This is a genomic window from Azorhizobium doebereinerae UFLA1-100 (assembly GCF_000473085.1).
GTDB classification, from domain to species: Bacteria; Pseudomonadota; Alphaproteobacteria; order Rhizobiales; family Xanthobacteraceae; genus Azorhizobium; species Azorhizobium doebereinerae.
Map to the genome: position 1 here is coordinate 1 of NZ_AXBA01000016.1, position 55,907 is coordinate 55,907.

At 69.6% G+C, this 55,907-nt stretch carries 49 protein-coding genes and 1 tRNA gene (1 of these 50 running past the window's edge); 17 read left to right on the forward strand and 33 right to left on the reverse strand.

Annotation, left to right across the window (positions count from 1 at the left end):
• On the reverse strand, positions 1-217 hold a 217-nt coding region (locus YU1_RS0113355), incomplete at its 3' end, for a transposase (RefSeq protein ID WP_156922116.1).
• A 263-nt stretch (positions 218-480) separates the two neighbouring features.
• On the opposite strand from YU1_RS0113355, the gene YU1_RS0113360 reads away from it, so the two are divergent.
• Positions 481-2,178 carry a methyl-accepting chemotaxis protein gene (locus YU1_RS0113360; protein WP_029004510.1) on the forward strand — a complete coding sequence of 566 codons (1,698 nt, stop codon included), beginning with the start codon at positions 481-483 and terminating at the stop codon, positions 2,176-2,178.
• A gap of 232 nt (positions 2,179-2,410) precedes the next feature.
• Here YU1_RS0113360 and YU1_RS0113365 read toward each other — a convergent pair whose 3' ends face one another.
• The 3 genes from YU1_RS0113365 to YU1_RS34740 all read right to left on the reverse strand — a co-directional run bounded on the left by YU1_RS0113365 (position 2,411) and on the right by YU1_RS34740 (position 3,744).
• On the reverse strand, positions 2,411-2,848 hold the full coding sequence (locus YU1_RS0113365) for a DUF1489 family protein (RefSeq protein WP_029004511.1): 438 nt from the start codon (positions 2,846-2,848) through the stop codon (positions 2,411-2,413).
• Positions 2,849-2,885: 37 nt separating this feature from the next.
• On the reverse strand, positions 2,886-3,551 hold the full coding sequence (locus tag YU1_RS0113370; protein WP_029004512.1) for a glutathione S-transferase family protein: 666 nt from the start codon (positions 3,549-3,551) through the stop codon (positions 2,886-2,888).
• A gap of 67 nt (positions 3,552-3,618) precedes the next feature.
• Positions 3,619-3,744 (reverse strand): hypothetical protein, encoded by a 126-nt coding sequence (locus YU1_RS34740; protein WP_280790716.1) that lies wholly within the window; start codon positions 3,742-3,744, stop codon positions 3,619-3,621.
• 204 nt (positions 3,745-3,948) lie between these two features.
• On the opposite strand from YU1_RS34740, the gene YU1_RS0113380 reads away from it, so the two are divergent.
• Positions 3,949-4,236: a DUF3253 domain-containing protein gene (locus YU1_RS0113380; RefSeq protein WP_051356838.1), complete on the forward strand. Its 288-nt coding sequence runs from the start codon at positions 3,949-3,951 to the stop codon at positions 4,234-4,236.
• 5 nt (positions 4,237-4,241) lie between these two features.
• Here YU1_RS0113380 and YU1_RS0113385 read toward each other — a convergent pair whose 3' ends face one another.
• A complete protein-coding gene (locus YU1_RS0113385) occupies positions 4,242-5,057 on the reverse strand; it encodes a YdcF family protein (protein WP_029004514.1) in 816 nt (271 codons plus the stop codon).
• A 155-nt stretch (positions 5,058-5,212) separates the two neighbouring features.
• Positions 5,213-6,385: an isovaleryl-CoA dehydrogenase gene (locus YU1_RS0113390; protein WP_029004515.1), complete on the reverse strand. Its 1,173-nt coding sequence runs from the start codon at positions 6,383-6,385 to the stop codon at positions 5,213-5,215.
• Positions 6,386-6,651: 266 nt separating this feature from the next.
• Between YU1_RS0113390 and YU1_RS0113395 the strand changes: the two genes are divergently transcribed.
• Positions 6,652-7,209: a dihydrofolate reductase family protein gene (locus YU1_RS0113395; protein ID WP_029004516.1), complete on the forward strand. Its 558-nt coding sequence runs from the start codon at positions 6,652-6,654 to the stop codon at positions 7,207-7,209.
• A gap of 115 nt (positions 7,210-7,324) precedes the next feature.
• Here YU1_RS0113395 and YU1_RS31990 read toward each other — a convergent pair whose 3' ends face one another.
• Complete coding sequence (locus YU1_RS31990; RefSeq protein ID WP_051356839.1) at positions 7,325-9,457, reverse strand: putative bifunctional diguanylate cyclase/phosphodiesterase; 2,133 nt, start codon at positions 9,455-9,457, stop codon at positions 7,325-7,327.
• A gap of 186 nt (positions 9,458-9,643) precedes the next feature.
• The gene (mgtE, locus tag YU1_RS0113405) at positions 9,644-11,050 is read right to left on the reverse strand and encodes a magnesium transporter (protein WP_029004517.1); all 1,407 of its coding nucleotides are present in this window, start codon (positions 11,048-11,050) and stop codon (positions 9,644-9,646) included.
• Positions 11,051-11,150: 100 nt separating this feature from the next.
• Here mgtE and YU1_RS0113410 point away from each other — a divergent pair, with 100 nt between their 5' ends.
• Positions 11,151-11,972, forward strand: coding sequence for a polysaccharide deacetylase family protein (locus YU1_RS0113410; RefSeq protein WP_035715335.1), 822 nt, complete (start codon positions 11,151-11,153; stop codon positions 11,970-11,972).
• A gap of 100 nt (positions 11,973-12,072) precedes the next feature.
• Positions 12,073-13,296, forward strand: a complete 1,224-nt coding sequence (locus YU1_RS31995) for a polysaccharide deacetylase family protein (protein WP_051356840.1) — start codon at positions 12,073-12,075, stop codon at positions 13,294-13,296.
• A 155-nt stretch (positions 13,297-13,451) separates the two neighbouring features.
• Here YU1_RS31995 and YU1_RS0113420 read toward each other — a convergent pair.
• Positions 13,452-13,536, reverse strand: a tRNA-Leu gene (locus YU1_RS0113420).
• 165 nt (positions 13,537-13,701) lie between these two features.
• Here YU1_RS0113420 and lipB point away from each other — a divergent pair.
• Positions 13,702-14,406, forward strand: coding sequence for a lipoyl(octanoyl) transferase LipB (lipB, locus tag YU1_RS0113425; protein WP_029004519.1), 705 nt, complete (start codon positions 13,702-13,704; stop codon positions 14,404-14,406).
• A gap of 63 nt (positions 14,407-14,469) precedes the next feature.
• Here the strand turns inward: lipB and gatB are convergent, their stop codons facing one another.
• The 6 genes from gatB to YU1_RS0113455 all read right to left on the reverse strand — a co-directional run bounded on the left by gatB (position 14,470) and on the right by YU1_RS0113455 (position 20,834).
• Complete coding sequence (gene gatB / locus YU1_RS0113430; RefSeq protein ID WP_029004520.1) at positions 14,470-15,948, reverse strand: Asp-tRNA(Asn)/Glu-tRNA(Gln) amidotransferase subunit GatB; 1,479 nt, start codon at positions 15,946-15,948, stop codon at positions 14,470-14,472.
• A gap of 107 nt (positions 15,949-16,055) precedes the next feature.
• A complete protein-coding gene (locus tag YU1_RS0113435; RefSeq protein WP_342446995.1) occupies positions 16,056-16,364 on the reverse strand; it encodes a chorismate mutase in 309 nt (102 codons plus the stop codon).
• Positions 16,352-17,836, reverse strand: coding sequence for an Asp-tRNA(Asn)/Glu-tRNA(Gln) amidotransferase subunit GatA (gene gatA / locus YU1_RS0113440; protein WP_029004522.1), 1,485 nt, complete (start codon positions 17,834-17,836; stop codon positions 16,352-16,354). The genes YU1_RS0113435 and gatA overlap by 13 nt, the downstream gene beginning before the upstream one ends.
• On the reverse strand, positions 17,833-18,120 hold the full coding sequence (gene gatC, locus YU1_RS0113445) for an Asp-tRNA(Asn)/Glu-tRNA(Gln) amidotransferase subunit GatC (RefSeq protein ID WP_029004523.1): 288 nt from the start codon (positions 18,118-18,120) through the stop codon (positions 17,833-17,835). The genes gatA and gatC overlap by 4 nt, the downstream gene beginning before the upstream one ends.
• A gap of 109 nt (positions 18,121-18,229) precedes the next feature.
• A complete protein-coding gene (gene recQ, locus YU1_RS0113450; RefSeq protein ID WP_029004524.1) occupies positions 18,230-20,056 on the reverse strand; it encodes a DNA helicase RecQ in 1,827 nt (608 codons plus the stop codon).
• Positions 20,057-20,123: 67 nt separating this feature from the next.
• Entirely contained in the window at positions 20,124-20,834 is a 711-nt protein-coding gene (locus tag YU1_RS0113455) for a metal-dependent hydrolase (protein ID WP_029004525.1), read from the reverse strand.
• 168 nt (positions 20,835-21,002) lie between these two features.
• On the opposite strand from YU1_RS0113455, the gene ruvX reads away from it, so the two are divergent.
• Positions 21,003-21,512 carry a Holliday junction resolvase RuvX gene (gene ruvX, locus YU1_RS0113460; RefSeq protein WP_051356841.1) on the forward strand — a complete coding sequence of 170 codons (510 nt, stop codon included), beginning with the start codon at positions 21,003-21,005 and terminating at the stop codon, positions 21,510-21,512.
• Between the two features lie 60 nt (positions 21,513-21,572).
• On the opposite strand, the gene dprA is transcribed toward ruvX, so the two are convergent.
• Genes dprA through YU1_RS0113480 form a run of 4 tightly spaced genes read right to left on the reverse strand, consistent with a single transcriptional unit; the run spans position 21,573 to position 25,645 of the window.
• Positions 21,573-22,697, reverse strand: a complete 1,125-nt coding sequence (gene dprA, locus YU1_RS0113465; protein ID WP_029004527.1) for a DNA-processing protein DprA — start codon at positions 22,695-22,697, stop codon at positions 21,573-21,575.
• Between the two features lie 11 nt (positions 22,698-22,708).
• Positions 22,709-23,332, reverse strand: coding sequence for a glycerol-3-phosphate 1-O-acyltransferase PlsY (gene plsY, locus YU1_RS0113470; RefSeq protein ID WP_035715337.1), 624 nt, complete (start codon positions 23,330-23,332; stop codon positions 22,709-22,711).
• A gap of 58 nt (positions 23,333-23,390) precedes the next feature.
• The gene (locus tag YU1_RS0113475) at positions 23,391-24,686 is read right to left on the reverse strand and encodes a dihydroorotase (RefSeq protein WP_425339150.1); all 1,296 of its coding nucleotides are present in this window, start codon (positions 24,684-24,686) and stop codon (positions 23,391-23,393) included.
• A gap of 11 nt (positions 24,687-24,697) precedes the next feature.
• Complete coding sequence (locus tag YU1_RS0113480; RefSeq protein ID WP_029004530.1) at positions 24,698-25,645, reverse strand: aspartate carbamoyltransferase catalytic subunit; 948 nt, start codon at positions 25,643-25,645, stop codon at positions 24,698-24,700.
• Between the two features lie 300 nt (positions 25,646-25,945).
• Here YU1_RS0113480 and YU1_RS32000 point away from each other — a divergent pair, with 300 nt between their 5' ends.
• Positions 25,946-26,380 (forward strand): hypothetical protein, encoded by a 435-nt coding sequence (locus YU1_RS32000; protein ID WP_156922118.1) that lies wholly within the window; start codon positions 25,946-25,948, stop codon positions 26,378-26,380.
• 57 nt (positions 26,381-26,437) lie between these two features.
• Here YU1_RS32000 and YU1_RS0113490 read toward each other — a convergent pair whose 3' ends face one another.
• The 4 genes from YU1_RS0113490 to ssb form a co-directional block, all read right to left on the reverse strand.
• Complete coding sequence (locus tag YU1_RS0113490) at positions 26,438-27,376, reverse strand: AEC family transporter (RefSeq protein WP_029004531.1); 939 nt, start codon at positions 27,374-27,376, stop codon at positions 26,438-26,440.
• A 315-nt stretch (positions 27,377-27,691) separates the two neighbouring features.
• Positions 27,692-30,337 carry an alanine--tRNA ligase gene (gene alaS / locus YU1_RS0113495; protein ID WP_029004532.1) on the reverse strand — a complete coding sequence of 882 codons (2,646 nt, stop codon included), beginning with the start codon at positions 30,335-30,337 and terminating at the stop codon, positions 27,692-27,694.
• Positions 30,338-30,729: 392 nt separating this feature from the next.
• Positions 30,730-31,815 carry a recombinase RecA gene (gene recA, locus YU1_RS0113500; RefSeq protein WP_029004533.1) on the reverse strand — a complete coding sequence of 362 codons (1,086 nt, stop codon included), beginning with the start codon at positions 31,813-31,815 and terminating at the stop codon, positions 30,730-30,732.
• Between the two features lie 224 nt (positions 31,816-32,039).
• The gene (ssb, locus tag YU1_RS0113505) at positions 32,040-32,615 is read right to left on the reverse strand and encodes a single-stranded DNA-binding protein (RefSeq protein ID WP_029004534.1); all 576 of its coding nucleotides are present in this window, start codon (positions 32,613-32,615) and stop codon (positions 32,040-32,042) included.
• 636 nt (positions 32,616-33,251) lie between these two features.
• Between ssb and uvrA the strand changes: the two genes are divergently transcribed.
• From uvrA to YU1_RS0113525, 4 genes are all read left to right on the forward strand, one after another.
• A complete protein-coding gene (gene uvrA / locus YU1_RS29370; RefSeq protein ID WP_035715339.1) occupies positions 33,252-36,185 on the forward strand; it encodes an excinuclease ABC subunit UvrA in 2,934 nt (977 codons plus the stop codon).
• A 1,590-nt stretch (positions 36,186-37,775) separates the two neighbouring features.
• Positions 37,776-37,940, forward strand: coding sequence for a DUF1127 domain-containing protein (locus YU1_RS32665; protein ID WP_084539851.1), 165 nt, complete (start codon positions 37,776-37,778; stop codon positions 37,938-37,940).
• Positions 37,941-38,265: 325 nt separating this feature from the next.
• Positions 38,266-39,681, forward strand: coding sequence for a methylenetetrahydrofolate--tRNA-(uracil(54)-C(5))-methyltransferase (FADH(2)-oxidizing) TrmFO (gene trmFO, locus YU1_RS0113520; RefSeq protein WP_029004535.1), 1,416 nt, complete (start codon positions 38,266-38,268; stop codon positions 39,679-39,681).
• A 9-nt stretch (positions 39,682-39,690) separates the two neighbouring features.
• Positions 39,691-40,794 carry a serine/threonine protein kinase gene (locus YU1_RS0113525; protein ID WP_051356843.1) on the forward strand — a complete coding sequence of 368 codons (1,104 nt, stop codon included), beginning with the start codon at positions 39,691-39,693 and terminating at the stop codon, positions 40,792-40,794.
• 21 nt (positions 40,795-40,815) lie between these two features.
• On the opposite strand, the gene YU1_RS34745 is transcribed toward YU1_RS0113525, so the two are convergent.
• The 6 genes from YU1_RS34745 to yajC all read right to left on the reverse strand — a co-directional run bounded on the left by YU1_RS34745 (position 40,816) and on the right by yajC (position 46,853).
• Positions 40,816-42,165 carry a globin-coupled sensor protein gene (locus tag YU1_RS34745; protein ID WP_029004537.1) on the reverse strand — a complete coding sequence of 450 codons (1,350 nt, stop codon included), beginning with the start codon at positions 42,163-42,165 and terminating at the stop codon, positions 40,816-40,818.
• A 278-nt stretch (positions 42,166-42,443) separates the two neighbouring features.
• Complete coding sequence (locus YU1_RS29375) at positions 42,444-43,358, reverse strand: phytoene/squalene synthase family protein (RefSeq protein WP_051356844.1); 915 nt, start codon at positions 43,356-43,358, stop codon at positions 42,444-42,446.
• A gap of 125 nt (positions 43,359-43,483) precedes the next feature.
• Complete coding sequence (locus YU1_RS0113540; protein WP_029004538.1) at positions 43,484-43,864, reverse strand: Mth938-like domain-containing protein; 381 nt, start codon at positions 43,862-43,864, stop codon at positions 43,484-43,486.
• 12 nt (positions 43,865-43,876) lie between these two features.
• Positions 43,877-44,860: a protein translocase subunit SecF gene (secF, locus tag YU1_RS0113545; protein ID WP_029004539.1), complete on the reverse strand. Its 984-nt coding sequence runs from the start codon at positions 44,858-44,860 to the stop codon at positions 43,877-43,879.
• A 12-nt stretch (positions 44,861-44,872) separates the two neighbouring features.
• The gene (secD, locus tag YU1_RS0113550) at positions 44,873-46,480 is read right to left on the reverse strand and encodes a protein translocase subunit SecD (protein WP_029004540.1); all 1,608 of its coding nucleotides are present in this window, start codon (positions 46,478-46,480) and stop codon (positions 44,873-44,875) included.
• Between the two features lie 28 nt (positions 46,481-46,508).
• Positions 46,509-46,853 carry a preprotein translocase subunit YajC gene (gene yajC, locus YU1_RS0113555; protein ID WP_029004541.1) on the reverse strand — a complete coding sequence of 115 codons (345 nt, stop codon included), beginning with the start codon at positions 46,851-46,853 and terminating at the stop codon, positions 46,509-46,511.
• A 202-nt stretch (positions 46,854-47,055) separates the two neighbouring features.
• Between yajC and cobS the strand changes: the two genes are divergently transcribed.
• From cobS to YU1_RS0113575, 4 genes are read left to right on the forward strand one after another with little or no spacing between them, the layout of a single operon-like run.
• Positions 47,056-47,853, forward strand: coding sequence for an adenosylcobinamide-GDP ribazoletransferase (cobS, locus tag YU1_RS0113560; RefSeq protein WP_029004542.1), 798 nt, complete (start codon positions 47,056-47,058; stop codon positions 47,851-47,853).
• Positions 47,854-47,862: 9 nt separating this feature from the next.
• Positions 47,863-48,081 carry a DUF1289 domain-containing protein gene (locus YU1_RS0113565; RefSeq protein ID WP_425339151.1) on the forward strand — a complete coding sequence of 73 codons (219 nt, stop codon included), beginning with the start codon at positions 47,863-47,865 and terminating at the stop codon, positions 48,079-48,081.
• Positions 48,082-48,085: 4 nt separating this feature from the next.
• Positions 48,086-48,811, forward strand: coding sequence for a TIGR02281 family clan AA aspartic protease (locus tag YU1_RS0113570; RefSeq protein WP_029004544.1), 726 nt, complete (start codon positions 48,086-48,088; stop codon positions 48,809-48,811).
• Positions 48,808-49,761 carry a cation diffusion facilitator family transporter gene (locus YU1_RS0113575; protein ID WP_029004545.1) on the forward strand — a complete coding sequence of 318 codons (954 nt, stop codon included), beginning with the start codon at positions 48,808-48,810 and terminating at the stop codon, positions 49,759-49,761. Before YU1_RS0113570 ends, YU1_RS0113575 begins: the two co-directional genes overlap by 4 nt.
• Positions 49,762-49,770: 9 nt before the next feature.
• Here YU1_RS0113575 and YU1_RS0113580 read toward each other — a convergent pair whose 3' ends face one another.
• Together YU1_RS0113580 and YU1_RS29380 are read right to left on the reverse strand one after the other, a co-directional pair.
• Positions 49,771-50,607 carry an aldo/keto reductase gene (locus YU1_RS0113580; protein WP_029004546.1) on the reverse strand — a complete coding sequence of 279 codons (837 nt, stop codon included), beginning with the start codon at positions 50,605-50,607 and terminating at the stop codon, positions 49,771-49,773.
• A gap of 118 nt (positions 50,608-50,725) precedes the next feature.
• Positions 50,726-53,239 (reverse strand): fibronectin type III domain-containing protein, encoded by a 2,514-nt coding sequence (locus YU1_RS29380; RefSeq protein WP_051356845.1) that lies wholly within the window; start codon positions 53,237-53,239, stop codon positions 50,726-50,728.
• 195 nt (positions 53,240-53,434) lie between these two features.
• Between YU1_RS29380 and YU1_RS32005 the strand changes: the two genes are divergently transcribed.
• On the forward strand, positions 53,435-54,346 hold the full coding sequence (locus tag YU1_RS32005) for a LysR family transcriptional regulator (protein ID WP_051356846.1): 912 nt from the start codon (positions 53,435-53,437) through the stop codon (positions 54,344-54,346).
• A 57-nt stretch (positions 54,347-54,403) separates the two neighbouring features.
• Here YU1_RS32005 and YU1_RS0113595 read toward each other — a convergent pair whose 3' ends face one another.
• Together YU1_RS0113595 and YU1_RS0113600 are read right to left on the reverse strand one after the other, a co-directional pair.
• Positions 54,404-55,744 (reverse strand): DUF3100 domain-containing protein, encoded by a 1,341-nt coding sequence (locus tag YU1_RS0113595; protein ID WP_029004547.1) that lies wholly within the window; start codon positions 55,742-55,744, stop codon positions 54,404-54,406.
• A 64-nt stretch (positions 55,745-55,808) separates the two neighbouring features.
• On the reverse strand, positions 55,809-55,907 hold the end of the coding sequence (locus YU1_RS0113600) for an aldehyde dehydrogenase family protein (RefSeq protein ID WP_035715341.1). It continues 1,437 nt past the right edge of the window; only the last 99 of its 1,536 coding nucleotides appear in the window; its start codon lies beyond the right edge, outside the window — the gene reads right to left on this strand; its stop codon occupies positions 55,809-55,811.

Here is a 55,907-nt window from a genome sequence, read left to right on the forward strand (position 1 = left end):
AGACCCCGAGCCGGCTCCAGCGGATGAAGCGGTTGTACAGCGTCTTGTGCGGGCCGTAGTCCTTGGGGGCATCCTTCCACTGCAACCCGTTGCGGATCACATAAACGATGCCACTCACCACCCGGCGGTCATCGACGCGCGGCACGCCATGGGCCAAGGGAAAGAAGGGCGAGATCCGAGACATCTGCCTTTCGCTCAGCAGGAACAAATCGCTCATCACAGCCTCCTCAATGGAGACTGTGAATCACAACTCAAGGCAAATTAATAGGTCCTGAGCCTAGTCACCCTTCCAAATTGGCGTGTACCTGCCCGGCGGCACAACGCAACGTTGGTTGCCGGTCAGCTACATGCAAGCTTTCCCGCCAAATGTCCCCGGCAATTCGAACACCGGGGAAGGCAAATGACCTTCCATCGCGCACTTCATCTGCCGTGCCGGCACGTATTGCCGGTGCCGCGGATGCTCTTGGGAAGGGGAAGGTCATGTCGTTCAAGAATTTGCCGATCATGTTCAAGATCGGCGCGCTCATCGTGCTGCTCGGCGTCTGCGCCATCGGCGGAACCATCTTCGCCAGCCACAAGATGAGCAACCTGTCCGCCGCCTATCAGGGCGCGATGACCGAGGATGCCGGCTTCCTCCAGTTGGCCCGGCTGAACCGGCAGATCGTCGGCGTCCAGCGCTCCATCTACCAGCTCGCGGTGGCGACCACGGACGATGAGATCAAGACCGCCGACGAGCGCCTCTCCTCCGCGCTCAGCATCGGCGAGCAGCGCGTTAAGGAGGCCAAGATCCTCCTGCCGAACATGTCGGCCGAGCTCGATCAATCCATGACCGCGCTGAAGGGCGCCATCAGCGGCGCCTGCGGCCCGACCATCAAGCTGGCCCGTGAATCCACCGCGCCCGAGGACATCATCCGGGCCGGCCGCATGATGGTGGCCGACTGCGACCCCGCGCTGCGCAAGGTAGTCGACAGCGTCACCCGCACCGTCGATGCGGCCGTGGACCACAACAAGACCTCGCTCGCCGAGCTCAACGCCGGTGCCTCCTCCTCCATCACCCTGCTCTACGTGACCATGGGTGCGGTGGTCCTGGCCGCCCTGGCGCTGGCGGCGGTGATGACCCGCGTCGGCATCGTCGGCCCGATCAACCAGCTCCTCGGCGTGATGCACGAGATCGCCACCGGGCATCTCACCGTCACCGTGCCCGGCACCGAGCGCAAGGACGAGGTGGGCACCATCGCCAAGGGCGTGGAGACCTTCCGCTTGGGCCTCGTGGAAGCCGAGCGGCTGCGCGAGGAAGCCGCCCACCAGGAGCAGCGCGCCGCCGAGCGGGTGCACGCCGAGCGCCTGGAGATCGCCGCCAATTTCGAAGCCAGCATGGGCGCCCTCGCCCACGCCTTCGCCCAGTCCTCCAGCGAGGTGTCGGAAGCGGCCCGTAGCCTGGCTGCCACCGCCGAGGAAACCTCCCGTCAGGCGGAAGCCGTGGGCGGAGCGGCGGAGCAGTCCAGCAGCAACGTGCAGACGGTGGCGGCCTCCACCGAGGAAATGACCGCCTCGGTCCGCGAAATCTCCGTGCAGGTCAGCCAGGCGGCGTCCATCGCCTCGGCCGCGGCCGAGGAGACCAGCCGCACCCAGACCGAGATCATCGAGCTGTCCCAGTCGGCGGCCAAGATCGGCGAAGTGGTGGACCTCATCACCAACATCGCCGGCCAGACCAACCTCTTGGCGCTCAACGCCACCATCGAGGCGGCCCGCGCCGGCGAGATGGGCAAGGGCTTCGCGGTGGTCGCCCAGGAGGTCAAGCAGCTCGCCGCCCAGACCGCCAAGGCCACCGAGGAAATCTCCGGCAAGGTCTCCGAGATCCAGCAGGCCACCAACCGCTCGGTGGAAAGCATCGACAGGATCGTGAACACCATCTCCCAGATCCGCAACGCCTCCTCGGCCATCGCCTCGGCGATCGAGGAGCAGGGCGCGGCGACCCAGGAGATCGCGGTGAACACCCAGCAGGCGGCGCGCGGCACCGAGACCGTGAACCAGAACATCAGTGGCGTCGGCCGCTCGGCCGAGATGACCGGCGCCGCCTCCACCCAGTTGATGACGCTCTCCCAGTCCCTGACCAGCCAGGCCCAGCAGCTGAAGGTCGAGGTCGAGCGCGTCGTGCAGAATCTGCGAGCCGGTTGATTCCCCCCCAAGGCCGGACGCAGGTGACGAAGGGCCTCGCGCAAGACGCGAGGCCCTTCTAATTTTTTGAGGCTCTTCTTTTTTCAAGGGCACGGCCCGGTCGAACGGCATCGCCATCCAATCGGCAAGGCATCCTCGCCAAAGATGCGAGAGCCCGATCGGGCCGGGTTGAAGCAGGCTGATCGGTGAAGCCGTCTTTGAACCGCTGCTGGAGAAGGCGCGCGCCGGACGCCTACAGCAGGCCGAGCGTGCGCAGCTCGCGCTCCATGTGCTCGGGCAGCGCGTCGCCGCCGACGGTGCCCGCGCCAAGGTCGACCGGCGCCTCGTTGGCCTTCAGGTAGCGCCAGCCCTGGAACGGCCGCGACGGCCGCGGCGCCACCTTGATGACTTTCGGATCAAGAACCAGATGGCAGCGGCGGATGCCGTCCGCGTCGGTGAACGGGCGCACGTCCAGCAGCGCCTGCCGGCAGGCCACCTCCCCCTTGATCACCCAATAGAGCGAGCCGCCGTCGGTGAGCTCGGGGACGCGGGTCGGCACCATGCGCGTGGTGTGCCACTGCTCCACCGGCTCGCCCGCCGCCTTGCGCGCGGCGAGGCGCTGCTTGATCCAGTCTTCGAGGTCGGCCACCGAGGTGGCGCCGACGCAGAGCTTCAGCAGATGGAGAGGCATGGCAACCGATCGGGCGACGGAAACGGAAGGGCTGGGCTCACCGCTTGACCAGCGGCCAGTCGATCTCGTCCTCGGCCACCACCCAGGGCTCGGCCAGAGCGGCGGTGCGCCAGCGGACGAAATTCGGCTCGGCGTGGATCGCCGCCACATAGGCGGCGCCCACCGCGTCGAGCGGCACCTGGTAGGTGTGGAAGCGCGCCGCCACCGGCGCGAACATGGCGTCCGCCGCGGAGAAGCCGCCGAACAGGAACGGCCCGCCGGCGCCGAACCGCGCCCGCGCCTGCCCCCAGATCCCAAGGATGCGCGCCACGTCGGCCTCGCCCTTCGGCGACAGCGCGCGCGGCTCGGCCGGGCGGGCGAGGTTCATCGGCAGCTCGGAGCGCACGGCGGAGAAGCCGGCGTGCATCTCGGTGGCGATGGAGCGGGCCAGCGCCCGCGCACGGGGATCGGACGGCCACAGGCCGGGATGGCGCTCGGCCGCCCAGTCGATGATGGCGAGGGATTCCCAGACCAGGGCGTCGCCGTCCACCAGCACCGGCACCCGGCCGGCGGCGCCGAGGGCGCCGAGCCTGGCGCGGAACGCATCCGTGTCCAGCGGCACCACCTCCTCCTCGAAGGCGATGCCGGCGGCCGACAGCGCCAGCCAGGGCCGCAGCGACCAGGAGGAATAGGTCTTGTTGCCGACGATCAGCTTCAGGGACACCCGCGCCTCCCAGGGCAAGGGCGGCGCTGCCGCCGCCCGGTTGAGGATGCCGATCCCGACCGCCGGGTCAGTGCATGGCGATCAGATTGAGATCGAACCCGCCGAAGACATAGACGATGGCGATACCAAGTCCGAAGGCGGTCAGCGCGAGACGCGCGAAGCACCAGCAGGACCGTCCGTGTGTTGCGCTCATGATGAGACGATGGACCCCGTTGAGAGACGATCGCGCGCGCAGAGGCCGGATCGTGTCTGACACTTTAGTTAAGAAAGTGTGACCACTAACGCAACGGCCTCTTCGCCGCAGCCCACAGTCTTTCATGGCTGCCCTGCGCTGGGCTTGCACCTGGCGGCGCGCATCCGGCCTTGCATCCGGGCGCGCGCGGTGCCACGAGGGCGCATGACCGAGCGCCCCTCAGACGCCCTCCCCCTGCCCGACGAGGCGCAGGTCGAGGCCACTATCCTGGACCTTGCCCGCGCCAAGGCGGACAGCAAGTCCATCGACCCCACCGAGGCCGCCCGCGCCCTGGCGGAGGGCGACGGCTGGCAGCGCGTGCTGCCGCTGGTGCGCCGGGTCGCCGTGCGCCTCGCCCAGGAAGGCCGGCTGGTGATCTACCGCAAGGGCAAGCCGGTGGATCCGGCGGACTTCCGCGGCGTCTACCGCCTCGGCATCCCGCACGACGAATAGGCCGCTCAGCCCGCCGCCGGCTGCGGCGCGGGGAACAGCACCGGGATGCGCCCGGTCAGGTAATAGGCCAGGAGCCCCAGCCATTCCTTGGCGGCGAAGTCGGTGAGGTCGAGCCCCTGCGCCACCCGCAGGAACGGGCCGTCCAGCGCCTTGGGCGAGACGGTGCGGTAGTCCACCGGATAGGCGGTGACCGGAAAGCCCACGGCGCGGAAGCAGCCCACCGCGCGCGGCATGTGGAAGGCCGAGGTCACCAGCAGCCAGCGCGCCCCCGGCGCCGGCTCCACCAGCGCCCGGGTGAAGGCGGCGTTCTCCGCCGTGTTGCGCGCCCGCCGCTCGAACGTCACCCGCGCCAGGTCCACCCCGAGGTCGCGCAGCGCCAGCCGCACCGCGTCCGCCTCCGGCCCGGCGCCCGGCTCCAGGTCCGCGCTGCCGCCGGAGAACACCAGCCGCGCCTGCGGATGGGTCCGCGCCAGCATGGCGAAGGCGATCATCCGCTCGCCTGCGTCATTGATCGCCGGCATGCCGCGCGCCAGCGCCACCGCCGGCATCTCGGCGCCGCCGAGCAGGATGATGCCGTCCACCGGCCGCCCGTCGTCCACATAGGGCGGGAAGCGCTCCTCCAGCGGCGAGACCAGGAAATTGGCCGCCGGCGAGAAGCCGAACACCACGATGCCGAGCGTCGCCAGCGCCACCAGCGCGAACGCCGGGCGCCGCACGTCCGCCACGCGCAGCAGCACCCCGACCACCAGGCCGAAGACCAGCAGGTTGGAGGGGGCGGTCAGCAGCCAGCCGAGCTTGGAGAGCGTGAAGAAGGAATCCATGGGGCGCCCGCGCGGCCCCGCGCCGGCCGGCGCGGGGGAGAGGAAAGATCAGCGCGGGTGTGCGGCGACGCGGGGAAAAGCGCAAGGGCGCGGCGGCATCGGGCCGGTTTTCGCCTCGCCCGCCCGCACGCCCGCCGCCCGCGCCCCACCCCGCCTCAGGCGGTCTTCTCGAACAGTTCGCGGCCGATCAGCATGCGGCGGATCTCGCTGGTGCCGGCGCCGATCTCGTAGAGCTTGGCGTCGCGCAGCAGGCGGCCGGTGGGATAGTCGTTGATATAGCCGTTGCCGCCCAGCGTCTGGATCGCCTCCAGCGCCATCCAGGTGGCCTTCTCGGCGGCGATCAGGATGGCGCCGGCCGCGTCCTCACGCGTGGTCAGGCCCCGGTCGCAGGATTTGGCCACCGCATAGACGTAGGCCTTGACCGAGTTCATCGCCACATACATGTCGGCGAGCTTGCCCTGCATCAGCTGGAAGGTGCCGATCGCCTGGCCGAACTGCTTGCGCTCGTGGACATAGGGAATGACCACGTCCATGCAGGCCTGCATGATGCCGATCGGCCCGCCCGCCAGCACCGCGCGCTCATAGTCGAGGCCGGACATCAGCACGTTGACGCCGCGCCCCACCTGCCCGAGCACGTTCTCCTCCGGCACCTCGCAATCCTCGAACACCAGTTCGCCGGTGTCGGAGCCGCGCATGCCCAGCTTGTCCAGCTTCTGCGCCGTGGAGAAGCCCGGAAAACCCTTCTCGATCAGGAAGGCGGTCATGCCGCGGGCACCCGCCGCCGGGTCGGTCTTGGCATAGACCACCAGGGTCTCGGCGATGGGACCGTTGGTGATCCACATCTTGGAGCCGTTCAGCACATAGCGGTCGCCCTTCTTGTCCGCGCGGGTGCGCATGGAGACGACGTCCGACCCCGCCCCCGGCTCGGACATGGCGAGCGCGCCCACATGCTCGCCCGAGATCAGCTTAGGCAGGTATTTGCGCTTCTGGTCCTCGGTGCCGTTGCGGCGAAGCTGGTTGACGCAGAGGTTGGAATGCGCGCCGTAGGACAGGCCGACGGAGGCGGAGGCGCGGCTGATCTCCTCCATGGCGATCACATGCTCCAGATAGCCGAGGCCCGAGCCGCCATAGTCCTCCTCGACGGTGAGGCCGAGCAGGCCGAGGTCGCCGAGCTTCGGCCACAGGTCGCGCGGAAACTGGTTGGAACGGTCGATCTCGTCCGCGCGCGGCGCGATCAGATCCTGGGAGAAGTCGCGCACCGTGTCGCGCAGCATGTCGGCGGTTTCGCCGAGCTGGAAATCAAAGCCGTTCTGCATATTGGCGAGCATGCGCATCCTCTCCCGGCGGCCGGAGGCCGCTATTGGTCTGTGGGGCCTGGGCTTCTGCGGCCCGGTCGCGGGGATGGTAGAACAGGAAGCCGCCGCCGGGAAACCGGCCGCGCCTCATCCTTTGGACAAAGGCTCCGCGTGGGGCGCGGGGCGGGGGCGCGGCGGCGCAAAATGGGGTGAACGCCAGGGCGCAAGGTGGCTCACGGATGGTTCAACCATGAGTAATTGGCCTACGTGTTCTGCATGGCATGGCTTAGACTTCTCGCATGGGACTATTGACCTTCAGCATCAACGTCACCCTGGACGGCTGCGTCGATCACCGGGAGGGGATTGCCGACGACGAAACGCACGCCTTCTTCACCCGTCTTATGGACGAGGCCGGGGCGATGCTGTGGGGACGCGTCACCTACGAGATGATGGAGAGCCACTGGCCGGCAGTCGCTCGCGGCGACGAGAAGGCGCCGCCGGCGATACGCGCGTGGGCGGTCAAGCTGGAGGTCAAGCCGAAGTACGTGGTGTCGTCGACGCGAAACACCTTCCCGTGGACCAACAGCCATCACATCGCCGGCGACCTGCGCACGGGCGTCCAGAAGCTCAAGGACGCAACCCCGGCCGGCGTGCTCCTGGGTAGCGGCAAGCTCGCGACCGAGTTGGAACGGCTGGATCTGATCGACGAGTATTGTTTCCTCGTCCACCCCAGGATCGCCGGCCACGGCCCAACCCTCTACCAGAGCGGATTGCCCGGCACGCGGCGGCTGGAACTGATCTCGGCAACGCCGCTCCGCAGCGGCGCTATCGCCGCACATTACCGGCGCGCCCGCTAATCCAGAGCAGCATCTTTGCGCGCCGCGCCTTCTCGCCGCGCGATACGGCATCCTCCACTCCCGAAATGCATCGGGACAGGTCCTCGCAGGCCGCCCGCCCATTGAAACCGTGCGATCAGACCAGCCGGTCGGCGGGGGCGCCGCGGCCCGGCCGCGCGGCCGGGATATGCGCCCTGCGGTTGCTGTCGAACAGCGCCACGGCGGCGCCGATCGGCAGCGCCGCGGCGAACAGGAAGCCCTGCGCCTGCTGGGCGCCGAAGGCCCGCAGGAAGCGCAGCTGCTCCTCGCTCTCCACGCCCTCGGCGGTCAGCGTGATGCCGAGCGAGCGGCCGAGCCGCACCACATATTCCACGATGGAGGCGGCATCGCGGGTCACGCCGAGATTGGAGATGAAGGAGCGGTCGATCTTGATCTTGGACACCGGCAGGCGGTGGACATGGACCAGCGAGGCATGGCCGGTGCCGAAGTCGTCCAGGGCGAGCCGGATGCCGCAGTCGCGCAGCCGCTCCAGCATCTCCGTCACTTCCGCCTCGCCGCCGATCACCGCGCTCTCGGTGATCTCGATCTCCAGCCGGTGCGGCGGGAAGCCGGTCTCCTTCAGGATCTGCATCACCCGGTCCACCATGCTGGCGTGGCGCAGGTTGACCGGCGACATGTTGACCGCGAGCGTCGTGTCGCCCAGCGCGCGCGCCTCGATGCAGGCCTTGCGCAGCACCCAGGCGTCGATGCGGGTGATGAGCGCGGTGCCCTCGGCCACCCACAGGAAGTCGGCCGGCATCAGGCGGCCGCGCTCGGGATGGTCCCACCGCAGCAGCGCCTCGAAGCCGACAATGCGCCGCGTTTCCACCTCCACCTCCGGCTGGAACACCAGGGCCAGTTCGCCCCGGTCCAGCGCCGCCGACAGTTCGGTCTCGATGTTGCGGCGGCGGCGGAGCTCCCGCTCGAAATGCGGCTCGAACAGCACCGCCGCGCCGCGCCCCTTGGCCTTGGCGCGATAGAGGGCGATGTCGGCCCGGCGCAGCAGGTCCGGCACGTTGGTGGCATCGCGCGGGGCCTGCGCCACGCCCACGGAGGCGCCGACCACCAGTTCCGCCCCCTCCAGCTTGATCGGCGGCTTGAGGCGGTCGAGGATATGGTCGATGCGCGGCGCCATCTCGTCGCCGGCCTGCCCCCGCGTCATGAGCACGAACTCATCGCCGCCGAAGCGCGCCGCCACGCCGCCCCGGCCAACGCCCTCGCGCAGGCGCTCGGCCACGGTGCGCAGTAAGGCATCGCCCGCCGTGTGGCCCAGCGTGTCGTTGATGTCCTTGAAGCCGTCGAGATCGACGAACATCAGCCCCAGCGACTCGCTGGGATCGAGGTCGGTGAAGGCCCGCTCCAGGTCGGCGATGAACTGCATGCGGTTCGGCAGGTCGGTGAGCACGTCGCGCGAGGCGAGGTGCGTGGCGTAGGCCTCGCTCTCCACCAGCGCCGCCGTCGCCCGGCGCGCCTGGAACAGCAGGACGACGCACAGCACCAGCAGCAGCGTGGAGAGCAGCGCCACGGAGGGAGCGAGCCGCCCCGTCAAGGCGGAATCCGGACGGCCTTCCGGCCAGACCAGGGACAGGACGCGCCCGTCCGCCATGTCGGTCAGGGGCACGCCGGCCCCGCCCAGAACGGTGCCCTCGGCCAGCCGGAAGCCGTCGGCCTTGAAGGAGGCGCCGAGTTCCTTGAACAGGTTCTCGTCCAGGCGGTCCACGGTCACGGCATAGACCGGCTCGGTGCTGGCGCGCGCGGCGGCCCCGGCGACGCCGCCCGGCAGCACGGCGCCGACGGCGGCAAGGCCGGTCAGGGCGCCATTCGCCACCACGCCCACGGACGGGTTCTGTGCCTGCGCGCCCTCCACCAGCTTCTTCAGCGTGGGCCGCATCTGCGCCACCGCCTCGGGCGCCAGCCGCTTGCCCAGCGAGGAGGCGTAGAGCACGTCCCCGCTGCTGTTCAGAAGGAAGTTTTCCTCGAAGCCGAAGGTGTCGTTGAGCGGGCGGCTGAAGCTGCGCTCGAACCAGGCCTCGCTCAGCGGCTCGCCGGCCACCGCCGGCTGCTCGGCGCGCACGGTGGCGGACTTGAGCGCCTGGAGCATGTGGGCGGTGTGCGCGGTGAGGAACGCCCTGACCGCGCTGCGCTCCTGTTCCGCGCGCGCCACGTCGGTGCGCAGCAGGCCCCAGACCAGCAGCGCGACGAGCCCGGCCGCCACCAGTGCGATGGCCACGATAGGCCAGAGGCTGGGCGAGCGGGAGCGCGGATTGGAACGATGGAAAATGGCTGCCCCCGTTCAGACCCAAGATGCCAAGCAATGGAACGGGTCTATTCTTGGTTTTACGGACAAGTGCCCCCGAGGGGAAGGGGTGTCTCCGGGCAGGAAGCGAGCTTTATTGCCGCTCTCCGGGCGCCCGCCTCAGCCGCCGAACCACAGCGAGGCGAGGCCGAGGAAGGCGAAGAAGCCGACCGTATCGGTGACGGTGGTGACGAACACGCCGGAGGCCACCGCCGGATCGAGTTTGAAGCGGTGGATGGCGAGCGGGATGAGGATGCCGAACAGCCCCGCCGCCAGCATGTTGATGACCAGCGCGCTGGCGATGACCCCGCCCAATTGCCAGTTGGCGAACCAGCCGGCGGCGATCAGCCCCAGCAGCACCGCCAGGATGCAGCCGTTGAAGAAGCCCACCAGCACCTCGCGCAGCACCACGCGCCGGGCGTTGTGGCTGCCGAGGTCCTTGGTGGCGAGCGCCCGCACCGCCACGGTCATGGTCTGGTTGCCGGCATTGCCGCCCATGGAGGCGACGATCGGCATCAGCACCGCGAGCGCCACCATCTTCTGGATGCTGCCGGAGAACAGGTCGATGATCGCGGCGGCGAGAAAGGCGGTGAGCAGGTTGACCAGCAGCCAGGGCAGCCGGCCCTTGGCCGTATAGGCCACGGTGTCGGACAGTTCCTCGTCGCTGCCGACGCCGGCCATGGCGCGCAGGTCCTCGTCCGCCTCCTCCTGGATCACGTCCACCACGTCGTCGACGGTGATCACCCCCACCAGCCGCCCGGCATCGTCCACCACCGGGGCCGAGACCAGATTGTAGTGCTGGAACATGCGGGCGACCTCTTCCTGGTCCTCGCTCGCCTTCACCACGTGGGAGCGCTCGGCCTTCACCGCCGTGACCAGCACCGCGCGCTTGGTGCGCAGCAGGCGGTCCAGCGGCAGGGCGCCCATCAGGTGGTAGGCGGGATCGACCACGAAGATTTCGTAGAAGGTTTCCGGCAGGTCCTCGGTCTCGCGCATGTAGTCGATGGCCCGGCCGACGGTCCAGAACGGCGGCACGGCGATGAACTCGGTCTGCATGCGCCGGCCGGCGCTTTCCTCGGGATAGTCGAGCGAGCGCTGGAGGGCGACGCGCTCGGGGGCCGGAATGAAGGCGAGGATGGCCGCCTTGTCGTCGTCGTCCAGGTCTTCGAGGATATAGACCGCATCGTCCGAATCGAGGTCGCGGATGCCGGCGGCCACCACGTGCGGCGGCAGCTGGCGCAGCAGCTGGACGCGCACGGTCTCGTCCAGCTCGGTCAAGGCGGTGAAGTCGAAGTCGGCGCCCAGCAGCTCGATGAGGCGCGTGCGCTCCTCGCCCTCCAGCGCCTCGATGAGGTCGCCGAGGTCGGCCTCGTGCAGGTCGCGGACCCGGGCGCGCAGCGCCTCCCCATCGCCGGCGGCGATGGCCGCCTCGACGGCGTGGATGAAATCCTCCGCCACCTGCCCGTCCGCATCCCGTACCGGCAGGTCGAGCACGTCAGCGGGGGCGACTTCGGCGTCGTCGCGCATGGCGCGTCTCCTTGAGGCAGGATTGATCGGGAGTGCAAGGCGTTCTAGGTGGGCACCGGCGCGAAGGCAAACCCCGCCCGCGCGCATCCGGAGCCCTTTCATGCGCAGGCGCCTCGCCGGCCTCCTCCTGGCCGGCCTCCTCCTCCCCCTTGCCGCGCCGTCCGCCCCGGCCCGCGCCCAGCCGCAGCCGGCCGCCCCCGCCTGCCCCGGCCGCCCGGACGCGCTCGGCACCGCCCGGGTGCTGGAGGTGCCGGCGGGGGTCCAGGTGGGCACCAAGTCGTTCCCCGCCACCCTGCCGCTGGAGAAGGGCGAGGTGGTGCTGACCTTCGACGACGGCCCCTGGCCCCGCACCACGGCGGCGATCCTGGACGCGCTGAAGGCCGAATGCGTGCGCGCCACCTTCTTCCTGATCGGCGAGAACGCCCGCGCCCGGCCCGAGCTGGTGCGCCGCGAGATCGCCGAGGGCCACACGGTGGCCCACCACAGCATGACCCATCCCGACGCCACCCTCGCCCGCCTGCCGCACGCGGCGGCGGTGGAGGAGATCGCCGCCGGCATGGCGGCGGACGATCTGGCCGCCTACGGGTCGGCGGGCGGGGCGCGGGAGCTTGCGCCGAAGGTGCCGTTCTTCCGATTCCCCGGCTTTGCCTCGACGCCGGAGCTGCTCACTTTGTTGCATGCGCGTGGCATTTCTGTCTTCGGCGCCGATTTCTGGGCCAGCGACTGGAACAAAATGACGCCGGAACAGGAACTTACGCTTGTGTTGCAACGGCTGGATGCGACAGGGCGTGGTATCGTGTTATTTCACGACACAAAGGCCCAGACGGCGGCCATGATTCCGGCGTTCTTGCGGGCTCTAGCTCAGCGCGGCTATCACGTCGTCCATGTTGTTCCCGCCCGCCCCCAGCCGCCGGTCCGCTAGTTAACCCCCTGTTCGGGCTGACCGCCGACACTGGTCCGGGTGGCGAGGACATCGCCTGAAGAGGAGCGCGCTCCTGCGAGCGCCACGCGGGTATCGGCACATGCGGTCCATCATTTCAGCCGGCGTCCTGGCGGCGCTTGCCAGCACGGCGATCCTCGGCAACGCCTTGGCCCAGGCCGTTTCTCCGGCCCCGGCTGCGGCCGTTTCCGCCGCTCCGGCCGCGCTCGCGGCGCCCACCCCCGCCGCCCTGGCCGCCCCGCCCCAGCCCGAGCCTGCCGCCGCCTGCCCCGGCAATCCGGACGCCTTGGGCGTGTCGCGGGTGATCGCGGTGGACCCCAGGACCAGCCCCTTCCTCGGCCGCTTGCAATACAAGCAGACCCTGCCTTTGGAGAAGGGCGAGGTGGTGCTGACGTTCGACGACGGCCCCCTGCCCCCCATGACCAACCGGGTGCTGGAGGCCCTCGCCCATGAGTGCGTGAAGGCCACTTTCTTCAGCGTCGGCCGCATGGCGAACGCCTATCCGCACGTGATCCAGAAGGTGCTGGCGGAAGGCCACACCATCGGCACCCACAGCCAGACCCATCCGCTGATCTTCCCCAAGCTCACCCAGCAGGCGGGCGTGCAGGAGATCGAGCAGGGCTTCGCCTCGGTGAAGGCCGCCCTCGCCCCTGTGGGCGGCGCGCCCAACCCGTGGTTCCGCTTTCCCGGCCTCGGCCGCACCAAATTCTATGAGGCCTACACCCAGGAGCACGGCATCGCCGTGTTCAGCGTCGATGCCGTGGCCGACGACTGGATGCACCTGAAGCCGGAAGAGGTGGAGAAGCGCGCCCTGGAGCGGCTGATCGCCAATGGCGGCGGCATCCTGCTGCTGCACGACATCCAGCCCTCCACCGCGGTGATGCTGCCGAACCTGCTGCGCGACCTGAAGGCCAACGGCCTCAGGATCGTCCATGTGGTGCCGGCCCAGCCGGGCATGATCGCCAGCCTGCCGAACGCCGGGCCGTCCGGCCACAAGCCGGCGGCGACGGCCGCTGCCGCCCCCGATGCGTCGGCCGGCACCGCCGCCGCGCCATCGGCCGTTCCGCCGGCCAAGCCCGTCACCGCAACGGCCAAGCCCGCCAAGCCGGCCGTGAAGCCGGCGGTCACCAGCGCTCCGCTTCCGGCCGTCGAGCAGGCCCAGGTGGGCGCGCCGCAGCAGATCTCGCCTCCGGCGCAGGCCGATTCGAACGCCTCTTCGCGTGGCGTCACCGACCCGGCCGACACGCCGTTCAGCCTGTTCTGGCCGCGCCTGTGGACCGATGCCCTGCCCAAGGGCTTGCGCTGATCCGCACGGCCCGCCTGTCGAAAGCGCCGGTTCGCCGGCGCTTTTTTTATGGCCTGGCGGCGAGGTTGGCGGCCGGATGGGCCTGAAACGAAACAGGCGGCCCGAAGGCCGCCTGTTTCGTTTCAGGCTCCCGTCGCCGGGGCCTGAACATCTCCTGGTGCGGTCAAGAGGACTCGAACCTCCACGGGTCTCCCCACTACCACCTCAAGGTAGCGCGTCTACCAATTCCGCCATGACCGCAGTCAGGGATGTCTCCGGTGCCGCAAGCCGCGAAAGGCTGTCGGGCGCCGGGGGCCATCGTCTAGCAAATCGAATCCCGCGCCACAAGGGCTCACAGTCGGCTTAAGACAGTTCTATATGAGGGCCTGTGGACGGCACCTCCGCCGCCCGAGACGATTTGGCCCCATGAACGTTCAGTCCCGACCGCGCTCCACCCTCACCACCGCCTTCCTGCCCCGCGATCCCGCCGCCCCGCCGGTGGAATGGACCGTGAGCGACACGCCCGTCCTCTATCCCGACGCGGTCGCGGCCATGGAGGCGCGCGTCGCCGCCATCGCCGCCGGCACGGCGGATGAGCAGGTCTGGCTGGTGGAGCATCCCCCGCTCTACACCGCAGGCACCAGCGCGCGGCGCGAGGACCTGATCGACGAACGCTTCCCGGTGTTCGAAAGCGGGCGCGGCGGCCAGTTCACCTATCACGGCCCCGGCCAGCGGGTGGCCTATGTGATGCTGGACCTGAAGCGCCGCGACCCAGACCTGCGGCGCTACGTGGGGGCGCTGGAAGCCTGGCTGATCGCGACGCTTTCCGCCTTCAACATCACCGGCGAGCGCCGGGAGGACCGGGTCGGCGTATGGGTGCCGCGCGGCGGCGGCGCCGAGGACAAGATCGCGGCCATCGGCATCCGCGTGCGCCAGTGGGTGAGCTTCCACGGCATCTCGCTGAACGTGGACCCGGACCTGTCCCACTTCGGCGGCATCGTGCCCTGCGGCGTGCGCGAGCACGGCGTGACCAGCTTCACCGACCTCGGGCTGCTGGTCTCCATGCCCGAGGTGGACAGCGTGCTGCGGGTCGCTTTCGAGGAAATCTTCGGGCCGACCCGGCTCGCCTGAGCGCAGACGAAAACGCCGGCCGCGAAGGCCGGCGTTCGGTTCATCAGTTGGTGCGCGCCGGGCTCAGATGCCCAGCTTGCGCTTCAGGATGTCGTTCAGCGCCTGCGGGTTGGCCTTGCCGCCCGATGCCTTCATCGCCTGGCCGACGAACCAGCCCAGCATGGTCGGCTTGGCCAGGACCTGGGCCACCTTGTCCGGGTTGGCGGCGATGATCTCGTCCACCACCTTCTCGATGGCGCCGGTGTCCGTCACCTGCTTGAGGCCGCGCTCCTCCACCAGGACGCGCGGATCGCCGCCCTCGGTATAGACGATCTCGAACAGGTCCTTGGCGATCTTGGACGAGATGACGCCTTCCGCCATCAGGTCGACGATCGCCGCGACCTGCGCCGGGGCGACCGGCGAGGTGGTGACGTCCTTGCCGTCCTTGTTCAGGCGGCCGAACAGCTCGTTGATGACGAAGTTGGCGGCGGCCTTGCCATCGCGGCCCTTGGCCACCTGCTCGAAATAGTCCGCCGTGTCGCGCTCGGCCACCAGCACGCTGGCGTCATAGGGGCTGAGCCCATAGTCGGCGATGAAGCGGGCCTTCTTCTCGTCCGGCAGTTCAGGCAGATGCCCTTTCAGGCCCTCGACGAAATCGGCGTGCAGCACGAGGGGCAGCAGGTCAGGATCGGGAAAATAGCGATAGTCATGCGCTTCTTCCTTGGAGCGCATGGAGCGCGTCTCGCCCTTGCCGGGATCGAACAGGCGGGTTTCCTGATCGATGACGCCGCCGTCCTCCAGGATCTCGATCTGGCGCCGGGCCTCCACCTCGATGGACTGGCCGATGAAGCGGATGGAATTGACGTTCTTGATCTCGCAGCGGGTGCCCAGCGGCTCGCCGGGGCGGCGCACGGAGACGTTGACGTCGGCGCGCAGGTTGCCCTTCTCCATGTCTCCGTCGCAGGTGCCGAGATAGCGCAGGATGGAGCGCAGCTTGGTCACGTAGGCGCGCGCCTCTTCCGACGAGCGCAGGTCGGGCCGGGAGACGATCTCCATCAGCGCCACGCCGGAACGGTTGAGGTCGACGAAGCTGAGCGAGGGCGACAGATCGTGGATGGACTTGCCGGCGTCCTGCTCCAGGTGCAGGCGCTCGATGCCGACGACGAAGCTCTCGCCGTCCAGCAGGTCCACGATCACCTCGCCCTCGCCCACGATGGGGCTCTTGAACTGGCTGATCTGGTAGCCCTGCGGCAGGTCGGGGTAGAAATAGTTCTTCCGGTCGAAGGTGGAGCGCAGGTTGATCTGCGCCTTCAGGCCGAGCCCGGTGCGCACCGCCTGGGCCACGCACTCCCGGTTGATCACCGGCAGCATGCCCGGCATGGCCGCGTCCACCAGCGAGACATGGTCGTTCGGCGGCCCGCCGAAGGCCGTGGAGGCGCCGGAGAACAGCTTGGCGTTGGACGAGACCTGGGCGTGGATCTCCATGCCGATCACCACCTCCCAGTCGCCGGTGGCGCCCCGGATGAGCTTCTTGGCGTCGGTCGGCCGCACGTGAACCGTCATCGCTGTCCCTGCAAAGTCCCGCGGCGCGAGCCGCTTGTGTTGTCCCTACTCCCGCGAGGCGCGCCCGTGCAACTGGAACGGGCGCAAGGCCGGCGCGGCCCGAAGGCTCAGCCGAGCCGCGCGTCCTCATACTCGATGGTCCACTGGATGAGGAAGCGCCAGAGCGCCTCCACCAGATCCGCCGGCACCTCAGAGGAGACCGCCCGCTCGCGCACGCGGGCCACCACGTCCTCTACCCGGTCGGGCAGCAAAGCGGGAAGGCCCGCCTCCTTCTTGATGGCGAGCACCCGCTCCACCACCGCGAGGCGGGCGGCCAGCAGGTCCACCATCTGCGCGTCGATGGCATCGATCTCCACGCGCGCCTCCTTCAGGAGGCGGCGCGCGGCCTCCTCGTGCTCGGCGCTCACTCCACCCACCAGGTGTCTTCCACCGGGAAGCGTCCGGCGGCATCCTCGATCACCTGCGCGAGCGAGAACAGCGTCTCCTCCTCGAACGGGCGGCCGATGAGCTGGAGGCCCAGCGGCAGGTTCTTGCAGGAGAAGCCGGCCGGCACCGAGATGCCCGGCAGGCCGGCCAGGTTCACCGTCACCGTGAAGATGTCCTGGAGATACATCTCCACCGGGTCGGCATGGCTCTTCTCACCGATGCCGAAGGCCGGCGACGGGGTGGCCGGAGCCAGCACCGCGTCCACGCCGAGCGCGAACACGTCGTCGAAGTCGCGCTTGATGAGGGTGCGCACCTTCTGCGCCTTCACGTAATAGGCGTCGTAATAGCCGGCGGAGAGCACATAGGTGCCGATCATGATGCGGCGCCGCACCTCCGGGCCGAAGCCGGTGGCGCGGGTGCGCTCATACATCTCCTGCACGTCGCGGCCCGGCACGCGCAGGCCGTAGCGCACGCCGTCATAGCGGGCGAGGTTGGACGAGGCTTCGGCGGGGGCCACGATGTAATAGGCCGGCAGCGCGTATTTGGTGTGCGGCAGCGAGATGTCGACCACCTCGGCGCCGGCGTCGCGCAGCCACTGGGCGCCCTCTTCCCACATGCCGGCGATCTCGGGGTCGAGACCTTCGACGCGGTATTCGCGCGGGATGCCGATGCGCTTGCCCTTCACCGAGGCGCCGACGGCATCCTCATAGTCCGGCACCGCCCGGTTGACGCTGGTGGAATCCTTCGGATCGTAGCCCGCCATGGAGCGCAGCAGGATCGCCGCATCGTTCACCGTGCGGGCGAACGGGCCGGCCTGATCGAGCGAGGAGGCATAGGCGATGATGCCGAAGCGCGAGCAGCGCCCGTAGGTGGGCTTGATGCCGACCGTGCCGGTGAAGGCGGCGGGCTGGCGGATGGAGCCGCCGGTGTCCGTGCCGGTCGCGCCCGCGCACAGATAGGCCGCCACCGCCGCAGCCGAGCCGCCGGACGAGCCGCCGGGCACGATGGGTGCCTTGTCGTTCTCGCGCCTCCAGGGCGACACCACGGGGCCGAAGGCGGAGGTCTCGTTCGACGAGCCCATGGCGAACTCGTCATTGTTCAATTTGCCGAGCATCACCGCGCCCTCGCGCCAGAGCTGCGCGGTCACGGTCGATTCGTAGGGCGGCACGAAGTTGCCCAGGATCTTGGAGCCGGCGGTGGTGCGTACGCCCTCGGTGCAGAACATGTCCTTCACGCCGATGGGCAGGCCCTCGAGCTTGCCGGCATCGCCCGAGGCGATGCGCTTGTCGCTCTCCGCCGCCATGGCGAGCGCCTTGTCGGCGGTCTCCAGCACATAGGCGTTGAGGGTGCGCGCCTCGGCCATGGCCGAAACATAGGCCTCGGTGAGTTCCACGGCGGTGAACTCGCCGGTGGCGAGGCCCTCGCGCGCCTCGGTGAGGGTGAGCTGATTGAGCGCGGTCATTCCACCACCTTCGGCACCGTGAAGAAGCCGCCCTCGGATTCGGGCGCGTTGGCGAGGATCTTTTCCGGATAATGGCCGTCGCTGACCACATCCTCGCGCATGGGCAGTTCCATGGGGATGACGCCGGTCATGGGCTCCACATTGGCCACGTCCAGATCGGCCAATTGCTCCACGAAGGCGAGGATGGCGTTCAATTCGCCCTTCAGCGGCTCCAGCTCTTCCTCGCTCACCGCGACGCGCGCCAGATGCGCCACGCGGCGGACGGTCGCCTGATCGACAGACATGACATGCTCCTTAACGCTCCGGCCGCTATAGCAAGCGCGTTCCGCCGGTGAAAGCCTTCTGACGGCGCGCCGGGCAAGGATGCACCGCGCGCCCCTTCGGCAGGATGCCTCAGCCGGCGCGCACCGCTTCCAGGAACACCGGCCCATAGCGCTCAAGCTTGGCCTCGCCGACGCCCGAGACGTCGCCCAGCGCCGCCAGCGAGCGCGGCCGCACGCGGACGATCTCCATCAGCGTCGCATCGTGGAAGATCACATAGGGCGGCACGCTCTGGGCACGGGCCAGTTCCAGGCGCAGGGCACGGAGCTTCTGGTAGAGCTGCTCGTCGTCCGGCGAGCCGAGCACCGGCTTCGCGCTGCGCGCGCCGCCCGAGGCGCGGGCCGGGCGCACGCGCTTTTCCACCTTCAGCTGAACGGCGCGTTCGCCGCGCAGCACCGGGCGACACTCGTCGGACAGGCTGAGGCCGCCATGTCCCTCCACGTCCACCTTCAGCAGGCCGAGCGCGACCACCTGGCGCACCACCGCCCGCCACTCGTCGCGGGACAGGTCCGTGCCGATGCCGAAGGTGGAGAGCTGGTCGTGGCTCAGCTTGCTCACCCGCTCCGTGCTCACGCCCAGCAGCACGTCGATGACATGGCCGGCACCGAAGCGCTGTTCCGTGCGGTAGACGCAGGACAGGAGCTTCTGCACAACCTGCGTGCCGTCGAACGTCTTCACCGGCTCCAGGCAGGTGTCGCAATTGCCGCACGGCTCGGGCAGCGTCTCCTCGAAATAGGACAGCAGCACCTGGCGGCGGCAGCTCGCCGTCTCGCACAGGCCGAGCAGCGCATCGAGCTTCTGCCGCTCCACCCGCTTCCTGGCGTCGGGGGCGTCGGAGGCTTCCACGAACTGGATCAGCTTGGCCACGTCCTCGACGCCGTAGAGCAGCATCGCTTCCGAGGGCAGGCCGTCACGGCCGGCGCGGCCGGTCTCCTGGTAATAGGCCTCGATGCTTTTCGGCAAGTCGAGATGCACAACGAAGCGCACGTCCGGCTTGTCGATGCCCATGCCGAAGGCGATGGTCGCCACCATGACCACGCCTTCCTCCTTGAGGAAGCGGTCCTGGTGGCGGGCACGGGTCTCCGCGTCGAGCCCGGCATGGTAGGGCAGCGCAAGGCGGCCCTCGTCCACCAGCGCCTGCGCGGTCTGCTCCACCTTGGCGCGGCTCATGCAATAGATGATGCCCGCCTCGTCCTCGTGCTCCTCCAGGAAGGCGCGCAACTGCGCCTTGGGGTTGGCCTTCGGGGCGATGCGGTAGCGGATGTTCGGCCGGTCGAAGCTGGACAGGAAGACGCGGCCGTTCTCCAGCCCCAACCGCTCCACGATCTCGCGCCGGGTCGGACCGTCGGCGGTGGCGGTCAGCGCGATGCGCGGCACCGAGGGGAAGCGTTCGTGCAGCAGCGTGAGCTGGCGGTATTCGGGGCGGAAGTCGTGCCCCCATTGCGAGACGCAGTGCGCCTCGTCGATGGCGAACAGCGCGATGCGCGCGCCCTGCATCAGGGTCAGGAAGCTGTCGGTCAGCAGCCGTTCCGGCGCCACGTAGAGCAGGTCGAGCTCGCCCATGGCGAAGGCCCGCTCCACCTGCCGGGCCTCGCCGGGGCCGAGCGCGGAATTGAGCGCCGCCGCCTTCACGCCCAATTGGCGCAGCGCCTGCACCTGGTCGTGCATCAAGGCGATCAACGGAGAGACGATGATGCCGGTGCCGGCCCGCACCAGCGAGGGCACCTGGTAGCACAGCGACTTGCCGCCGCCGGTGGGCATCAGCACCAAAGCGTCGCCGCCGGAGACGACGTGATCGACGATCTCCGCCTGGCGTCCCCGGAAGCTGTCATAGCCGAAGACGTGGCGCAGCACGTCCTTGGGGTCCGTGGGCGACTCGAGCGGCTGAACGGCGGGCATGGGTCCCTTATACTCCCGCGAGGCGCGCGGGCAACGCGGCCCGTGCGCCCTGCGGTGCCCGCAGGCCTCAGACCTCGAAGCTCTCCCCGCTTTTCGGCACCTCGATCTTGACCGGGTGCCCCTCAAGCGCCGCCACGAAGCCGGACGCATCGGGCACCAGCAGCGGGAAGGTGGCATAGTGGCAGGGCGCCACGACCTCCACATTGAGGAAGCGCCGCACCGCCAGCGCGGCCACCTCGGGCCCCATGGTGAAGCGGTCGCCGATCGGCACCAGCGCCACCTTCGGCTGGTGGATCTCGCAGATCAGCGCCATGTCGGAGAAGATGTCGGTGTCGCCCAGGTGCCAGACCGCCGCCTCGCCCTTCGCCTTGACGATCAGCCCCGTGGGATTGCCGAGATAGGCCGCCGGCGCGCCATCGCCGCCGGAAGAATGATCCGCCCGCACCATGGTGACGGTGAAGCCGTCCAGCGCGACGGTGCCGCCGGTGTTCATCATCTCGAAGACCGACAGGCCCTGGCCGCCGAGGAAATTGCAGATTTCCGGATTGGCGACGACCGTGATCTTGCGCCCCTCCGCCTCGGCCGCCTTCACCAGAGCGACCGTGTCGCCGATATGGTCGGAATGCCCGTGGGTGAGCAGGACGAAGCCCACCCCCTTGGCGACCGCCGCCACATCGCCGTGGAAGGAAGGGTTGCCGGTCAGGAAAGGATCGATCAGCACGGCCGTGCCGGCGAAGTCGAGGCGGAAGGCGGCATGTCCGAGCCAGGTGATCTTCATGGGAGGAAGCCCTTTTGCGGTGTACGGAAGCGTCGATAGGGAGCGTTCGGCGCGGAGTATCGGGGAAGGCTCGCCCGCCCGCAACGCGGCCACCTGCCGGCCTTCTCCCTTCGCCCGGAAGCGCGGCGCCGGTGGCTTTGCGCCGCGAAGGCTGCTTAAGGTGCGCGCATGAGCGAAGATGCCTCCCCTCCCCCGCCGCCCGAGAGCGCACCCGTTGCGCCGCTGGCGGAGATCGCCGATCTGCTGCCGCCGCGCGGCGCGATCCTGGGGCTCGACCTCGGCACCAAGACCATCGGGGTCGCCAGTTGCGACCCCGACCGTCGGCTGGCGACCATCGTCGAGACCATCCAGCGCTCGAAATTCACCCCCGATGCCGCGCGCCTCATCGCATTGGCGGACGAGCGCAAGGCGGTGGCCTTCGTGCTCGGCCTGCCGCTGAACATGGACGGCTCGGAAGGCCCCCGCGTCCAGGCGAGCCGGGCTTTCGCGCGCAATTTCGCCAGGCTGTCGGGCCGCCCCATCGCCTTCTGGGACGAGCGGCTGTCCACGGTGGCGGTGGAGCGGGCGCTGATCTCGGCGGACATGAGCCGGGCCAAGCGCGCGACCGTGATCGACCAGCACGCCGCCGCCTTCATCCTCCAGGGCGCCATCGATTTCCTGAACCGGCGCCGCGCCTGAGGCCATCGGCCGGCGGCCGAAGCCTGCTTGGCATCGGTCGCGGGGCCGATGGGATGGGCCTCAGATCAGGGCGACGAGGCCGCCGCGCTGGCGCTCCAGGCGCCCGGCCAGTTCCAGTTCCAGCAGCACCACCTGCACCTCGGCCGCGCTCGCCCCGGCCAGCCGCACCAGATCGTCCAGCGACGTGGGCACCGGGGACAGCAGCTCCAGGATGCGGGCGCGCACGCTGTCGTCCGGCCCCGCGCCGCCTTCCCGCGGCGGGGCCGGCGCCTCCACCCGCCCCTCGCCGTCGTCAGGCAACGGCCGTTCCAGCAGCGGCCTGAGTGCCTCGATCACGTCTTCGGCGCCGGTCACCAGGGTGGCGCCGGACTTCAGCAGCCGGTTGGTGCCGCCCGCGCGCGGATCGAGCGGCGAACCGGGGATGGCGAATACCTCCCGCCCCTGCTCCGCCGCCAGCCGCGCGGTGATCAGCGAGCCGGAGCGTTCCGCCGCCTCCACCACCAGCACGCCCAGCGCCATGCCCGAAACCAGCCGGTTGCGGCGGGGAAAGTCCCGCGCCCGCGCCTCCCAGGCCAGCGGCATCTCGGACACCACGGCGCCGCTCGCCGCCACCTGCTCGATGAGCGGGATGTTCTCCGCCGGATAGGGCCGCGCCAGGCCGCCGGCGAACACGCCGATGGTGCCGCCCGTCAGGCTGGCCTCGTGCGCCGCCGTATCGATGCCCCGCGCGAGGCCAGAGACCACGACGAAGCCGGCCGCCGCCAGATCCCGCGCGAACCGTGCCGCGAGGGTGCGCCCGGCCGCGGACGCGTTACGCGCGCCGACGATCGCCACCTTCGGCGCGGTAAGCACGGCGTCGAGCCCGCGCACGGACAGCACCGGCGGGGCATCGTCCAGCACCCGCAAAGCCGGGGGATAGGCAGCATCGCCCAGCAGCACCAGCCGGCCGCCGAGGCGCTCCAGCGTGTCCAGTTCCTGCCCGGCTTCATCGATGGAGGGGATGCGCGGGGGCACCAGCCTTCCGCCCCGGCGCGCGAGATGCGGCAAGGCGTCGAGCGCGGCCGCCGCGCCGCCGAACTGGTTCACCAGGACCCGGAAGGTGCGCGGGCCGACATTCTCGGTCCGGATGAGCCGCAGCCAGTCGAGACGCTGCGCCCTGGAGAGGCGCGTCCCGCTGCCGGTCATCCGGCCCCCGGTCATCCCTTGGCGCCGATCTTGGTCTCGGTCCCCGAGACGAGGCGGGCGATGTTGGCGTGGTGCTTGGCCCAGAGCAGCAGCGCGAGAAGGGCCATCAGCACGCCCACCCTCGGCTGGCCGAGCAGCGCCGCCGCCAGCGGCGTGGTGACGGCGGCGGTCAGCGCCGCCAGCGAGGAATAGCGGAACAGATAGGCCATGCCGAGCCAAGTGACCGCGAACACCAGGGTGGACGGCCAGAACAGGCCGAGGCTGATGCCGAGGAAGGTAGCGACGCCCTTCCCGCCATTGAACTTCAGCCACACCGGCAGCAGATGGCCGAGGAAGGCGCCGAGCCCCGCTGCAAGCGCCGCGTCCGGTCCCCAGAGCCAGCCGGCCAAGAGCACCGCCACCGTCCCCTTCAGGGCATCGCCCAGCAGCGTCGCGGCGGCAAGGTCCTTGCGGCCGGTGCGCAGCACGTTGGTGGCGCCGATGTTGCCGGAGCCGATGGTGCGGATGTCCGTGGTCCCGGCGAGGCGGGTGATGAGGATGCCGAACGGGATCGAGCCCGCAAGATAGCCGAGCGCGAGCGCGGCCAGCGTGAGGCCGAGGGGAAGCTGCCACACAAGCACGGAGGACGCCGGCATTCAGGTCTCGTCACTGGCGGGAGGGCGATGCGGCGGGCGCCGCATGCCTCCCAGGATTTCAAACGTATTCGTACACCGTGCGCCCGGCAACGATGGTGCGCAGCACCCGCCCCTGCAGGCGCGCGCCGTCGAATGGCGTATTGCGCGAGCGCGACTTGAGAAGGGCCGGGTCGAGCACCCAGGGCATCTCCGCGTCGAACACGATGATGTCCGCCGGCGCCCCCGGCCGCAGCGTGCCGGCGCGCAGGCCCAGCAATTCGGCCGGGCGGGTGGACAAGGCGTGCAGCACGTTCACCAGGTCCACGTCGCCCGAATGCACCAGGCGCAGGCCCGCGCTGAGCAGGGTTTCGAGGCCGATAGCACCGGCCTCGGCTTCCGCGAACGGCAGGCGCTTCACCTCCACATCCTGCGGATTGTGGTCCGACACCACCACGTCGATCAGGCCCGAGGCCAGCGCCTGGATAAGCGCGGCGCGATCCTCCTCCGCCCGCAGCGGCGGGGACACCTTGAAGAAGGTGCGGTACTCGCCGACGTCCAGCTCATTGAAGCTCAGGTGGTTGATGGACACCGAGCAAGTGACCGGCAGGCCGGCTTCCTTGGCACGGGCCAGCACCTCCAGCGATTCGCGGCAGGTCAGCGAGGCGGCGTGGTAGCGCCCGCGCACGCCGTCCACGAGACGCAGGTCGCGCTCCAGCACGATGGTCTCGGCCGCCTTGGGAATGCCCGACAGGCCGAGGCGGGAGGCGAACAGCCCCTCGTTCATGGCCCCGCCCGACATGGTAGCGTCTTCCGTGTGGTGGACGATCAGCGCGTCGAAGTCGCGGGCGTAGGTAAGCGCGCGGCGCAGCACCTGGGCGGAGGCGAGCGAGCGGGCGCCGTCGGTGAAGGCCACGGCCCCCGAGGCCTGGAGCAGGCCGATCTCGGTCATCTCCTCGCCATGCAGGCCCTTGGTGAGCGCCGCCATGGGGTGGACACGCACCACGGCGGTATCGCGGGCGCGGCGCAGGATGAAGTCGACGATGGCCGGATCGTCCACGATCGGGTCGGTATCCGGCTGGCAGACGATGGTGGTGACGCCGCCCGCCGCCGCCGCATGGCTGGCGGAGGCAAGCGTCTCGCGGTGCTCGGCGCCGGGCTCGCCGACGAAGGCACGCATGTCCACGAGGCCGGGGGCGATGACGGCGCCGCGGCAGTCCACCACTTCCGCGCCATCGGGCACGCCTGCGGCGGCGATGCCGAAGGCGGCGTCCTTGATGACGCCCTGGGCCAGCAGCACGTCGCCATGGAAATCCGCCCCGCGCGAGGGATCGACGATGCGGGCGTTGGCGAGCAGGAGGGGGTGCGGTTCGGTCATGATCGGTCCCCTCACGCGTTCGGCAGCTTGCGCGCCAGCGCGTCGAGCACCGCCATGCGCACGGCGACGCCCATTTCCACCTGCTCGCGGATCAGCGACTGCGCCCCATCCGCCACGGCCGAATCGATCTCGACGCCCCGGTTCATCGGCCCGGGGTGCATGACCAGCGCGTCGGGCTTGGCCCGCTTCAGCTTGGCTTCGTCGAGGCCGTAATAATGGAAATATTCCTTCACCGAAGGGATGAAGGAACCCGCCATGCGCTCGCGCTGGAGGCGCAGCATCATCACGATGTCCGCATCCTTCAGCCCGCTCTCCATGGTGCGGTGGACCTCCACGCCGAAGCGCTCGATGCCGGTGGGCAGCAAGGTGGAAGGCGCCACCACCCGCACCTGCGCGCCCAGCGTATGCAGCAGCAGGATGTTGGAGCGGGCGACGCGGGAATGCAGGACATCGCCGCACACCGCCACCACGAGCCCGGTGATGCGGCCCTTGTTGCGGCGGATGGTGAGGGCATCGAGCAGCGCCTGGGTGGGATGCTCGTGGGCGCCGTCGCCGGCATTGACCACGCAGCAGTCCACCTTGCGCGCCAGCAACGCCACGGCGCCGGAGGCGTGATGGCGCACCACCAGGATGTCCGGGTGCATGGCATTCAGCGTCATCGCCGTGTCGATGAGGGTCTCGCCCTTCTTCAGCGACGAGGTGCTGACCGACATGTTCATCACGTCGGCGCCGAGGCGCTTGCCGGCGATCTCGAAGGACGACTGCGTGCGCGTCGAGGCTTCGAAGAACAGGTTGATCTGGGTTCGGCCGCGCAGCGTGGTGCGCTTCTTCTCGATCTGCCGGTTGAGGACGACGAATTCCTCGGCCAGATCCAGGAGGCCGACGATTTCCGGTGCGGAAAGCCCTTCGATGCCGATCAGGTCACGGCGCTCGAGGGTGAAGGCGGAGGCTTCGTTCATGGCAGGCCGGAGCCTTAGCGAGACTCGCCCTACGGAGCAAGCGTGCGATAGGGACGCGGCCCGCGCCCGCGTCTTGCTTCCGCCTCAAAGGCCGCGGCGGGCCCGATGTCGCCATTTTGGTTTCCAAGTAGACACAAGTTCGACTTGGTTCGTTCAGTCCGCATTCAGCGCAGGAACCGAGTATTAACAACGTCGTGATAGAGGCCATAATTTAGCTTCGATCCCGATCGATGAAAGCAATGACGGCGTTTAAGGGCGGCCAGTGAACGCGGGTCGAGAGCGACGTTCAGGAGACTTGTAATGATGGGCAGTGTATCGAAACGGGTCGCCGCGCTCGGCCTCGTTGCTGCGCTAGGTTTGACCGCCGCATCCCCGGCTTTTTCCGCCTCGCTGGCCGGCGGCGCGGGCGCGCTCGCCCCCCGGACCCCGGCGCAGGTGACGACGGTGCAGTATTACGGCCCGCATTACGGCCCGCCGCCGCCCTGCTGGAACTGCGGCCGCCGCAACAACAACAATGGCGCCGCCGTCGGCGCGGGCATCGCGCTCGGCATCCTGGGCGCGGCCGCCATCGCCGGCGCGGCCAGCGCCTCGCCCCCGCCGCCGCCGGTCTATTACGCGCCGCCGCCGCCCCCGACCGTCTATTACGCGCCGCCCCCGCCGCCGCCGGTGGTCTATCAGGGCCCGGCGCGGTGCTGGTACGGCGGCCCGCAGGGTGGCTACTGGGGCCCCTGCTGAGGGTTCACCAGCTTGACGACAAGGGCGGCCTCCGGGGCCGCCCTTTTTGTTTGCGGCCTAGCCGGCAATGAGGCCGACGAGCGAGAGCACCAGCGGCAGCGAGACCGCCGCCGCGAGGATCTGCACGGTCAGCATCTCCGCCAGCAGCGGTGCGTCGCCCCCCATCTGTCGCGCCAGGACATAGCCGTTCGGCGCCGAAGGCACGGCGCAGACGATGGCGAGGACCGCCAGTTCCGTGCCGCCCAGGCCGAACACGAGGCCGAGGGCCACCGCTACCGTCGGCTTCGCCAGCAGCTTGAGCGCCACCGCCACGAACACCACCGGCTTCAGCGCGGTCAAACGGTCGAGCACCAGCCCGCCGCCCACCACCAGCAGGCCCAGCGCCAGCGAAGCCCGGCCGAGAATATCACCGAACTCGACCACCACCGGCGGCACCGGGACGGCGAAGCCGTTGAGCAGCGCCCCGGCACCGCAGGACCAGATGAAGGGATTGCGCGCCAGCTGGCTGGCGATGAAGCGCGGGGTCGGGGCATGCGAGCCGACATAGCGGGCCAGCACGATGACGCAGATCACGTTGACCGCCGGGATCATCGCCACCAGCGCGACCGCCGCCACCGTCACGCCCGCCGCGCCGTAGAGCCCTCCGGCGACGGCCAGCGCGACATAGGTGTTCCAGCGCGTGACGCCCTGGAACAGCGAGGTGAAGGCCGGCCCGTTCAGGCCCATGAGCCGCGACAGCGGCTCGCGCGCCAGCAGCAGCAGCGCCGACATGACGAGGATGGCGCCGAGCATGGCGCCGACCACCGCCACCACGCTGACCCCGCGCAGGTCCGCCTTCACGGCCGAGACCAGCAGCAGCGCCGGAAACAGCACGTAATAGGTCAGTTGCTCGAGGGCGATCCAATGCTCCGGCCGCTTCAGCAGGATGCGCCGCAGCAGCACGCCAAGGAGAATGACCAGGAAGACGGGAACGAGGGCAGTCAGGATGCTGGACATGAACGCGGCACCAACAACAAGGCCCGCCTCCCATAGACTGCCCGCCGGCGGGGCGCCAGCCACGCGCCACCGGGGCCGGGTCGGCATTCCTGGATATGGACGGAAGCTCGTTTGCGGAGGGGCGGCCCGGCCGTCTGCACGACCAGCCCCCAAGTGCAGCCCCAAACCGCAGGCCGCTCGGCAAGCCGGCGATTCGCGGCCGGCATCCATCCGGGGCCGCACGGCCGGCTGCCTCGGTCAGATGTTGGCGAACAGGCGGAACCGGCACGCGACGGGCGGCGCGCCGCGCCACCCGCATCTGTCGCTGCGTCCGCCTCAGGCGGTCAGCGCCGCCTCGATGGCGGCGAGCGCGGCTTCAGCCTTGGCGCCATCAGGGCCACCGCCCTGGGCCATGTCCGGACGGCCGCCGCCGCCCTTGCCGCCCAGCACTTCCACGCCAGTGCGCACCAGCGTCTGGGCATCGAACTTGCCGGCGAGGTCCGCCGTGACGCCGACCACCAGGGCGCCTTTGCCATCGGCCGAGGTATTGGCCACGGCGACCACGCCGGAGCCGATCTTGGCCTTGCCCTGGTCCACGATGGCCTTGAGATCCTTCGGATCGGCACCCTCTAGGGCAATGCGCATGTAGCGCGTGCCGCCGACCTCCACCACCTTGGGGCCGGCCTCATCGCCGCCGCCCATGGCGAGCTTCTTGCGCGCCTCGGCGAGGTCGCGCTCCAGCTTGCGCCGCTCATCGACGAGGGCGGCGACGCGCGCCTCCACTTCCGGCACCGACACCTTCAGCGTGCCGGCGGTGGCCAGCAGGGCGGTGTTGGCCGCATTGAGATGCCGCCGGGCGGCGGTGGCGGTCAGCGCCTCCAGGCGCCGCACGCCCGCGGCGACGCCGCTGTCGGACAGTACCGAGACGATGCCGATGTCGCCGGTGCGGCGCACGTGGGTGCCGCCGCACAGTTCCACCGAATATGGCGCGCCATTGCCGTCGTCCGTGCCCATGGAGACCACGCGCACCTCGTCGCCATACTTCTCGCCGAACAGCGCCCGCGCGCCCGAGGCGACCGCGTCGTCCACCGCCATGATGCGGGTCTCGACCGGCTCGTTGCGCAGCACATAGGTGTTGGCGATGTCCTCCACCTGCGCCAGTTCCTCCGCCGTCACCGGCTTGGGATGGCTGAAGTCGAAGCGCAGGCGGTCGGCGGACACCAGCGAACCCTTCTGGGCCACGTGGTCGCCCAGCACCCGGCGCAGCGCCTCATGCAGCAGATGGGTGGCCGAATGGTTAGCGCGAATGCCCGCGCGGCGGTCGTGATCGACCTTCAGCTCCAGCGGCGTGCCGATCTTCAGCGTGCCCTCGGTGACCTCGACCTCGTGCACGAAAACGTCGCCCAGCTTCTTCTGGGTGTTGAGCACGGTGGCCTTCACGCCTTCGCCGACCAGGGTGCCGGTATCGCCCACCTGGCCGCCGGATTCGCCATAGAAGGGGGTCTGGTTCAGGACCACGAGGCCCCGCGCGCCCGACGCAAGCTCGGTGGTCTCAGCCCCGTCCTTGACGATGGCGCGCACGGCACCCTCGGCCTGCTCGGTGTCATAACCGAGGAATTCGGTCGCGCCTTCGCGCTCGCGCACCGCGAACCAGACGGTGTCGGTCGAGGCCTCGCCGGAACCGGCCCAATTGGCACGGGCCTCCGCCTTCTGCTTCGCCATGGCGGCGTCGAAGCCCGCCCGCTCGACCTCGATGCCGCGGCCGCGCAGGGCGTCCTCGGTCAGGTCCAGCGGGAAACCGTAGGTGTCATAGAGCTTGAAGGCGACGTCGCCGGGGAAACGGGCGCCGGACACCAGGCCCGCGCTGGACTCTTCCAGCAGCGAGAGGCCGCGCTCCAGGGTGCGGCGGAAGCGGGTCTCTTCCAGCTGCAGCGTCTCGGTGGCGAGCGGCTCGGCGCGAACGATCTCGGGATAGGCCCGGCCCATCTCGCGCACCAGCACCGGCACCAGGCGGTGCATCAGCGGATCGCGGGCGCCGAGCAGCTGGGCGTGGCGCATGGCCCGGCGCATGATCCGGCGCAGCACGTAGCCGCGGCCCTCGTTGGAGGGCAGCACGCCGTCGGCGATCAGGAAGACCGACGAGCGCAGATGATCGGCGATGACGCGGTGGCTGGCCTTCTGCGGGCCATCGGACGGCACGTTGGTCAGTTCCGCGACCTCGGCGATGATCGCCCGCATGAGGTCGGTCTCGTAATTGTCGTGGGTGCCCTGGAGCAGCGCGGAGATGCGCTCCAGGCCCATGCCGGTGTCGATGGACGGCCGGGGCAGGTTGAGCCGCTCGCCGGGGAGCTGCTCGTACTGCATGAACACGAGGTTCCAGATCTCGATGAAGCGGTCGCCGTCCTCGTCGGGCGAGCCGGGCGGGCCGCCGGGGATGTGGTCACCGTGGTCGAAGAAGATTTCCGAGCACGGGCCGCACGGGCCGGTGTCGCCCATGGCCCAGAAATTGTCCGAGGTGGGGATGCGGATGATGCGGCTCTCGGGCAGGCCGGCGATCTTGCGCCACAGGTCGAAGGCCACGTCATCGTCATGATAGACGGTGACGAGCAGCTTCTCCTTGGGCAGCTCCCATTCCTTGGTGATCAGGCCCCAGGCGAGCTCGATCGCGCGGTCCTTGAAATAGTCGCCGAAGGAGAAATTCCCCAGCATCTCGAAGAAGGTGTGATGCCGCGCGGTATAGCCCACATTGTCGAGATCGTTGTGCTTGCCACCGGCGCGCACGCACTTCTGCGCCGTGACGGCGCGGGCATAGGGGCGCTTCTCGACGCCGGTGAAGACGTTCTTGAACTGCACCATGCCGGCGTTGGTGAACATCAAGGTGGGGTCGTTGCGCGGCACCAGCGGGGAGGACGCGACCGCCTCGTGCCCGTTCTTGACGAAGTAGTCGATGAAGCTCGACCGGATCTCGTTCACGCCGCTCATGTACCGGCACCACACCCTGTAGACCAGAACCACGCAGGCCGCGCCGGGGGGCGCGCCCGCCTTCCCCGCCGGATGGCCGGACGCCGCCCGCCCTCAAGGCCACGCAGCGCCCAAAAAGGGACATGATCGTTTAACGGCGCCCCCCGCGCTTGTCCAGCAAGCCCCGGCCGGGGCCGCCCCGCGCAACACGGGGGCAGCGCCTGCCGCGCCTCCCGGGCACGCCGATGGCCGCGTCGGGATTACTCTCCCGCACAACCGGAAGGGCGATACCTCGCCCACCCCGAAGCCCGCACGGCACGCGCCTCGCCGCCCCCTTGAAACACATCGGGCGGCCACCGCCGCCCGATCCCGTCCTCCGCTCGGGACCGAAGCCCCTGGATGCGTCCGGGGACTCAGGCCTCGGCCACGTCCTCGCCTTCGTCCCCTTCGGGGCCGCCGGTCAGGATCTGCTCGGCGATGAGGCCGGCATTCTGGCGGATGGCCGCCTCGATGCGGCCGGCAACCTCGGGATTCTGCTTCAGGAAGGTCTTGGAATTCTCCCGGCCTTGCCCGAGGCGCTGGCTGTCGTGGGAGAACCAGGCACCGGACTTCTCCACCACGCCCGCGCGCACGCCGAGATCCAGCAGTTCGCCGGTCTTCGACACGCCCTCACCATACATGATGTCGAATTCCACCTGCTTGAACGGCGGCGCCAGCTTGTTCTTCACCACCTTCACGCGGGTCTGGTTGCCCACCACCTCGTCCCGCTCCTTGATCATGCCGATGCGGCGAATGTCGAGGCGGACGGAGGCGTAGAACTTCAGCGCGTTGCCGCCCGTGGTGGTCTCGGGCGAGCCGTACATCACCCCGATCTTCATGCGGATCTGGTTGATGAAGATGACCATGGTGTTGGACTTGGAGATGGAGGCGGTGAGCTTGCGCAGCGCCTGGCTCATCAGGCGGGCCTGCATGCCCGGCTGATTGTCGCCCATCTCGCCGTCCAGTTCGGCGCGCGGCGTGAGCGCGGCGACCGAATCGACCACCAGCACGTCGATGGCGCCGGAGCGCACCAGCGTGTCGCAGATTTCCAAAGCCTGCTCGCCGGCATCCGGCTGGGAGATCAGGAGGTCATCCAGATTGACCCCGAGCTTGCGGGCATAGATGGGATCAAGCGCATGCTCGGCGTCGATGAAGGCGCAGGTGCCGCCCTTCTTCTGGGCCTCGGCGATGGTGTGCAGCGCCAGCGTGGTCTTGCCCGAGGACTCAGGCCCGTAAATCTCCACCACGCGCCCCTTCGGCAGGCCGCCGATGCCGAGCGCGATGTCGAGGCCGAGCGAGCCGGACGGGATGCTCTCGATCTCCATCACCTTGCCGCTCTTGCCGAGCCGCATGATCGAGCCCTTACCGAAATGCCGCTCGATCTGAGAAAGCGCGGCGTCAAGCGCCTTGGTCTTATCCATGGAGGACCCTTCGACGAGTCTGAGAGTGGACTGAGTCATCGCCGCGCTCCGTGCCTGGCGCAAGAGGAATGCTTGCGAGAATTTCGTACCGCATTTGTTCTCTGTTCGCAATATGTTCTTTTCATCCCGCGCCGCGGCACGGCCCGCCGCGCAGGCTCGATAAACGACAGGAGCGCCAGCCGGCCCGGCTGGCGCTCCACGCCATCATCCGTCAGGACCGTCCAGTCCGGGCGGCCATCGATCGAAGCGGACGCCCGTTTCGGTCAGAACGGAATTTCGTCGTCCATGTCATCGGCCGGGCGTCCGCCGCCGGAGCGCCCGCCACCGCCCGAGCTGCTGGAGCCGGCACCGCCGGAGCGAGCGCCGCTCGCGCCGCCGCTGTAGCCGCCGCCACCGAAGCTGCTGCCGCCACCGCCCATCGGGCTGGACGAGCCGAAATCGGAGCTACCGCTGCTATAGTCGTCTCCGCCCTCGCTGCCGCCGCCGCTGCGGCCGTCGAGCAAGGTGAGCTCGCCACGGTAGGGGCGCAGCACCACTTCGGTGAAATAGCGCTCCTGGCCCTGCTGGTCGGTCGCCTTGCGGGTCTCCAGCTGGCCTTCGATATAGACCTTCGAGCCCTTCTTCAGGAACCGCTCGGCCACGCCCACGAGATTCTCGTTGAAGATGGCCACCGAATGCCATTCCGTGCGCTCGCGGCGCTCGCCGGACGCCTTGTCGCGCCAGGTCTCCGAGGTGGCGATGCGCAGGTTGCACACCCGCCCGCCGTTCTGGAACGCACGCACTTCCGGATCCCGGCCGAGATTGCCGACCAGGATCACCTTGTTGACGCTGCCGGCCATAGGGGTCTCCACTTTACCAAAAACGCGTCCATCGACGTCCGGCCGTCGCGCCGGGGTCCCCGCCCCATCGCCACGCCGCAGCCGATTTCCGCTCTCGCCGCACCCTAGCGGTCCTGTGGAGGGATGCGAGGGCGCGCCGGGGTTGTCCACGAAAATGGGCGCTGCGCGGGATTATGTTCTTTTTTTGTTCTAGACGGATGCGCACGGTTGCACAAGCTGCGCGCGCAAGCTTTTTTACTGGCCCAACCCCATCGTTCCTGTTACGTTCCTTACCGCAACGCACGCGACTGCCCACACTGGAGCGCCAGGATGCCCGCGGAGCCGGACCATGGAGCCTTTGACCCACCAGGCATGCCAGTGCGTCCTCGTCCCCGCGGCTCCCCGGAAGGCGGGACCGGCCGGGCACGCGGCCATCCACGAAAGCGGCCTCCATGCGCTCCATGGCCCTGTCCCGGCAGCGCGCGTCCAAGTCGTCCAAGTCATGACAGGCATCCAGCGCTTGCGCCCATCCGTACTCATAGCCACATCGCCCGGTGATCCTTCGTTCGGCCCCGCCCGGGGCCGGCACGGCGCTCCGCTCCGGCGGGCGCGTCCCCCTTTCCCGCGGCCCTGCCCGCCAGCCCAAGCTCGAGAGACATGAGCGACCGCAAGACCTCTTCCCGTGCCGCCACTGCCGCCGCGGCGCGGCGCGATGCCCGCACCCTGTCCGTGCGCGGCGCGCGCGAGCACAATCTGAAGAACGTGGATCTCGACATCCCGCGCGACAGCCTGGTGGTGTTCACCGGCCTGTCCGGCTCGGGCAAGTCCTCGCTCGCCTTCGACACCATCTATGCGGAAGGCCAGCGGCGCTATGTGGAGAGCCTGTCGGCCTATGCGCGCCAGTTCCTGGAGATGATGCAGAAGCCGGACGTGGACCAGATCGAGGGCCTCTCCCCCGCCATCTCCATCGAGCAGAAGACCACGTCGAAGAACCCGCGCTCCACCGTGGGCACGGTCACCGAGATCTATGACTACATGCGCCTGCTGTGGGCGCGCGCGGGCATTCCTTATTCGCCCGCAACCGGCCTGCCGATCGAGAGCCAGACCGTCTCGCAGATGGTAGACCGCACCCTCGCCCTGCCGGAGGGGGCGCGGCTCTATATCCTCGCCCCCGTGGTGCGCGGCCGGAAAGGCGAATACCGCAAGGAACTGGCGGACTTCCTGAAGAAGGGCTTCCAGCGGGTGAAGGTGGACGGCGCCTTCCATGAGATCGCCGAGGCCCCGCCGCTCGACAAGAAGCTGAAGCACGACATCGACGTGGTGGTGGACCGCGTGGTGGTGCGCGCCGACATCGCCGCCCGCCTCGCCGACAGCTTCGAGACCGCGCTTGGCCTCGCCGACGGCATCGCCGTGCTGGAATATGCCGACGAGAAGGAGCCCGACGGCTCGCCCAAGCGCGTCATCTTCTCGGAGAAGTTCGCCTGCCCGGTGTCCGGCTTCACCATTCCCGAGATCGAGCCGCGGCTGTTCTCCTTCAACAATCCCTTCGGCGCCTGCCCGGCCTGCGACGGGCTCGGCGTGGAGCAGACCATCGACCCCGACCTCGTGGTGCCGGACAAGGCCCGCACCCTGAAGCAGGGCGCCATCGCCCCCTGGGCCAAGAGCACCTCGCCTTACTACGGCCAGACGCTGGATGCGCTCGCCAAGCACTACAAGTTCAAGCTCACCGTGCCGTTCTCGGACCTGCCGGAGAAGGCCAGGGACGTGATCCTGTTCGGCTCCGGCGAGGAGGAGATCGCCTTCTCCTATGACGACGGCCTGCGCAGCTACGAGACGAAGAAGACCTTCGAGGGCATCGTGCGCAATCTCGACCGCCGCTGGCGCGAGACCGAGAGCGACTGGGCGCGCGAGGAAATTTCCAAATATTTCTCCACCGTGCCCTGCGCCACCTGCGCCGGCTACCGCCTGAAGCCCGAGGCCCTGGCGGTGAAGGTGGCGATGAAGCATATCGGCGAGGTGGGCGAGCTCTCCGTGCGCGCGGCCAGCGCCTGGTTCGAAAGCCTGCCGGAGGCGCTGAACGCCAAGCAGAACGAGATCGCCGCCCGCATCCTGAAGGAGATCCGGGACCGCCTGCGCTTCCTCATGGACGTGGGGCTGGAATATCTCACCCTCGGCCGCGCCTCCGGCACCTTGTCCGGCGGCGAGAGCCAGCGCATCCGCCTCGCCTCGCAGATCGGCTCCGGCCTGTCCGGCGTGCTCTATGTGCTGGACGAGCCCTCCATCGGCCTGCACCAGCGCGACAACGCGCGCCTGCTGGAGACACTGAAGCGCCTGCGCGACCTCGGCAACACCGTGATCGTGGTGGAGCATGACGAGGACGCCATCCTCTCCGCCGACTATGTGGTGGACGTGGGCCCCGGCGCCGGCATCCATGGCGGGCGGATCGTCGCCCAGGGCACGCCGCAGGAAATCCTCGCCAATCCAGAGTCACTCACCGGCAAATATCTTACCGGCGAACTCTCGGTGGCAGCCCCGCCCCGCCGCAAGCCGAACCCGCGCAAGATGCTGAAGCTCTCCGGCGCGCGCGGCAACAATCTGAAGAACGTCACGGCGGAGATCCCGCTCGGGCTGTTCACCTCCATCACCGGCGTCTCCGGCGGCGGCAAGTCCACCCTACTCATCGACACGCTCTACAAGGCGGTGGCGCGGCGGCTGAACAATGCCCATGACGCGCCGGCCCCGTTCGACAAGCTGGAGGGGCTGGAGCACCTGGACAAGGTGATCGACATCGACCAGTCGCCTATCGGGCGCACCCCGCGCTCGAACCCCGCCACCTATACCGGCGCCTTCACGCCGATCCGCGAATGGTTCTCCGGCCTGCCGGAGGCCAAGGCGCGCGGCTACGGCGCCGGGCGCTTTTCCTTCAATGTGAAGGGCGGGCGCTGCGAGGCCTGCCAGGGCGACGGCGTCATCAAGATTGAGATGCACTTCCTGCCCGACGTCTACGTCACCTGCGACGTCTGCAAGGGCAAGCGCTACAACCGCGAAACCCTGGACGTGACCTTCCGCGAGAAATCCATCGCCGACGTGCTGGACATGACGGTGGATGAGGGCGCGGCCTTCTTCAAGGCGGTGCCCAGTGTGCGCGACAAGCTGGAGGCGCTGTCCCGGGTCGGCCTCGGCTATATCAAGGTGGGCCAGCAGGCCACCACCCTGTCCGGCGGCGAGGCGCAGCGGGTGAAGCTCGCCAAGGAGCTGTCGAAGCGCGCCACCGGCCGGACGCTCTATATCCTGGACGAGCCCACCACCGGCCTGCACTTCCACGACGTGGCCAAGCTGCTGGAGATGCTGCACGAACTGGTGGACCAGGGAAATACGGTGGCGGTCATCGAGCACAATCTGGAGGTCATCAAGACCTCGGACTGGGTGATCGACCTCGGGCCAGAGGGCGGCGACGGCGGCGGGCAGGTGCTGGTCAGCGGCCCGCCCGAGACGGTGGCCAAGGAGAAGCGCTCGCACACCGGCCACTTCCTGGCCGAGGTGCTGGCGCGCCGCCCCATGAAGAAGCGCAAGGCCCAGGCGGCGGAATAGCGCCGGCTCCGGCGGCGCCCGCCCTGCCGGGTGCCGCCTGCCGGGGCATGGAGGATGGGGGCGAATCGCGCCTAGTGCCGCGCCTGCGGTCCGGCGGGTGCGGTCCGTGCCGCGGACGATGTCTTGGACACACAATTCCCCGTTTGCGCCACCGTGTCACGCGACGCCGCGCGGGGATGCACGCGGACGCCGGCGCCAGCCGATACCTTCCCGCGGCCTTGCTGCTGCCCTCCCGCGGCCGTCCTGCGCCGCCCGCCGCGAGTTGCGTCACCCTGACGGCCCGGCCACGGCCTTCCTGGAGACGCACCTGCCTTCCCGCCCCGCCCACCGGAAGCGGTGCCATCGTGACGGCCACGGCCATGCTGGAGGTGCACCGCCCGTCCCACCCCACCCGTCGCGAGTTGCGCCATCCTGACGGCCCGACCACGGCCCTCCTGGAGGTGCACCTGCCGTCCCGCGCCGCCCGCCGCGAGCGGCGCCATCGTGACGGCCACGGCCACGCCCTTCCTGGAGACGCACCTGCCGTCCCGCGCCGCCCCGCCGCGACCGGCGCCACCGTGACGGCCACGGCCACCGGAGACGCACCTGCCCGCCCGTCCCGCCCCGCCGCGACCGGCGCCACCGTGACGGCCCCGGCCACGGCTATCCTGGAGATGCACGCCGTCCCGCCCCGCCCGCCGGAAGCGGCGCTGCGCAACGGCCCCGGCCACGACAATCCTGGAGATGCACCTGCCGTTCCGCCCCACCGCAGCGAGCGGCACCACCGTGACGACCCCCAGCCGGGGCCATCCTGGAGACGCACCCGCCGTCCCGCCCCGCCCGCCGCGCATTGCGCCATCGTGACGGGCCCCGCCACGGCCACCCCTGGAGACGCACCTGCCGTCCCGCCTCACCCGCAGCGAGCCGCGCCACCGTGACGGCCCCGCCTCCGGCGCGGGGGTGCACCGCAACACGGGCGTCCCGCCGCGCTGTCACCTCGGCGGGCGGCTGACCGCCACGCGGTGCCCCCTCCGCTCGGGCCGGACGGCCGCCACCGCCTTTGGCGCAGATTCGGCGTTCGGCAGGCCCCCGACCGGCCCCCGGCCGGCGCGAGGCCGGCGCGGCGCGGCGGCGGCTGAGGCGAAAATACATCCAAGCTGAACCGAAATCGGCCGGATCCGCCGTGTCCGCCCCGTCCGGAAAAGGGGTGGGGCATGCATTTTTGCCGCAGGTGCGAAGGCGATACCACCGGCTACCTCCGCAGATGCCCTGGAATGGCCATTTTTAAACGTACACAAACGAAGCGGCCGGACACGCCGCCGGCCACCAAAAATCCAATTACTGATGATATTTCAAATAGATATACCATAATTCCGGCGGCTGCCTATTTTGGCGGCACGCCCACCGCCGCAGCGGCGGCGGACCGGATCAGTCAAAGTCTAAAGTGCTCATTCACAAGGCATTAATAATCAAAATCACTCCAAAACTGCTTATATGCGGGGCACGCAATGCTGCAATGCATCAGTCCGCCTTGGGCGCAACTCGACTTGGCGCTATCTAACAGCCCAGAACATGACACGAGCCGGAAGGGTTCGTGGAAGGAGACTGAAAATGGTCATTTGGGGTTATATCGCCCGTCAGGTGCGTCGCTGGAATGCCTACAACCGCACGATCGCCGAGCTTTCTCAGCTGGACGACCGCACGCTCGGTGACATCAATGTCAGCCGCAGCGAGATCCGCGCCATCGCGCGCAACGCCGCCGTCCAGGTCGCGTGAGGCTCCCCTGGGCGCACCGCGCCCGGGTGAGGAACTGAAGCGTTCCGAACGTGGCCCCCTCGGGGGCCATTTTCGTTTGTAAGGTGGCTCATCTTGAAGCCTCCGGCCGGATCGGGCACAGAACGGCCTTGGAGTGCGATCGACCCGCATCGAAGCACTTCGGTGCTTCGATGCGGGTCGTGAATCGCTCTCTCTCTATAAGTGAGAGACTGATTCACCGATCAGGTTGATTCAACCTGATCGGATCAGGCTCTAGACCGTGATCGGCGGCGCCGTCGCGCGGCCCCGCGGGCCGTATCCCCGCCGCCCGCCCCAGTGAGGACCCATGAGCCACGCATCCACCCAGCCGGTCCATGTCATCGGCGGCGGCCTTGCCGGCTCGGAGGCCGCCTTCCAGCTCGCTGAGCGCGGCGTGCCCGTGGTGCTGCACGAAATGCGCCCGGTGCGCGGCACGGAAGCCCACCACACCGAGGGCCTGGCCGAGCTGGTCTGCTCCAATTCCTTCCGCTCGGACGATGCGCAGACCAATGCGGTCGGCGTGCTGCATGCGGAGATGCGCCGCGCCGGCTCGCTCATCCTGCGCTGCGCCGATGCCAACCAGGTGCCGGCCGGCGGCGCGCTGGCGGTGGACCGCGACGGCTTCTCGCAGGCCGTCACCCAGGCGCTGGCCGATCACCCGCTGGTGGAGATCCGCCGCGAGGAGATCGACACGCTGCCGCCGGCGGACTGGGACAATGTCATCATCGCCACCGGCCCCCTTACCTCCCCGGCCCTGGCCCAGGCGGTGCTGGAGCTGACCGGCGAGAGCGCCCTCGCCTTCTTCGACGCCATCGCCCCCATCGTCCACCTGGACAGCATCGACCTGTCCAAGGCCTGGTTCCAGTCGCGCTACGACAAGGTCGGCCCCGGCGGCACCGGCGCCGACTATATCAACTGCCCGCTGGACAAGGAGCAGTACGAGGCCTTCGTCGATGCGCTGCTGGCCGCCGAGAAGGTGGCGCTGCGCGATTTCGAGGCCAAGACGCCCTATTTCGACGGCTGCCTGCCGATCGAGGTGATGGCCGAGCGCGGCCGCGAGACCCTGCGCTTCGGGCCGCTGAAGCCGGTCGGCCTCACCAATCCGCACAATCCGACGGTGAAGGCCCACGCCATCATCCAGCTGCGCCAGGATAACAAGCTCGGCACGCTCTATAACCTCGTCGGCTTCCAGACCAAGATGCGCCACGGCGAGCAGGTGCGGGTGTTCCGCACCATCCCCGGCCTGGAGCAGGCGGAGTTCGCCCGGCTCGGCGGCCTGCACCGCAACACCTATCTGAATTCCCCGCGCCTGCTGGACGGCGCCCTGCGCCTGAAGGCCGATCCGCGCCTGCGCTTCGCCGGCCAGATCACCGGCTGCGAGGGCTATGTGGAGAGCGCCGCCGTGGGCCTGATGGCGGGCCGCTTCGCGGCGGCGGAACGCCGCGGCGAGACGCTGGCGCCCCCGCCGCTGACCACCGCCCACGGTGCGCTGCTGGCCCATATCACCGGCGGTCATATCGAAGGCCAGGACGGCGGCCCGCGCTCGTTCCAGCCCATGAACGTCAATTTCGGCCTGTTCCCGCCGATGGACGTCACCCCCAAGGGCGAGGACGGCAAGCGCCTGCGCGGCACGGAAAAGACCCTGGCCAAGAAGCGCCTGCTGGCCGCCCGCGCGCTCGCCGACATGGCCGCCTGGCTCGACACGTCCGCCATCGCGGCTTAAGAGGCCCTGATGCCGAGGCTGAAACGCTCCGTGCCGCCGGTCGAACACCGGGCGGACCCTTCCCGCTTCACCGTGGACACGGTGCTGAAGCGCGACGTGTTCTCGACCGTCGAGCGCGGCACCTGGATCGACCGCGACGGTGTCGCCCACCCCGCCGTGCGGCGGCGCTGGGACAAGGTCTCGCCCTGGTTCGCGCCTTTGGCCGCGCGGCTCGCCGCCTTCGAGGTGAACGCGCTGGAAAAGGTGACCGCCACCGGCGTCACCACGCCATTGCTGGCGGTGGGCAGGCGCTTCCTGGTGCGCGGCTGGATCGACGGCGTGCCGTTGCAGATCGCCCGCCCCACCGGCGACCTGCACTATTTCCATTCCGCCCGCGATGCGTTGCGCACCCTGCATGCCGCCGGCTATGCGCATAACGACCTCGCCAAGCAGCAGAACTGGCTGCGCGGCGCCGACGGCGAAGCCTGGCTGATGGATTTCCAATTGGCCCTGCCCATCAGCCGGCGCTGGAAGCTCGGCCGCGTGCTGGCCTATGAGGACCTGCGCCACCTGCTCAAGCACAAGCGCACCTATTGCCCGGAGGCGCTGACCCCGCGCGAGCGCAAGATGCTGGCCACCAAGAGCCTCATCACCCGCGTGTGGATGAACACCGGCAAGAAGGTCTACCGCTTCGTCACCCGCCGCCTCATGTCCTATTCGGACACCGAGGGGCGCGGCCCGCGCGTCACCCAGGTGGCCCCCCGCATCGCCGATGCCCTGTCCACCCACCCGGCGGTCCATCACGTCCACATGGCGGATTTCCAGACGCTGGGCGGCAAGGTCGGCCTCTATGCCTTCGTGGAGGCGGACGCCCAGGTGAGCGTGGAGGCGCTGCGGCTGCATCTGGCCGAGGCCCTGCCCGATCGCCCGCACCTCGATCATCTCCAGATCGTGCCGCGCCTGCCGCGCGCGGCGGACGGCGGCGTGCGCGACGACCTGCTGCTGCTGGTGGCCCGCAACCAGATCGAGATGCTGGACGCGCTGGCCGGCGACGACGACACCCGCCGCCTCGTCGCCGACATCGCCCGCGGCCGCCTCAACCTCACCGACCGCATCACCCGCCCGGCGGCCTGAGGGCCTCCCCTGCCCGGCGCCTCAGGCGCTGGCGATGTCGGCCAGGAAGCGGTCCACTTCCCGGCGCAGGTGCTGCGCCTTGCCGGACAGTTCCGTGGCCGTGGAGAGCACCTGGGAGGCCGACTGGCCGGCATCGGCCGCCGCCTGGTTGAAGCCGGACATGTTCAGCGTCACGTCCTGCGTGCCCCGGGAGGCGCGCTGCACATGGCCGGAGATGTCGCCGGCCGCCCGCTTCTGCTGCTGGATGCCGGTGGCGATGGCCGCCGAGAGGGCGTTCATCTGGCGCACGATGTCGGCGATGGCGCCGATGGCGCTGGCGGTCTCGCCGGTGGCCGCCTGCATGTCGCCGATCTGCGCCTCGATCTCGCTGGTGGCCTTGGCGGTCTGCTCCGCCAGCGCCTTCACCTCGGACGCCACCACCGCGAAGCCCTTGCCGGCATCGCCCGCCCGCGCCGCCTCGATGGTGGCGTTCAGCGCCAAAAGGTTGGTCTGGCCGGCGATGGTGCTGATGAGATCGACGATGGCGCCGATCTTGTCCGCAGCCGCCGACAGCCGCCCCACCGTCGAGACGGTCTCGCCCGCCACCTCCACGGCGCGGCCGGCGATGGCGGCGGATTCGGCCACCTGCCGGTCCACGTCCTGTACCGAAGCCGACATTTCCTCTGTCGCGCTCGCGACGGAGCGCACGCTCTCCGACGCATCCGCCGAGGCGGAGGCCACCGCGCCGGCGCGGGCCAGCGTCTCGCCGGCCGTGGCGTGCAGCGCCTCCGCCGCGCTATGCATGCCGCCGGCGGACTGGGACAGCGAGGCGACGATGGCCCCCACCGATCCGTCCAGGGCCTGGGCCAGCCCGTCCAGCGTCTGCCGGCGCTCGCGCCGGCCGCTGTCCAGATAGACCGAGATGGCGAAATCCATGTCGAGCATGAGCGCCTTGGTGATGGCGCCTTGCAGGGCGGTCGCCCGCGCCAGCCCGCCCCGGTTGAACAGGCCCGAGGCCATGTCGTGCGCGATCCGCGCCGAGAGGTTCACCAGCAGGAAATTATAGCCGCCGATATAGAAGCGCGGGGCGAGGCCGATGGCGTTGTGAACCTCGCCGATCCGCGTCACCGAGGCCACATAGGCCTCGTCGAAGCGCCCCTCGGTGATGAGGCCCCAGTGCCGGATCTGCATGTCCCGCGCATGGGCCATGTGCGCCTTGCTCCTGAAGAAGCGCGCCGCGTCCGGGAACAGCTGCACGTGCTGGTAGAAGGCATCCAGCGCCTCGGGCAGGATCCGCAGGATGTAGGATTTGTTCTGACGCAGGATCTCCCCCGTCAGCGTGTCGATGCCGTGAAAATCCAGGGCCTGCGGTACATTGACAGTGCGCGACATATAACTCCCCACGCCACTCGCATCGCTCTGCCTGCCGCACGGCTCATGTCGGGGACGTGTCGGAACAGGGCAGCGCGGCGCCGCCGCGACGACGCCAGACGGCCCTCGATGCATCAAGCGTGCCGGTGCCGATGCACCGTTCTTCCGGCGGCGGTGCCGGGCGCTTCGCAGGCGGGAGGGGGCGGCCGAAGGGACTGTCGGCCCCGCGGCGCGGGTTCCATCAAAGTGTGAGAGGGCGATTCACCGATCAGATCGATTCACTCTGATCGGATCGCGGCCTAGCCCCAGGAGCCGCCGCGCGGGGCCCGGCGCGCCGCGCGCCAGAGCGTCCATTGCCGGCGCAAGGGCGAGAGGCCGCCGACCGCCCGGAAGGGATCGCGCACGCGGGCCAGCGTCCGCAGGTCGCCCGGCACCAGGGCCAGGGTGAGGAAGGCCGGCGCCAGCTCGCGCGGCGCATCGGCGAGGCCCTGCTGCGCGGCGGCGAAATGCCGGGCGGCATGGGCCCTGAGGTCGGCGAGCGTCGCCAGCAGGCCCGGCGTGGGCGCGCGGGCCACCACGTCGTCGCGGCTGGAGCCGTGCCGCGCCAGCAGGTCCGCAGGCAGGAAGCACTGCCCGCGCGCGGCATGCACGGGCAGCGCCCGCATCAGGCCGGTGAGCGCGATGGCCACCCCGCCGTGCCCGCAGGCGTCCGCCAGCGCTGGGCGGGGACCGCCGGCCAGGATATGGACGGAGAGCTGGAGCAGCGCGGAGGCGGTCTCGCCGGCATAGCCTTCCAGGTCGTTGAGGCTGGGCATGGGGTCGTCATAAAGGTCGAAGACCCGCGCCTCGATGAGGTTGAGCAGCGCCCCGCGCGGCAGGCCGTGGCGGCCCAGCGTGTCCAGCAGCGCGCTCGCCACGGGATGGCCGGTCACGTCGCCCCGGCCATGGCCCTCGATCAGCTCCCGCCACCATTGCAGGCGCACCTCGCCGGGCAGCGCCTCGCGCACCACCTCGCGCACGCGGGCGATCTCCACATTGTAGGCATAGAGCGCCAGCAAATCGTTGCGCACGGCGGGCGGGGCGAACAGGGCGGCGAGGAAGCGGTCGCGGTCCTGCGCCCGCACCAGATCGCTGCAATAGGCATAATCGCTGGCGAGGGCCGGCTCGGTCGCGAGGGCGGGCGGCGTGCCGAAATCGGGCGGGAGGCTGGACATGGCGCGATCAGGCCCGATCCCGGCCGGCGGCGCAAGACGTCACCGGGTGCCGAAGGGCGGCTGTCCCGTCCCGGCCGGCGCGGGCGGGGCCATGCGGGAAGAGGCGCGGCGCGGGACGCACGGGGCTACAGCGCCACAAGCCCGGCACCCACCAGCCGCCCTTCGCCGAGCAGCACGTTGTAGGTGGCGGCGGCGGCGGCGGTGGGCATCAGCTCGAAGCGCAGGCCCGCCTCGCGCAGCAGCGCCTTCAGCGGCTCCGGCAGGTGGGCCGGGTCGCGCCCGGTGCCGAGGAACAGCAGCTCGAAGGCGGATGCCTCGGCGAGGATGGGGCCGAGGGTATGAGCGTCAAGGGCGGCGAAGCTGTCCAGCGCCCAGGGCCGGATGCCGCCCGGCAGCGCCAGGATCGAGCCGGCGTGCGACATGCCCTGGAAATGGAAGAAGCGCGGGCCGTAGCCGTCGATCGGCACCTGCCGGGGCAGGAACGGGGCGCCGGACGGATCGGCCACCGCCGCGCCGCCTCAGGCCTTGGCCGGCCGAGAGCCGCCTTTGCCGCCCTTCGCGGCCGGCTTCTCGTCCGCCGCGTCGGCCTCGTCCTGGGCAACCACGGTGGAGGACCGCAGCCCGAGGTGGATGAGGATGGGCGCCGCCACGAAGATGGTGGAATAGGTGCCGATGATCACGCCCACCGACATGGCCAGCGAGAAGCCGCGCAGCACCTCGCCGCCGAAGAAATACAGCGCCAGGGTGGCGAGGAAGGTGGTGGTGGAGACGATGATGGTCCGCGAGAAGGTGGCGTTCACCGCGATGTCGAGCAGTTCCGGCAGCGGGATCTTCTTGTAGCGGCGCAGCATCTCGCGGATGCGGTCGTACACCACCACCGTGTCGTTGAGCGAATAGCCCATGATGGTCAGGATGGCGGCGATGGAGGTGAGGTCGAAATCCAGCCCCAGCACCGAATAGATCATCAGGGTGACGAAGATGTCGTGCGCCGTGGTGACCAGCGCGCCGACGGCGAACTGCCATTCGAAGCGGAACCACAGATAGATCAGCACCACCACCGCGCCCAGCACCAGGGCCAGGATGGACTGGCGCACCAGCTCGGACGACACGCTGGGGCCCACCGTCTCGACGCGGCGGATGGTGAAGTCCTGCCCGAGGGCGCTGCGCACCTTGTCGACGATGGCCTGCTGGGCGGCATCGTCCGTGCCGGCGCGGCCGACGCGGATCAGCACGTCGCGGGCCGAGCCGAATTCCTGGATCTGCACGTCGCCGAGGTCACCGTCGGTGAGCTGCTCGCGCAGCACGCTGAGGTCCGCCGCCTGCTGGGCGGACTGGGCCTCGATCAGCGTGCCGCCGCGGAAGTCGATGCCGAGGTTGAACCCCACCGTGCCGAACAGGATGACGGCGATGAGAGTCAGCGCCGCCGACAAGGGGAAGGTCACGCGGCGCAGCCGCATGAAGCCGATCTTGGTCTGCGCCGGGATATAGTCGATCAAGGGCATGGCGGCGCGCTCTCAGATAGGCAGCTTGGCCGGGCGCTGCCACTTCACCCACCACGCGATCATCAGGCGGGTGAGGGTGTAAGCGGTGAACACGGTGGTCAGGAGGCCAAGGATATAGGTGACGGCGAACCCGCGCACGGGGCCGGAGCCGCCGAGCAGGAACAGGATCACGGCCGTCGCCAGCGAGGTCAAATTGGCGTCGAGGATGGTCCCGAGCGCGAAGGAGAAGCCCTTGTCGATGGCGGCGATGGCCGAGCGGCCCTCGCGCGCCTCGTCGCGGATGCGCTCGAAGATCACCACGTTGGAATCCACCGCCATGCCGATGGTCAGCACCACGCCGGCGATGCCGGGCAGCGTCAGCGTGGCGCCGAGCAGCGACTGCAGGGCGAACATCAGCGTCACGTGGACCGCCAGCGCGATCAGCGCGAACAGGCCGAACAGGCCGTAGACGGCGAGCATGAACACCGCCACCAGCGCCGCAGCCACAAAAGCCGCCGTCTTGCCGGCCTGGATCGAATCCTGCCCGAGGCTCGGGCCGACGGTGCGCTCCTCCACCACCTTCAGCGGCGCCGGCAGGGCGCCGGCGCGCAGCAGGATGGCGAGGTCGTTGGCCTGCTGCACGGTGAAGGAGCCGGAGATCTGGCCCGATCCGCCGAGGATCGGCTCGCGGATCACCGGGGCGGAGATCACCTGGTTGTCCAGCACGATGGCGAAGGGCCGGCCGACCGCGTCCTGGGTGGTGGCGGCGAAGCGGCGCGCGCCGTTGTTGTTGAAGCGGAAGCTGACGATGGGCTGGCGCGACGTCTGGTCGAAGCCCGGCTGGGCGTCCACCAGGTCCTCGCCGGACACGCGCACCTGCTTCTCCACCAGATAGGGCACGCCGTCAGACGACTGGAGCACGTCGGATTCGGCCGGCGGCCGGGTCTCCATCGCCTGCTGCGGCGACATGGACTGGTCCACCATGCGGAACGAGAGCTTGGCGGTCTGGCCCAGCAGCGCCTTCAGGCGCTGGGGATCCTGCAAGCCGGGCACCTGCACCAGGATGCGGTCCGCGCCCTGACGCTGGATGGTCGGCTCGACCGTGCCGAGCTGGTCGATACGCCGGCGGATGATCTCGATGGACTGGTCCACCGCCGAGCGGATGCGGGCGTTGATGCCGGCGTCGGTCAGCGACACCGTGATCTGGCCGTCGGCGCCGCTGGAGACGGTGATGTCGGTCTCGCCCGTGCTGCTGCCGAGCACGGAATTGGTGATCGGGGTCGCCAGCTTGCGCAGCTCGGTCACCGCCGCCTGGGTGTCGTTGGCGTCGCGCAGCCGCACCTGGATGCTGGTGTCGCGCACCGTCAGGCCGGAATAGCCGATCTTCTGCTCGCGCAGCACCCGGCGCACGTCGTCGCGCACCTGGTCGGCGCGCTCCTTCTTGAGCGCGGCGGCGTCCACCTCCAGCAGGATGTGGCTGCCGCCCTGGAGGTCCAGCCCGAGGGTCACATGGCTGGAGGCCAGCCATGAGGGCAGATGCTGCAATACCGAAGCCGGCAGCAGGTTGGGGACGGCAAACAGGATTCCCAACGCTGTGACCACGAGGATCAGCGCCGTCTTCAGCCTGGAGAAGTGCAGCATCGTCTCTGTTCTTGCGTTCGGAGCGGCCTCAGGCGGCCGTCTCGTCCTTGGCGGGCTCGCCCTTGGCGCGGACGGTGGAAATCTGCGAGCGGAGCTGGCGGACCTTCACATTGTCGGCGATCTGCATTTCGATCTCGGCGTCGTCCACCACCTTGACCACCTTGCCCACGAGGCCGCCGGTGGTCACGACAACGTCGCCGCGACGCAGGGAATTCACCATTTCTTGATGCACCTTGGCGCGCTTCTGCTGCGGCCGCAGGATCAGGAAATACATCACCACGAAGATCAGCACGAACGGCGCGAGCTGAATGAGCATGTCGGTCCCGCCACCGGCGGCCGGTGCGCCTTGGGCGAATGCGGGCGATATGAACATTTTGTCCTCGTTCTGTCTGAAGGGAGGGATTGGCGGAGTCCATCCGGACGCCCCTGCCGAAGCGGCGGGACTATACCGGCGGAACCCACGAATGCAAACGCGCCTGTGGGCGGCATCGGATGCTCTTGACCCGGTGCCGAAATAAGTCTCCCAAGGAGGCGGTCCGTTTCACGGCGGAGCGGGCCGCACGGACGAGAGGCTCATGCGGCAGAACCGGATCGTTGAGGACCTTGGCGCGGCCCTGCGCTTCTATTCCCGGCTCCCCGTTCCCGCGCCCTCCGGCGACACCGAAGCCTTCGCCCCGCCGCGCCTCAGCCGGATCGCCTATGCCGTGCCGTTGGCGGGCGCGGTCATCGGCGCCGCCGGCGCGGTGATTCTGCTGCTCGCCGCCGCCCTCGGCCTGCCCCCCCTGGTCAGCGCCGCCCTGGCGGTGACGGCGGGCGTGCTGCTCACCGGCGCCCTGCACGAGGACGGCCTGGCCGACACCGCCGACGGCTTCGGCGGCGGCGCCACCCGGCTCCGGCGCCTGGAGATCATGCGCGACAGCCGCATCGGCAGCTACGGCGCCTGCGCCCTCGTCCTCGCCCTGCTGCTGCGCGTCGCCCTGGTCCAGGGCCTGCTGGCCTCCGGGCCCGCCGTCGCCGCTTTGGCGCTGGTCGCCGGCGCCGGCCTCTCGCGCGCCGCCGGCATCCTGCTGCTGGAATTCCTGCCCCCGGCCCGCGCCGACGGCGCCTCCGCCGCCGCCGGCCAGCCCGGCCCCGATGCCGCCGGCAAGGCCGGCCTCGTGGGCGCGCTCCTCGCCGGCCTGCTGCTGGTGCCGAGCGCGGGGGTGAGCGCGGCGGGCGCCGGCATCGCCGCCGTCCTCCTGGTGCTGTTCGTCATGACGCGGCTCTCCCGCCGCCTCATCGGCGGGCAGACCGGGGACGTGGCCGGCGCCGTCCAGCAACTGGCCGAGATTGCCTTCCTGCTGGCCGTCCTTATCTTCGCCCGGGTGCATTGATCCGGCGCCATGTCCGACACCCCTCACTCCGCCCCGATCCCCTCCCCCTGCATCAAGGTCTGCGTGGTCGATCCGCTCAGCAGCCTGTGCATCGGCTGCGGCCGGACCATGCAGGAGATCGGCGGCTGGCTCGGCTATGGACCGGAGCGGCGGGCGGCCATCATGGCCGCCCTGCCCGAGCGCCTTGCCCGCCTGCGGGCGCAGAACCCCGACGCCTTTTCGGACTGACCCCATGCGCGGCGACCGTTTCCTCTGGATGCTGCTGATCGGCCTGCTCGGCGGGGTCATCGTGCTCGCCGTGCATCACGAGCAGGGCAGCGTCGCCGGCCTGGACCTCAACCAGTTCGGCAGCCTGACCTATCAGGTGCCGATCCTGATCATCGTCGGCGCCGTGGCCTGGTCCATCGTGCGCGGCCGCATCGGCGAGGCGCTGGTGGCGGCGCTGTTCTGGATCCTGCTCGGGACCGCGCTCGCCATCGGCTACACCTATCGCGGCCCGCTGCTCCAGGTGGCCGAGCGGGTGATCGGGCAATTGGTGCCGGGCTATGCCATCAGCCTGCCGGGCAGCGCCATGACCGTGGAGGTCGCCCGCGGCGCCGACGGCGACTTCGCCGTGCGCGTCGGCATCAACGGCGCGACGGTGCCCATGCTGCTGGATACCGGCGCCTCCTCCGTGGTGCTCACCATCGAGGCGGCGCGGGCGGCGGGGCTGCCGGTGGACTTCCTGAAATACGACGTGCCGGTGGACACCGCCAACGGCCGCACCCGGGCGGCCTCCGTGGTGCTGGACAAGGTCACGGTGGGGGGGATCGTCGAACGCCGCGTCCCCGCGCTCGTGGCGCCGGCCGGCATGCTCCGCACGCCGCTGCTCGGCATGAGCTTCCTCTCCCGCCTGGAGAGCTTCGAGGTGCGCGGCGACCGCCTGCTGCTGCGCGGACCAGGACGTGATCCGCAATGAGCACCGCCCCGCAGCCCCGCACCCCCACCTTTCAGGAGCGCCGCGAGGAGCGCGCCATCCTCATCGCCGTCCTGCTCGACCTGTCCCTCGCCGTGCCCTACGGCACCGCGGCGCTCATCATCGGCTCGCTGTCCATGCTGTCCGACCTGCTGCGGGGCGTGCTGCTGCTGGTGGTGGCCATCGTCTCCTGGCAGACCCTGCGCAACCTGCACCGCGGGCGGGTGGCGGCCTATGAATACGGCATCGGCAAGCTGGAGCGCGGCATCGGGCTGATGGTCGGCGTGCTGCTGATCTTCGCCGCCGGCTTCATCGCCTATCAGGCGGTGACCCGGGGCGGCGGCGAGCCGCAGACCGACTTCTGGGCCTGGGTCGCCATCGTCATGGTGGTCTACAATTTCATCGTCAACGCCGGGCCGATCATCCCGCTGTGGCAGGCCAACCGGGCCGGCGGCTCCATGATCGTGCAGGCCCAGCTGCGCGCCCATATCGCCAAGGCGGTGGCGTCCTTCCCGGTGGTGGTCTGCGTGATCATCGATTCGCTCGCCCACGACCCGGTGGTCGCCCGCACCGCCGACAGCATCGGCGGCCTCGTCGGTGCGGCCTTCATGACCTTCGTCGGCGTCTCCATGGTGCGCGCCTCGCTGCCGGACCTGCTGGACCGGGCGCTGAGCGAGCCGGTGCAGCTCAAGGTGAACCGCACGCTGGCCGCCTTCTTCCACGAATACGACGCCCTGCTGGGCATCCGCACCCGGCGCTCGGGCAATATCGCCCATGTGGAGATCACGGTGGGCTTCGACCCCACCCGCAGCATGGCGGACGTCTCCGACGTGCTCGCGCGCATGGAGAAGCACATGGAAACCGAGATCCCCGACGTGGACGCGGTGCTGATCGCCCGCGCCCACGGCGCCGATTCCGGCATCGCCCCGCGCGCCGGGGCGTTCACCGCCTGAGCCCGCAGCTCAGAGCATCTCCAGGGCCACCTTGCGCCGGGGCGGCGGGAAGTCCGCGTCGATGGCGGCGAGATCCTCGGCATCCAGCACGAGATCGCGCGCCGCCGCATTGGCGGTCACATGGGCGACCGTCGCCGCCTTGGGGATGGCGATCACGTCCGGCCGCCTGAGCGCCCAGGCCAGCGCCACCTGGAAGATGTCCACCCCGTGCCGGGCCGCCACCCGGCCCAGCGCCCCGCCGCGCGGCAGCCGGCCCTGCTCGACGGGGCTGTAGGCCATGAACGGGATCTTGTGCCGCGCCTGGAACGGCATGAGGTCGAATTCCGGCCCGCGCCGGGAGGGATTGTAGAGGATCTGGTTCACGGCGCAGGCGCTGCCGCCGACCTCCAGAAGCTCCTCCATGTCGACGGTGTCGAGATTGCTCACGCCCCAGTGGCGGATCTTGCCGGCCTTCTGGAGCGCCTCGAAGCCGGCGATGGTCTCCTCGAACAGATGGCCGCCGCGCCAGTGCAGCAGGTAGAGGTCGAGCCGGTCGGTGCCGAGCCGCTCGAGGCTGCGCGCGCACGCCTCCTCCACGCTCCGGCGGCCGGCATTGTGCGGATAGACCTTGCTGACCAGGAACACCTTGTCCCGCCAGCCGTCCTTCAGCGCGGCGCCCACCAGCTGCTCGGTGAGGCCGTCGCCATACATCTCGGCCGTATCGACCAGTGTGAGGCCGAGCTCGATGCCGGTGCGCAGGGCGGCGATCTCCTCCGCCCGGTGATCGGCCTGTTCGCCCATGAGCCAAGTGCCTTGCCCGAGCGCCGGTACGCTTTCGCCGCCGGTGAGTGTCACGCTTTTCGCCATGCCCGCCTCCCTTGGATCGCGGGACGTTAGAGCGCTTCGCGGGCGGAGGAAACCACGGCGGCGGAGGGACGGGCCGCGCGCCGGCGCGCGGCCGGCGCCCGCTTCCGCCCCCGGGGCCTCAGATATGGCCGAAGATCTGGCTGTATTCGTAGGCGATCTGCTCCACGCCGCTGCCGGTGGGCGACACGAAGCCCACGCTGCTGCCGTTATCCCGGCCCACCGACCAGATGGAGAGGCCGGCGATGTCCGCATTGCCGTCCGCATAGGCCAGAAGCTGCTGCGCGTCGGAGAGCGTGAACACCTCGCTCGACACGTCGTTGATGCCGATCATCACCGTGATGCCCAGCTTGGCGTCGAGGCCGAGGGTGTGCAGTTGCGCCAGGGTGGCATTGGCCGCCGCGATGGCATCGCTGCCCATGTCGCCGCTGTCGACGGCGGCGCCATAGTCCATGGCCATGATGTTGACCGTGTCGACATGGACGCCGTCGGCGATCGCCTGCTTCAGCAGCGCGAGGCCGTCGTTGGTCAGGCCCGTGGGCAGGACCGGCAGGGTGAACGACACGTCGAGGTCCGGATTGGCCGCCTCCAGCGACACCAGCGCCTGATCGCGCAGGTGGTTGGCGGCGGTGTTGGCGAGCGCGGAGCCTTCGACGTCGAAGTCCAGCTTGTTCACATGGTAGGTGTCGACCACCGACTGGTAGGCGGCGGTGAGCGCCGTGGCGCTGGTGAAGGTGAGCGCCGCCTCCTGCCCGTTGGCGCCGCCGAAGGAAATGGTGATGTCGCCGCCGATGGCCTGGAGCGCGGCCACCTGGTCGTGGATGGTCGAGCCGTTGGGCAGGGTGTCGTTGGCGATGGTCCCGGTGCCGCCCCAGCCGATGGTGTCGGTGCCGGAACTCAGCACGAACGCCAGGGTGAAATCGGTGACGCCGGAGGCCTGGGCGATGGCCATGAGGTCCTGGCTCGAACTCAGCGACATGTCGATGTAGGGCGAATAGGACTGCTCCACGCTGGAGCCGCCCGCCGCGTCCGTGGTCACGGTGATGGGCGTCGCCGCCGGCGAATGGCCGGCCTCGTCCACCGCCACCACGGTGAACTGGTAGGCGGTGGCGGCGTCCAGGCCCGTCACCTTGAAATAGGTGTCGGCCGTGGTCGCGACGAGGACGCCGTTCTCATAGATCTCGTAGGCTGAAACACTGCCCGCGCCCTGCACCACGGCGGCGTCCCACACCAGCACCGCCGACGTATCGGACACGGCGGTGGCGAACAGGTCGTCCGGGGCATTGGGCAGGACGGGGGTGGTGTCGAGAGTGCCGGCCACGGTCCACACCTGGCCGGAGCCGTCCGTGCCGCTGTGGGTGGCGGGGTCCGCGCCCTGCGTCCACCAATGGGCCTCGTAGACGAGATTGCCCACGGCGGCGAGATCGCCCGCCACATAGACCGTCGCGGCGCTCCAGGCCGCCGCATAGGCGGTCTCGCCCGTGCCGGTGCCGCCGCCCGAGGAACCGCCCCCGGTGGAGCCGCCGCCCGAGCCGCCGCTGTCGCCGGAGCTGCTCCCCGAGCCGCCGTCGGACCCGCCGGTCGATCCGCCGGTCGATCCGCCCGTATGGGAGGCGAGCGCCGTGGTCCATTCGGCGAGGGCCGAACTGTCCTTGGCGGAGATGTTGGCGAGGGTCAGGTCGGCCAGGGAAACGCCCGACAGGGTGTAGGTCTGGCTGTTGGAGGCAATGGCGATCACCACCGAGCCATCGACCTCGGAAACGGAGAAATTGTCGGCCGAGAACCAGCCGAAATCCAGCTTGTCGAGGGCGGTGTCGAAATGCAGCACCGTGTTGGTGCCCCAGGCCCAGGAGATGGTGGTCACGGTCGCGAGGCCGTCGCCCGCATGGCCCGTGCCGGCATCCCCGCTGGTGCCGCCGCCGTCGGTGGCGCCGCCGGTGCCGGTGCCGGTGCCGGTGCCGGTGCCGGTGCCGCCGGAGGTGCCGGTACCGCCCGCCAGCGCCGTCGTCCATTCGCCCAGTGCCCCGCTGTCCTTGGCGAGGATGTTGGCGAGCGAGAGTTCCGAAAGGGTCACGCCGGACAGCGTGTAGGTCTGGCTGTTGGAGGCAATGGCGATCACCACCGAGCCATCGACCTCGGAAACGGAGAAATTGTCGGCCGAGAACCAGCCGAAATCCAGCTTGTCGAGGGCGGTGTCGAAATGCAGCACCGTGTTGGTGCCCCAGGCCCAGGAGATGGTGGTCACGGTCGCGAGGCCGTCGCCCGCATGGCCCGTGCCGGCATCCCCGCTGGTGCCGCCGCCGTCGGTGGCGCCGCCGGTGCCGGTGCCGGTGCCGGTGCCGGTGCCGGTGCCGCCGGAGGTGCCGGTACCGCCCGCCAGCGCCGTCGTCCATTCGCCCAGTGCCCCGCTGTCCTTGGCGAGGATGTTGGCGAGCGAGAGTTCCGAAAGGGTCACGCCGGACAGCGTGTAGGTCTGGCTGTTGGACGGAATGGAGATCACCACCGAGCCGTTGACCTCGGAGATGGCGAACTGGTCCGCCTGGAACCAGCCGAAATCCAGCACGTCCGATGCGGGATTGAAGGCAATCACGCTGTTCGAGCCCCAGGCCCAGTTGATCGTCGTCGTCTTAGCCATGGTCCACCCGTTGCTGCCTGAACTCCGCATTCAACAGCACCGCCGAGCCCCACCACGCCGTACCGCCTGCCGCGAGCGGTACCTTGATGGGTGCCAGCAAGAGGTGTCCAATGCATTTGTGGCAAGGCGCGATAGGCTGGCTGCATGGCGCCGGCAGGCGGCGATGCGGCCGCGGCGGATGACAAGGGGCCTCGATTGATCGAACTGAAGCGGCTGCGGCAGGTGGTGGCCATCGCGGACAGCGGCACGTTCGCCAAGGCGGCGGAGAACCTGCACATGTCCCAGCCGGCGCTCAGCCGCAGCATCCAGGACCTGGAACGGCAGGTGGGCGCGCCGCTGTTCGAGCGCGCCCCCCGCGCGGTCCGCCCCACCGCCCTCGGGATGCTGGTCATCGAGGAAGGGCGCGACATCCTGCGGCGCGCGAGCGCCCTTGATGCCGCCATCGCGGATCGGCGCGGCCTCGGCCACACCATCGTGTTCGGCTCGGGGCTCTATTCCAACCACAATCTGGTGCCGCTCGCCGTCGCCGCCTTCGCCGCCCGCCAGCCGGAGGTGCAGGTGAAGGTGATCGCCGGCGGCTGGCGCGACTGCCGCGACATGCTGGAGCGCGGCGCCATGGATTTCTTCATCGGCGAACGCATCGACGGGGGCACGGAGGACGCCTTCCGCGAGCGGCCGCTGCGCGAGCGGCAGGGCGCCGTCGTGGTGCGCAAAGGCCACCCGCTCTGCGCCCTCCCCGCCTGCACGGCGGCGGACATCGCGCGCTATCCCTTCGCCGGCGCGCGCCAGCCGGAGCGCGTGGTCCGGCATTTCCCGCGCAACGCCCGGCTCGGCCGCCCCGACGCCGGAGGCAAGGTGCTGGAGCCGCAGTTCGAGGCTTATTCCTGGGCGGCGGTCTCGGCCATCGTGCGGGACAGCGACGCGGTGGCGTTCGGCAGCCCGAGCCTGGTGGCCGACCATGCAGGCGCCTTGGTGTGCCTCGACGTGGTGCTGCCGTGGCTGCGCTATACCGGCGCCGTCATCTGGCGCACCGAGCGCGGCCTCTCGCCCCGTGCGCAGGCCTTCGCCGATCTCGTCATCGACATCGACGGCACGCTGCCCGACTGAGCGGGCGGGCGGCCGGCAGTTGCCCGCCGGCCGCCATCAAGGTCATGCCGGCCGGCGTCAGGCCGGCACGTGCATGAAGAACTGGGCGATGATCGCCGCACCGAGGAAGGTGCCGGCATTGGCCATCAGCGACACCAGCACGATGCGCCAGCCCAGGCTCTTGAACACCGGCACGTCCTTGGCGATGGACAGGCCGGCGAAGGCCAGCATGGGCGCGGTCATGGCCAGGAAGTTGATCTTGCCGGTCAGCGCCGCGATGTCCGCCGCATAGGGCATGCCCGGATAGGTCAGCGCCATGGCCACCGCCGACACCCACACCACCGCCGGCACGATGCCCCGGGTGAGCCGGTAGATGGCATAGCCCGCCAGCACCGCGCCGATCATGATGGCGAGGCCGGCGATCACGCTGGCATCCGGCACCGTCTTGTAGACGATGTAGTTGCCGATCAGCGACATGGCACCCGACACCACCCACACCACCAGCAGCTCGACGAAGGACAGCTTCACGCCCGGCTCGTGCGAGACCTGCGCGTCCACGGCGGCCATCTTCACCTCGCGGCCGCGGCCGAGGATGGGCTCCAGCTTGCCATAGGCCCACACCGTGAACGGCAGGGAGAGGAACAGCGTGAAATAGGTGCCGATGGTGGTGGTGATGAGGTTGGAGGCGGCGGCGAACGCCGCCACGTCCTTGGCCACCTCGGGCGTCTGCTGCGCGGCGATGGCGCCGGAGGCGGCGGCCATCATGCTGCCCGAGCCGACGCCCGCGCCCATGGCCAGCGCCAGCGGGTTGAAGATGTTGAGGCTCGACACCAGCCCGGCGAAGATGGCGATGAACACCGCGCCGAAGATGGTGCCGGTCATGTATTCGGCCAGCACGCCGCGCCCTTCCGGGCTCGCCATGCCGTATTTCTCGCCGATGATGGCAAGGCTCGGCTCGCGCCCCACCGAGAAGGTGGCGCCGATGGCCTCGCGCTTGATGCCCAGCAGCAGGGCGACGGGCAGGCCGAACACCATGGTGCCGAAGAAGTGGCCGAACTCCTGGAACACCAGCGCCCAGCCGGCGCCGAGGATCTTCGGCAGGTTGCCGCCCACCAGCACGCCCAGCTTGGCCACGAACAGCAGCAGCGCCGGCTGGAGCACGGCGGCGGAGATGGCCTGAAGGTCGGTGGAGACCTTCACCGGCCCCGGCAAGGCGGGCGAGGCCACGCCCCAGGCCGCCGCGATGAGCAGCGCCCACAGCAGCGGCAGCAGCACCACCTTGTAGGTGCCGCCCATGGGCACGTTGACGATGCCGATCAGCTCCGCGACCAGCACGCAGAGCGCGGCGAAGACGAAGACCTTGACCAGCTTTCCGGCCCCGACATCGGGGCGCGCGGCTGCGGCGTGTGTGGCTTGCATGTGGGAACCCCTCTTGCCCCTTGTTATTGGCCTTGCGCCCGGCGCCCCCGCGCCGGGCGGCATATCAGTCCCTCAGGCCGGCCGCATAGCCGAACGCAACGGCAGGCTGCGCCGCCGTCTCGACCCAGACGCTCTTGACCTGGGTGTATTCATACAACGCCTC

What these genes read in the sequence shown, in the direction of transcription:
- YU1_RS0113455 (WP_029004525.1), bottom strand. Translation starts at nt 20,834, where the DNA reads ATGAAGATCACCTGGCTCGGACATGCCGCCTTCCGCCTCGACTTCGCC.
- gatB (WP_029004520.1), bottom strand. Translation starts at nt 15,948, where the DNA reads ATGACGGTTCACGTGCGGCCGACCGACGCCAAGAAGCTCATCCGGGGC.
- YU1_RS29380 (WP_051356845.1), bottom strand. Translation starts at nt 53,239, where the DNA reads ATGGCTAAGACGACGACGATCAACTGGGCCTGGGGCTCGAACAGCGTG.
- YU1_RS34745 (WP_029004537.1), bottom strand. Translation starts at nt 42,165, where the DNA reads ATGTCGCGCACTGTCAATGTACCGCAGGCCCTGGATTTTCACGGCATC.
- gatC (WP_029004523.1), bottom strand. Translation starts at nt 18,120, where the DNA reads ATGTCTGTCGATCAGGCGACCGTCCGCCGCGTGGCGCATCTGGCGCGC.
- YU1_RS0113490 (WP_029004531.1), bottom strand. Translation starts at nt 27,376, where the DNA reads ATGTCCAGCATCCTGACTGCCCTCGTTCCCGTCTTCCTGGTCATTCTC.
- ruvX (WP_051356841.1), top strand. Translation starts at nt 21,003, where the DNA reads ATGAGCGAAGATGCCTCCCCTCCCCCGCCGCCCGAGAGCGCACCCGTT.
- YU1_RS32665 (WP_084539851.1), top strand. Translation starts at nt 37,776, where the DNA reads ATGGTCATTTGGGGTTATATCGCCCGTCAGGTGCGTCGCTGGAATGCC.
- trmFO (WP_029004535.1), top strand. Translation starts at nt 38,266, where the DNA reads ATGAGCCACGCATCCACCCAGCCGGTCCATGTCATCGGCGGCGGCCTT.
- YU1_RS0113385 (WP_029004514.1), bottom strand. Translation starts at nt 5,057, where the DNA reads ATGGATTCCTTCTTCACGCTCTCCAAGCTCGGCTGGCTGCTGACCGCC.
- secD (WP_029004540.1), bottom strand. Translation starts at nt 46,480, where the DNA reads ATGCTGCACTTCTCCAGGCTGAAGACGGCGCTGATCCTCGTGGTCACA.
- YU1_RS0113525 (WP_051356843.1), top strand. Translation starts at nt 39,691, where the DNA reads ATGCCGAGGCTGAAACGCTCCGTGCCGCCGGTCGAACACCGGGCGGAC.
- YU1_RS0113580 (WP_029004546.1), bottom strand. Translation starts at nt 50,607, where the DNA reads ATGGCGAAAAGCGTGACACTCACCGGCGGCGAAAGCGTACCGGCGCTC.
- YU1_RS0113575 (WP_029004545.1), top strand. Translation starts at nt 48,808, where the DNA reads ATGAGCACCGCCCCGCAGCCCCGCACCCCCACCTTTCAGGAGCGCCGC.
- gatA (WP_029004522.1), bottom strand. Translation starts at nt 17,836, where the DNA reads ATGACCGCGCTCAATCAGCTCACCCTCACCGAGGCGCGCGAGGGCCTC.
- YU1_RS32000 (WP_156922118.1), top strand. Translation starts at nt 25,946, where the DNA reads ATGATGGGCAGTGTATCGAAACGGGTCGCCGCGCTCGGCCTCGTTGCT.
- YU1_RS0113395 (WP_029004516.1), top strand. Translation starts at nt 6,652, where the DNA reads ATGGGACTATTGACCTTCAGCATCAACGTCACCCTGGACGGCTGCGTC.
- YU1_RS0113390 (WP_029004515.1), bottom strand. Translation starts at nt 6,385, where the DNA reads ATGCTCGCCAATATGCAGAACGGCTTTGATTTCCAGCTCGGCGAAACC.
- cobS (WP_029004542.1), top strand. Translation starts at nt 47,056, where the DNA reads ATGCGGCAGAACCGGATCGTTGAGGACCTTGGCGCGGCCCTGCGCTTC.
- YU1_RS0113480 (WP_029004530.1), bottom strand. Translation starts at nt 25,645, where the DNA reads ATGAACGAAGCCTCCGCCTTCACCCTCGAGCGCCGTGACCTGATCGGC.
- yajC (WP_029004541.1), bottom strand. Translation starts at nt 46,853, where the DNA reads ATGTTCATATCGCCCGCATTCGCCCAAGGCGCACCGGCCGCCGGTGGC.
- lipB (WP_029004519.1), top strand. Translation starts at nt 13,702, where the DNA reads ATGAACGTTCAGTCCCGACCGCGCTCCACCCTCACCACCGCCTTCCTG.
- YU1_RS0113570 (WP_029004544.1), top strand. Translation starts at nt 48,086, where the DNA reads ATGCGCGGCGACCGTTTCCTCTGGATGCTGCTGATCGGCCTGCTCGGC.
- YU1_RS29375 (WP_051356844.1), bottom strand. Translation starts at nt 43,358, where the DNA reads ATGTCCAGCCTCCCGCCCGATTTCGGCACGCCGCCCGCCCTCGCGACC.
- YU1_RS0113360 (WP_029004510.1), top strand. Translation starts at nt 481, where the DNA reads ATGTCGTTCAAGAATTTGCCGATCATGTTCAAGATCGGCGCGCTCATC.
- alaS (WP_029004532.1), bottom strand. Translation starts at nt 30,337, where the DNA reads ATGAGCGGCGTGAACGAGATCCGGTCGAGCTTCATCGACTACTTCGTC.
- uvrA (WP_035715339.1), top strand. Translation starts at nt 33,252, where the DNA reads ATGAGCGACCGCAAGACCTCTTCCCGTGCCGCCACTGCCGCCGCGGCG.
- plsY (WP_035715337.1), bottom strand. Translation starts at nt 23,332, where the DNA reads ATGCCGGCGTCCTCCGTGCTTGTGTGGCAGCTTCCCCTCGGCCTCACG.
- recQ (WP_029004524.1), bottom strand. Translation starts at nt 20,056, where the DNA reads ATGCCCGCCGTTCAGCCGCTCGAGTCGCCCACGGACCCCAAGGACGTG.
- dprA (WP_029004527.1), bottom strand. Translation starts at nt 22,697, where the DNA reads ATGACCGGCAGCGGGACGCGCCTCTCCAGGGCGCAGCGTCTCGACTGG.
- YU1_RS34740 (WP_280790716.1), bottom strand. Translation starts at nt 3,744, where the DNA reads ATGAGCGCAACACACGGACGGTCCTGCTGGTGCTTCGCGCGTCTCGCG.
- YU1_RS0113410 (WP_035715335.1), top strand. Translation starts at nt 11,151, where the DNA reads ATGCGCAGGCGCCTCGCCGGCCTCCTCCTGGCCGGCCTCCTCCTCCCC.
- ssb (WP_029004534.1), bottom strand. Translation starts at nt 32,615, where the DNA reads ATGGCCGGCAGCGTCAACAAGGTGATCCTGGTCGGCAATCTCGGCCGG.
- YU1_RS0113565 (WP_425339151.1), top strand. Translation starts at nt 47,863, where the DNA reads ATGTCCGACACCCCTCACTCCGCCCCGATCCCCTCCCCCTGCATCAAG.
- YU1_RS31995 (WP_051356840.1), top strand. Translation starts at nt 12,073, where the DNA reads ATGCGGTCCATCATTTCAGCCGGCGTCCTGGCGGCGCTTGCCAGCACG.
- YU1_RS0113380 (WP_051356838.1), top strand. Translation starts at nt 3,949, where the DNA reads ATGACCGAGCGCCCCTCAGACGCCCTCCCCCTGCCCGACGAGGCGCAG.
- YU1_RS0113365 (WP_029004511.1), bottom strand. Translation starts at nt 2,848, where the DNA reads ATGCCTCTCCATCTGCTGAAGCTCTGCGTCGGCGCCACCTCGGTGGCC.
- secF (WP_029004539.1), bottom strand. Translation starts at nt 44,860, where the DNA reads ATGCCCTTGATCGACTATATCCCGGCGCAGACCAAGATCGGCTTCATG.
- recA (WP_029004533.1), bottom strand. Translation starts at nt 31,815, where the DNA reads ATGACTCAGTCCACTCTCAGACTCGTCGAAGGGTCCTCCATGGATAAG.
- mgtE (WP_029004517.1), bottom strand. Translation starts at nt 11,050, where the DNA reads ATGCGCGACGACGCCGAAGTCGCCCCCGCTGACGTGCTCGACCTGCCG.
- YU1_RS0113595 (WP_029004547.1), bottom strand. Translation starts at nt 55,744, where the DNA reads ATGCAAGCCACACACGCCGCAGCCGCGCGCCCCGATGTCGGGGCCGGA.
- YU1_RS0113475 (WP_425339150.1), bottom strand. Translation starts at nt 24,686, where the DNA reads ATGACCGAACCGCACCCCCTCCTGCTCGCCAACGCCCGCATCGTCGAT.